Raw genomic sequence first — 54807 nt, 5'->3', positions numbered from 1 at the left:
GGATGGCCCCCGTACGTCTCGTGCCCCTTCTCCGTGCGCCCTTGATCGCTGTCGCCGTACTGGCGACGGCCGCGCCCGCCATGGCCGGCGTCGGCCAGGCTGCGGAGCTGGCCCGCGCCGTGGAGCAGAGAGCCGCCCGCACGAATTTCGCGGCGCTGGAGGCCTTTGGCCTGGAGGCCATGAAGCGGCGCGACCGCGAGGGGCTGAACCGGCTCTATCACGTCGCGTGGACGGTTCTGAACCAGGGGGACTTCGAAGAGGCGACCCTCTGGAACAATCGCCTGGAGGCCCAGGCGCGGGCCCAGAACGACCAACGCTACCTGGCCATTGCGCGGCTGAACGCCCTGACCATCCGCTACGACCAGGGCGATCTGGCGGTCGAGAAGGAGATGGCGCACACGGCGCGGACGAGCCGCGACTGGTTCGTCATGGCTCATGCGGCCCGCTTGAGCGCCCTGGCCCTGATGGATCAGGACCGCATCGGCGAAGGCCTACGACTGCTGACCACGGCCGAAAGCGAGATCCCGGTGCATGACCCCTATGCCGCCACTGCGCGCGCGGGGGTCTGGGAAATGACCGGCATGGGCCTGATGAAGCTGAGCGACGTGGCTGGAGCGGCGGCGGCCTTCCGCCGTTTCGAGATCGACGATTCCAATCCCGACTATCCGCGTCCCGACTTCGACAGCCTCTATAATCTGACGCGGATGGCGCTTCAGGTGGGGGACCTGTCGAACGCGGAACTTTACTATGCGGCCCATCATCGGCTCAGCCAGCGCGCGAACCTGGAAAGCCTCAGCGCCTATGACGCCGCCCTGTGCGCCTTCCTCGCCGATGCGCGGCGGGATTCGCGCGGAGTGCTGGACTGCCTGGCCCCGCACGAAGCGCTGATCGACGGCAAGGCCTTCCTGGCGCTCGACATCCTGCCGGCCAGGGGCGTGGCGCGCGCGCGGCTGGGCGATCTGGCGGGCGCGCGCAGCGACCTGGAGCGTCTGCGAGAGTTGGCTCCGAACGGCGGAGTCGATCCGACCGAACGCCTGCTTGAGGCCGAGCTTCTGTTTGCTTCCGGCCGGGCGGCCGAAGCCTTTGACGTTCTGCGCGAGTATCAGCGTCAGCGCGACCTGCACCTGTCTCTGCGATTCAGCGCGGGCATTCATCAGGTGACGGGCGATATGCAGGAGCAGTTGGCCGAGCGGCGACGTCAGTTGGAGACGGCCCGCGCCAACACCCAGCTGCAACACGCAGTGATCCGGGGACAGAATTGGATCCTGGGCATAAGCCTCGCCTTCGCCGTGTCGGTCCTTCTGGTGGTGTTCTGGCAGAGGCGGCAGTCTCGTCGGCTGAAGGAGGCCCAACTCCACGCCGAGGCCGCGAACCGCGCAAAGAGCGAGTTCTTGGCCAATATGAGCCACGAGATCCGGACGCCGCTCAACGGCGTGGTGGCGATGGCCGAAGCCTTGGCCGGGCGCGATCTGCGCGAGCAGGACCGGGAGCTGGTGAACATCATCCGGTCGTCCGGCGTCACCCTGGAGCGATTGCTCTCGGACATTCTGGACGTCGCCCGCATCGAGTCGGGCAAGGTGACGATCGAGCCTGCGCCCTTCGACCTTGAGGAGGCGTCGCGTGACGTCTCCGCACTGTGGGCGCCGCTGGCCATGGGCAAGGGGGTGGAGCTGCGGCTGGAGTATGATCCAGCCTTGCCGCGCCGGGTGCTCGGCGACGCCGTGCGCCTGCGCCAGGTGCTGACCAATCTCGTCAGCAACGCGCTGAAATTCACCCAGGAAGGCAGCGTGACGTTGAAGGTCGCCCGGACAGAGGGGGACCGCGTGCGCTTCACGGTCCTCGACACGGGCATCGGCTTTGACGCCGAGTTCAAGTCGCGCATCTTTCATCGCTTCCAGCAGGAGGACGGCTCCATCACCCGCCGTTTCGGCGGCAGCGGGCTTGGGCTGGCGATTTCAGACGATCTGGTCCGGCTGATGGGCGGGGAGCTCGACTGCGATTCTCCGCCGGGCGAGGGCGCGCGCTTCTGGTTCGACCTGTCCCTGCCGACGGCGACAGACGAGGCGCCGAACGAGGCGGTTCAGGCCGCGCCGCCGCCGTCGATGGAACGTGCAGGCGCGCCGCGCGTGCTTCTGGCCGATGATCATCCGGCCAACCGCAAGGTAGTCGAGGTCATGCTCGAACCGTTGGGAGTCGAGTTGACGACGGTCGAGGATGGGGCCCAGGCCCTGGCCGCCTTCCGCGAGGGGGGCTTCGACCTGGTGCTGATGGATATGCAGATGCCGGTCATGGACGGACTGACCGCCACGACCGAGATGCGCGCCCACGAGCGCCGCATCGGCGCGGAGCCGACGCCGATCCTGATGCTGACCGCCAACGCCATGAGCGAGCATGTCGAGGCCAGCCATCGCGCGGGCGCCGACGGCCATCTGACCAAGCCGCTGAGCGTGGCGGGCCTGACCAGGGCCGTCGCAGAGGCCCTGGACCGGGCGAACGATCAGGTCTCGGCCTGAACCTCGGCGTTTAGGGCCACTTCACCACGGGCGGCATGGAGCTGAGGATCGACTCGACATTGCCGCCGGTCTTCAGCCCGAACATGGTGCCGCGGTCGTAGAGCAGGTTGAACTCCACATAGCGGCCGCGCCGGATCAGCTGTTCCTCGCGTTCCGCGTCGGTCCAGGGCTCCTGCATGCGGCGGGCGACGATGTCCGTGTAGACCTTCAGGAAGGCCTCGCCGACGGCCTGGGTGAAGGCGAAGTCCCGCTCCCAGTCGCCGCTGTCGTGGTGGTCGTAGAAGATGCCGCCGGTGCCGCGCGGCTCATTGCGGTGGGGCAGGAAGAAATACTCGTCGCACCACTGCTTGTATTTGGCGTGCCAGGCCGGGTCGAAGGCGTCGCAGGCGCCCTGCATGGCGGCGTGGAAGTCGACGGTGTCGGGGTGGTCGTCGCGGCGGTCCGCATCCAGCACAGGCGTCAGGTCGCCGCCGCCGCCGAACCAGGTCTTGGTCGTCGAGATCAGGCGGGTGTTCATGTGCACGGCGGGCACGCGCGGGCTGACCGGATGGCAGATCAGGCTAATGCCGGTGGCGTAGAAGCGCGGGTCTTCCTCGGCGCCCGGCACGTTCTTGGCGTAGTCGGCGGGGAAGGTTCCGTGGACGGTCGAGCAGTGGACGCCGACCTTTTCGAACAGGCGGCCGCTCATCATGCCCATGACCCCGCCGCCGCCTTCCTTGCGATCCCAGGGCGTGCGGACGAAGCGGCCGGCCTCGCCGGCGAACAGTTCGGCGGGGGCGGCGTCTTCCAGCGCCTCGAAACCGGCGTGGATCTTGTCGCGCAGGGTCTCGAACCAGACGCGGGCGCGCTCGCGGCGCTCAATCATCAGGGCGGGGTCAGCTTGGATCATGAGGGCTTCAACCATGACGCGGCCTTTCTGAACAGTCCGGCGAGGTGCGCGGATGCGAGCCTGATGCCGCAGCGCGGGCGAGGGGGCCTTGATCCAGATCACAAGGCGGCCTGCGGAGGGGCGGTCTGCGGGGCGGTATACGGATGGTTCCCTCAGCGCCTTAGCTGTGCCAGCGTACCGCGCCCGTAGGAAGCGGCGCCGTGGGGCGACCGAGCGGGCCGAGTATCCAGGAGGGGAAACCATGATCCGCATCGCCCTGAACGCCAAACTGCGCGCGAGCCTGCTCGCCGCCGCCTCCGTCGCCGTCCTGGCCGGACCGACCGTGGCTCAAACTCAGCCGCAAGAGGCGCGGGTGATGCAGATCCTCAAGCGCACGCCTCTGGTCGATGGCCACAACGACCTGCCGTGGGCGCTGCGTCAGGGCTTTGGGAACGACCCTTACGGCGTTGATCTGAACGCGAATCTATCGACCTCGACGCGCCTGCATACCGATATCCCGCGTCTGCGCGCAGGCGGCGTGGGCGGCCAGTTCTGGTCGGTCTACGTTCCCGCCAGCATGGCGCCGGTCGACGCGGCCAAGGCCACCTTCGAACAGATCGATACGGTCAAGCGCATCGTCGCCGCCCACCCCGAAACCTTCGAACTCGCCACCACCGCAGACGACCTGGTCCGCATCCATCGCGCGGGCAAGATCGCCAGCCTGATCGGCATGGAAGGCGGCTATTCGATCGACGACTCCCTGGGGCTGCTGCGCGAATTCTATGATTCGGGCGCTCGCTACATGACGTTGACCCACTCCAAGAGCACGACCTGGGCCGACAGCGGCACCGACGCGCCCAAATGGAACGGGCTGAACGCCTTCGGCGAGGAGGTGGTCAAGGAGATGAATCGCCTGGGCATGATGGTCGACCTCAGCCACGTGTCCGAGGACACCATGGTCGACGCCATCCGGGTGTCCGAGGCGCCGGTGATCTTCTCCCACTCCTCGGCGCGGGCCGTGACGGCCCATCCGCGCAACGTGCCCGACGCCGTGCTGCGCCAGATGGCGGCCAACGGCGGCATCGTCATGGTGACCTTCGTGCCTGGCTTCATCAGCGAACCGGTGCGCGCCTGGGGCGCCGCCCGCGCGGCCGAAACCACGCGGCTGACGGCGCTGAATCCCGGCGATCCGACGGCGGTCAAGGCCGGCGTGGACGCCTGGGTTGCGGCCAATCCCGCGCCCAAGGCGACGATCGAGGACGTCATCGCCCACATTCAGCACGTCCGCGACGTGGCGGGCATCGACCATGTGGGCCTGGGCGGCGACTATGACGGGGTGGACAGCCTGCCGGTCGGCCTTGAGGGCGTGGACGGCTATCCGCGCCTGTTGGCCGAATTGATGAACCGGGGGTGGAGCGAAGCCGATATCCGCAAGATCTCGGGCGAGAACCTGCTGCGCGTCATGCGCGCCGTCGAGCGCGTCGCCGCCTCGAAGGGCGCCGAACGCCCGAACCTGGCCAAACTGCCGGACGACGGCGCGCCGGAATAGGTCGAATCCTTCTCCCACAAGGGGAGAAGGATTACCGCATCGGCAGCGAGTGCAACTGCCTTAGCGCCTCATGCAGGCCTATCCCGGCGCTGACCGACAGGTTCAGCGACCGGGTTTCCGGCCGTATCGGAATGAAGATTCGCGCATCCGCCGCCGCGTGGACGTAGTCGGGCGAACCGGCGCTCTCCTTGCCGAACAGCAGGACGTCGTCGGGCTGGAAGACGAAATCCGTCAGAGGTTCGGCCGCGCGCGTGGTGAACAGCACCAGCCGTCCCGGCGCCCGCTCGCGCTGGAAGGCGTCCCAGTCGGAATGGCGCGTCATATGGGACAAGGGCCCGTAATCCAGGGCCGCCCGCTTCATCGCGCGGTCGTCGAAATTAAAGCTGGTGGGCTCGATGACGTGCAATTCCACGCCGAAACAGGCGCTCAGACGGATGCAGGCGCCGACATTATGGGGGATGTCAGGTTGAAAAAGGGCGAGACGCATTCTAAGGCCCTCATACGCGCGGGGCGGGGCCTTGTCGCGGCTTTTGTTGCGACCGTTTCGCAAATCGCTTCCGCGACTTGTCTGGGACGGACGAAACCGAGGCCGGACGGGCAGGGATTTGCCGTCGCATGATAGGGTTCCATTCGGTTGACGCTCCATGTCGGGGCGGGCGGCCGGCGATGCAGAGGTGAAACGCGTGGCCGAATCGGTCGTGAATGCTGACGGGCCTGACGGCCAACACGGGGGTGGCGACGCCACTCGCCGCGACTTCATCCACATTGCGGCGGGCGCGGCTGCGGCCGGCGCCGGCGTGATGGTGGCGTGGCCCTTGATCAACCAGATGAACCCGGCGGCCGATACCTTGGCCCTGGCGTCGATCGAATTCGATCTGACCAAGGTTCAGGAAGGTCAGCAGGTCGTCATCAAGTGGCAGGGCAAGCCGGTCTTCGTGCGCTATCGCACCCCGGCCGAGCTGACCAAGGTCATCGACGAGGGCGCCGTAGGCAGCCCGCCGCAGACCGACGCCGAGCGCACCAAGGCCGGCCACGAGAAATATCTCGTCGTCATCGGCTCGTGCACCCACCTGGGCTGCGTGCCGACCTTCAACGCCGGCGACTACGGCGGCTGGTTCTGCCCCTGCCACGGTTCGCACTACGACGCCTCGGGCCGCATCCGTAAGGGTCCGGCGCCGCTGAACCTGATCGTGCCGAACTACGAATACATGTCCGACACCCGCGTGAAGATCGGCTGAGGACGGACAGAGGAACCATGAGCGATCACGAATCCACTTACGTCCCGAAAACCGCTGTCGAGCGGTGGATGGACACCCGCCTGCCGATCATCCGTTTCGGCATGGACTATGCGAACCTGCCGACCCCGAAGAACCTGAACTACTGGTGGACCTTCGGCGGCATCCTGGCGATCTGCCTGATGACGCAGATCATCACCGGCATCGTCCTGGCCATGCACTACACCCCGCACGTCGACATGGCCTTTGCCTCGGTCGAGCGCATCATGCGCGACGTGAACGGCGGCTGGCTGATCCGCTACGTGCACGCCAACGGCGCGTCGATGTTCTTCATCGCCGTCTATCTGCACATGCTGCGGGGCCTCTACTACGGCTCCTACAAGGCGCCGCGCGAGATGATCTGGATCGTCGGCTGCGTCATCTTCTTCCTGATGATCGCCACCGCCTTCCTCGGCTATGTCCTGCCGTGGGGCCAGATGTCCTTCTGGGGCGCTGAGGTGATCACCAACCTGATCGGCGCCATTCCGGTCGTCGGCGAGCCGATCCTGATCTGGCTGCGCGGCGGCCCGGCGATCGACAACGCGACGCTGAACCGCTTCTTCTCGCTGCACTACCTGCTGCCGTTCGTCATCGCCGGCTGCGTGGTGCTGCACCTGTGGGCCCTGCACGCCGCCGGTCAGAACAACCCGGTCGGCATCCTGATCCCGAAGGACCGCGCCAAGAAGGACATGCTGCCCTTCCACCCGTACTTCACGGTCAAGGACGGCTTCGCAATCATCCTGTTCCTGATCCTGTTCGCAGTCTTCGTCTTCTACAACCCGAACGCCCTGGGCCACGCCGACAACTACATTCCGGCCAACCCGCTGCAGACCCCGGCGCACATCGTGCCTGAGTGGTACATGCTGCCCTTCTACGCGATCCTGCGCGCCATCCCCGACAAGTTCGGCGGCGTGGTGGCCATGTTCGCGGCGATCGGGGTGCTGTTCGTCCTGCCGTGGCTGGACACGTCCAAGGTGCGCTCCATGCGCTACCGCCCGACGATGAAGACCTTCTTCATCATTTTCCTGTTCGTCTGCTTCGGCCTGGGCTGGTGCGGCGCGCAGCTGCCCGACGCTCCGGTGATCGGCAGCTTCAAGACCTTCACCCTGATCGACGGCGACCTGAACTCCTACCTGTGGCTGACGCGTTTCCTGACGGCCTACTACTTCGTCTTCTTCCTGGTGCTGATGCCGGTCATCGGCCTGCGTGAGAAGCCGCTGCCGATCCCGGCGACGATCTCGGAGCCCGTGCTCCCGTCGACCGCAGCCGAGAAGGCGTGAGCGCGATGATGAGCAACGAGAAAAAGACCGTGTCCTTCCGCAAGATCCTCGTCTCCGTGACGGCCGCTGTCGGCCTGGTCGCCATCGCCGCACCGGCGATGGCCGCCGGGAGCGCCAAGCATCCGCGCGACGGCGGCTTCAGCTTCGCCGGGCCGTTCGGCACCTTCGATCAGGGCCAGCTGCAACGCGGCTACAAGGTCTATCGCGAGGTCTGCGCCTCCTGCCACGGCATGGACCTGATGCACTTCCGCAACCTGGGCGACAAGGACGGCCCGTTCTGGAATCCGAAGTATCCGAACCCGAACGACAATCCTGTCGTGAAGGCTCTGGCCAAGGAGATCCAGGTCGCCGACATCGACTCGGAGACGGGTGAGGCCCTGATGCGCGACGCCACCACGGCCGACCGCTTCCCCAACCCCTATCCGAACCCGACGGCGGCCGCTGCGGCCAACGGCGGCGCCATGCCGCCGGACCTGTCGGTCATGGCCAAGGCCCGTCACGACGGCGCCAACTATATCTACTCGCTGCTGTCGGGCTATTCGGCCCCGCCGGCGGGCCTGAAGATGACCGAGACCCAGCACTACAACCCCTATATGGCCGGGGACATGACCCCGTTCTGGACGGGCGAGGGCCATGTTCCGCCCGGCGGCTTCATCGCCATGCCGCCGCCGTTGAGCGCGGGCCAGGTCACCTATGACGACGGCACCGAGGCGACGGTGGATCAGATGTCCAAGGACGTCGCGGCCTTCATCGCCTGGACGTCCGAGCCGAAGATGGTCGAGCGCAAGCAGATGGGCTTCGGCGTGCTGATCTTCCTTCTGGCCTTCGCGGGCGTGACCTACGCCAGCTACCGCCGCATCTGGAAGGGCGTCGCCCACTAAGGCGTCCTCTCCTTGCAGACGAAACGACCCGCCGGAGCGATCCGGCGGGTTTTTTCATGGACGGCGTCCGCGTCAGCGGGCGAGGGCGGTGCAGCGGATCAGGCGCTGGGGCGCTTCGTCGGGTCTGTCGAGGCGGATCAGCCGCAGCGTCTCGTTCGTCGCCTCGAACCGGACTTGTCGGGAGGAGCGCCCGCTTTCCGTCTCGCAGTCGAGAAGGGCGTCGTAGCCCTGGCCGCGCTCGTCGATGGATTCGATGACGCAGCGCAGTCCCCGTCCGTGCAGATCAGTGGTGGTGATCTGAAGCGCGGCCTGATCGCCGGGCTGGGCGCAAGTTTCGGCCGTGGGCACCCAACGGCCGATGAAGCTGGTCGCGCCGGCGCCGCGCATAAGCGGCTCCATCCCCGGTGGGCGCTGTGGCGGAGGCGCCGAAGTCCCCGGACCCTGTATGGGCTGGGCCGGCTCTGTGGGCGGGTTGACCTGTCCCGGCGGGTCGCAGGCCGTCAGCAAGGTCGCCAGCACGACAAGCAAGGGGGGCGAAGAGCGCTTCATCCCTGGCTCAACGTGCGGACAGGCGAGAGCGTTGCCGCCCTGCCTTTTGATGCGTTAACGCCGGGCCGCCGCGCTGCGGTCGCGGACCTGGCCGAATTCGGAGGTCGGCTTCCAGGTCGGCCATTCGTCGCCGTTGGCGAGGTCCAGGCCCAGGCGATAGAGCAGGGTCAGGTTCTCGACCGCCGAGCGCAGATCCCAGTCGGCCGACCACTCGTCGCTGGGGCGATGATAGTCGGCGCCGAACTTGGCTTTCCAGGCCGCCAGACCCGCCTCGCGGCCGCCCTCGACCCAATCCACCCCGTGCCAGGGCATCAGGGCCGGCACGCCCGCGCGCGCGAAGGGGAAGTGGTCGGAGCGATAGTAGAAATTCTGTTCCGGCTGGCCGTCGTCGGAGACGTAGCGGCCTTCCTGTTCAGCCAGGGCCTGCAGGTCGTCCTCGAGGCTGTTCTGGCCCTTGCCGAAGATGGGCACGTCGCGGGTCGGGCCGCTGAGAGGCAGCATGTCGATGTTGATGTCGGCCACCGTCGTCTCCAGCGGATAGACCGGATCGGCGACATAGGCGTAGGCGCCCAGCAGGCCCATCTCCTCGGCCGCCATATGGGCGAAGACGAGGGTGCGCTTCGGCGTCGGGGCGGCCTTCAGCTGGCGCGCCATCTCGACCACGCCGACCGTGCCCGATGCGTTGTCCCAGGCGCCGTTGAACACCTTGTCGTCGCCCGCCGTGTTTTCATTGACGCCGACATGGTCCCAGTGGGCGGAATAGATGACGACTTCGTTCGGGCGCTCGGTCCCGGTGATGCGCGCCAGCAGATTGTGGGTGCGCAGGATTTCGATCGATTCCTGAGCCGAAGCGGTGATCCGCGTCTCCAGCGCGAAGGCGCGGAAGTCGCCGGTCTCGAGGCGGGCCTTCAGCGACGCCAAGTCTACGCCCATTTCGGCGGCGACGTCGCGGTTGACGGCGCCGCTGAGGGTCAGTTCGGCCGAGCCGGGCGTCAGGGTGCGCGTGCGTCCGGCGCCGGCGGTCTCGCGCCGCCAGGCGGCCGAACCGGCATCGCCGTCGACGATCGTCAGAACGGCCACAGCGCCGCGCCGCCTGGCCTCGTCGGCCTTATAGGCGGCGGACTGATAGGTGGTGGCGTAGGGGCCGTTGAACAGCTCGCCGTCCGGCTCGCCCGCCACGACCAGGACGACCGCGCCGGTCACGTCCAGATCGCCGTAGTCGTCCCAGCCCCGCTCGGGGGCATGGATGCCGTAGCCTGCGAAAACGACGGGCGCGTCGATCACCCGCCCCATGGCCGCATCGTTCATCGCCCGCAGGGTGAAGTCGGTTCCGGCGGTCAGGGCGCGGCCCGTCGTGGCCGCTCCGGCCCAGGTCAGGGCGGGCTCGCCCTGGGGCGTCAGGCGCTTCAGGTCGATGACCTGCAGCCACTGGCCGTTCGGACCGCCGGGCTCCAGCCCCATGGCTTCATACTGGGCCTGCAGCCAGTCCAGCGTCTTCTTCTCCCCCTCCGTGCCGGGATAGCGGCCCTGGAAGTCGTCAGCGCTGATGACGCGGATCTCGTCGGACAGGCGCTGGGCCGAGAAGTCCTGGGCCGAGGCGGCGCCCGCGACGAGGATCAGCGCGGCGGCGGCGACGCTGCGAATGAAGCGATGGTGCATGGCGTTTCCTTCGGCCTTCCCCACGAGGCCGTTCCCTATAGTCTTAGGGCGGCCCCTTGCGAGGCCGCCCCTTACATTTTCGTCATGTTCGACCGATGGGCCGGATCAGCGGCGCTGAGCGGCGCTCTTGGCGCGTTCCGGGCCGAACTCCGAGCCGGACTTCCATTCCGGCCAGTCGCGGCTGTTGGCCAGATCCTGACCGACCTTGAACATGATCTCCAGGTCCTGGAGCATGCCGGAATAGTCCCAGTCGGATTCCCACTCGTCCGCCGCCTGGTGATAGCGGTTGGCGCGATAGTCGGCGGCGCGCGCCAGACGCGGCTCGATCGGGGCGTCGACGAACTCGCCCGTCGAGGACAGATAGGCCATCGGCACGCCCTTCTTGGCGAGCGGGAAGTGGTCGGAGCGGAAGTAGATGCCCGCCGCCGCCCCGGCGTCGCCGACGAAGCCGCGCCCTTGCGCCGCGGCTGCCGCGATCACCGGCTCGTCCAGTTCCGAATGGCCGTAGCCGGTCACGCCCAGCTTGTTCATCCGACCGAAGACGGCGGCCGAGTCGATGTTGAAGCCGCCGACGGTCTTCTCCACCGGGTACAGCGGGTTGGCGGCGTAGAATTCCGAACCCAGCAGGCCGCTTTCCTCGCCGGTGAAGCTGATCATGACGATGGTGCGCTCCGGCCGCGGTCCGGCCGACCATTGGCGCGCCATCTCCAGCAGGGCCGCCGTGCCCGAGGCGTTGTCGATGGCGCCGTTGAAGATGCGGTCGCCGTTGGCGTCCGGCTCGCCCATGCCGATGTGGTCCCAGTGGCCGGTGTAGAGGATGGTCTCGTCCGGGTGGGTCGAGCCTTCCAGCTTGGCCACGACGTTGTGGGTGACGATGCGTTCGGACTTCACGTCCATGCGGGCGTCGAGGGTCGCGCCGGTCAGTTCGACGGGCTGGAAGTCGCGGCTGCGCGCCTTGATCTTCTCCTGCTCGAAGTCGAGACCCGCGCGGCGGAACAGGTCGACGGCCAGATCACGCTGGATCCAGCCTTCCATGGCGACGCGCTCGGCCGACGGATCGGCGCGAACGATATCGAACTGCGGCACGCCCCAGGAGTTGGCGACCGTGGTCCAGCCGTAGGAGGCGGGCTTGGTCTCGTGGACGATGAGCACGCCCGCCGCGCCCTGACGGGCGGCTTCTTCATACTTGTAGGTCCAGCGGCCGTAATAGGTCATGGCCTCACCCCCGAAGGTGTTCAGCGACGGGTCTTCGAAGTCGGCGTCGTTGACCAGGACGACGATCACCTTGCCGCGCACGTCGGTCTTGAAGTCGTTCCACTGACGCTCGGGCGCGCTGATGCCGTAGCCGACGAAGACCAGCGGCTTGTCCTTCAGATCAACGCCGTCGGAAGGCAGGCGGGTCGTCATGGTGACTTCCTGGCCCTGCGTCAGCGGCTGGCTCCAGTCGCCCAGCTTCAGCTGGCCCGAGACGTTGGAGACGGTGAAGCGGTTCAGGCCGACGGCCTGGGTCCAGCCGCCGTTCTCGCCGCCCGGCGCGAAGCCTGCCGCCGCATACTGGCGGCTCAGATAGTCAATGACCTTCTGCTCGGCCGGGGTGGCGATGCCGCGACCCTCGAAGCTGTCGTCCGACAGGACGCGGATGTCCTCGGAAATGCGCGCGGCGTCGAAGGCGGGCGCGGTCTGGGCGACGGCGCCGCCGGCCAGCGAGGCGGCGAACGCCAGAACGGCGATGGACGTTGAAAGACGCATACAGTCTCACCTCTCGGAGAATTCGATGGCGGGACCGTAGTGAGCCGGATCGCGGGAGTCGACAGCCAAGCGCCGCGTCGACGGCGCCTGGCGGGGACAGGGAGGGGGAGGATCAGGCGGCGGCCAGAGCCTGGTCCAGGTCAGCGATCAGGTCGTCGATATGCTCGATGCCGACGGACAGACGCACCGTGTCCTCGGTCACGCCCGCCTTTTTCAGTTCGTCGGGCGACAGCTGGCGGTGGGTGGTCGAGGCCGGGTGGCAGACCAGCGACTTGGCGTCGCCGATGTTGACCAGGCGGGTGAAGATCTTCACCGCGTCCTGGAAGCGGGCCCCGGCCTCGCGGCCGCCCTTGACGCCGAAGGTCAGCAGACCGGACGCCTTGCCGCCGAAATACTTCTGGATCAGGGCGTGATCCTTGTGCTCGGGAAGGCCGGCGTAGTTGACCCAGTCGACCTTGGGGTGGGCCTTCAGCCATTGCGCGACGGCGGTGGCGTTCTCGACGTGGCGATCCATGCGCAGGGCGAGCGTTTCCAGCCCCTGCAGGATCAGGAAGCTGTTGAACGGCGAGATGGCCGCGCCGGTATTGCGCAGCAGAACGGTGCGCGCCCGCCCGATGAAGGCCGCCGGGCCGAAGGCCTCAGTATAGACCACGCCGTGATAGCTGACTTCGGGCGTGTTCAGGCGCGCGAAGCGGTCCTTGTGCTCGGCCCAGGGGAAGGTCCCGCCGTCGACGATTGCGCCGCCGATACTGGTGCCGTGGCCGCCGATGTATTTGGTCAGGGCGTGGACGACGATGTCGGCGCCGTGCTCGATCGGCCGGGTCAGGTAGGGCGTCGGCACGGTATTGTCGACGATCAGCGGCAGGCCTTGCGCGTGGGCGGCGTCCGCCAGCGCGGCGAAGTCCACCACATTGCCGAGCGGATTGCCGATGGATTCGCAGAAGACCGCCTTGGTCCGCTCATCCGTGTTGGCCGCCACCGCCGCGATGTCGTCGGCGTCGATGAAGCGCACCTCGATGCCGTACTGAGGCAGGGTGTGGGCGAACAGGTTGTAGGTGCCGCCATAAAGGGCGCCCGTGGCGATGATGTTGTCGCCGGCCTCGGCGATGGTCAGGATCGCATAGGTGATCGCCGCCATGCCAGAGGCCACGGTCAGGGCTGCGACCCCGCCCTCCAGCGCCGCCAGACGCTGCTCCAGCACGTCGGACGTCGGGTTCATGATGCGGGTGTAGATGTTGCCCGCCACCTTCAGGTCGAACAGGTCGGCCCCGTGCTGGGTGTCGTCGAAGGCGTAGCTGGTGGTCTGATAGATGGGCACCGCCACCGATTTGGTGGTCGGATCGGGCGCATAGCCCGCGTGCACGGCGAGGGTGTCGAACTTCATGGCTTCCCCGGGAGCTTTCGACGCAAGGCGCGCCGATTCACACCAGCCTTAGCAAAGCTCGCCGTGAAATGGGATTTCAGTTTTTCTGCGAGAGCGGTCAGATTTTCTGACCGCCCCGCATGATGACGTCAGTTGTTGAAAAGGAAGTGCATGACGTCGCCGTCCTTGACGACGTAGGCCTTGCCTTCGGCGCGCATCTTGCCCGCTTCCTTGGCGCCCGCTTCGCCCTTCAGCGCGACGTAGTCGTCGAAGGCGATGGTTTCGGCGCGGATGAAGCCCTTTTCGAAGTCGGTGTGGATGACGCCCGCCGCCTGCGGCGCCGTGGCGCCGACGGGGATGGTCCAGGCGCGCGCTTCCTTCGGCCCGACGGTGAAATAGGTCTGCAGACCCAGCAGGTCGTAGGCGCCGCGGATCAGGCGGTTCAGGCCCGGCTCCTCCAGACCCAGGGTTTCGAGGAACTCGGCCTGTTCGGCGTCGTCCAGCACGGCGATCTCGGACTCGATCTGGGCCGAGATGACCACGGTCTGGGCGTTGTCCGCCTTGGCACGCTCGGCGACCTTGGCCGACAGCTCATTGCCCTCGGCGGCCGAGCCTTCCTCGACGTTGGCGACGTAGAGGGCGGGCAGGGCGGTCAGCAGCTGCAGCATGTCCCAGGCCTTGCGGTCTTCCTTGGACACCTCAGCCAGACGCGCGGGCTTGCCGTCGCGCAGCTTCTCGAGCGCGGCGTCGATCAGCTTGAGGTTCAGCTGGGATTCCTTGTCGCCGCCCTTGGCGCGCTTCTCGATCTGGACGCGGCGACGCTCCAGGCTCTCGAGGTCGGCCAGCATCAGCTCGGTCTCGATGATCTCGAGGTCGGAGATGGGATCGATGCGGTTCTCGACGTGGGTGATGTCGTCGTCGATGAAGCAGCGGGCCACGAAGGCGATGGCGTCGCAGTCGCGGATGTTGGCCAGGAACTGGTTGCCCAGACCCTCGCCCTTGGAGGCGCCGCGCACCAGACCGGCCACGTCGACGAAGGTGATGCGCGCGGGGATGATCTCTTTCGACCCGGCGATGGCGGCCAGGGCGTTCAGCCGGGCCTCGGGCACGGCCACGTCGCCGGTGTTCGGCTCGATGGTGCAGAACGGATAGTTGGCCGCTTGGGCCGCCGCCGTCTTGGTCAGGGCGTTGAACAGGGTGGACTTGCCGACGTTGGGCAAGCCGACGATCGCGACTTTCAGGGCCATGGTATTCCTCGTGAGCGCGAGCCTTTAGCCGGTTCGGGCCAGTTTGTCAGGCTCGCGCCGCCAAGAGAGGGTTTTACTCCTCCGAATCCACCACCGGCGGCTGCTTGACGGCTGCGTGGACGCCGATGGGGCCGGCCTTCTCGAACGTCAGGGTGAAGGAGGCCACGCCGCCGTCGACCAGCGGATCGCGCAGGCCCATCAGCATGATGTGGTTGCCGCCGGGCTTCAGCTCGACCGGGGTTCCGGCAGGCAGCGGCAGGCCGTCGTGCAGGTGGGCCATGCTCATGACCCCGTTCTCCATCTTCATCTCATGCACCTCGGCCGACTGGGCCAGGGCGGTCGAGACGCTGACCAGACGGTCGTCGGAGCCTGCCGTCAGGGTCAGGTAGCAGCCGCCGACCTTGGCGCCGTTGGGCGTGGGGCGGCACCAGGCGTCGGCGACCTGGACCGTGCCGGGCGCGACCGTGGCGTCCTTGGCGGCTTCGGCCGACTTTTCGGCGGGCTGGCCGCAGGCGGCGAGGCTGAGGGCGGCGGCCGACAGGGCGGTCAGGGCGAACAGACGTTTCATGTTGAAGCTCCTTCTCAAGAGGCTGCGACGGGCTTGGACCCGGTGAACGCACGCACGGCTCGGTCGAGCAGCAGGGCGGCCACGAGGCTCAGTCCCGTCAAGGGATAGAGGATGGACAGGGGGATGACGATGCACAGCACGACAATTCGCGCGCGGGGGTCGGGCGGCGGGGGCGGGGCGCCGACAAGGCCGCGCGACAGGCTGGGCGGGCGGCGCTTCCACCACATGACCAGACCGCTGATCGCCAGCAGCCAGACGGCGATGCAGCCGATCAGCATGACGATGCGGTTGATCCAGCCGAATTGCATCCCCTGGTGGACGGCGATGCCCCATTCAAAGCCCTTGGCCATGACGCCGAACTGGCTCCAGCGCAGGTCGGCCTTCACCGCCCCGCTGGCGCCGTCGACATAAAGGCTGCGGGCGTCCTCGGCCTTGCGGGTCTGGCGAGCGACGGTCCAGGCCAGATCAGACGACTGCGGAATGCTGACGGTGAAGGGGCGGGGCAGGCCCCGTTCGTGCGCCGTCTGAAGCACGCGGTTCAGGCTGGGGGCTGCTGGATCATGCCCGTGGCTGTGATCATGGGCAGGCAGGACGGCGTTTTCCAGCGTCCAGCCCACGCCCGCCGGGGCGTCGTGGGGCTTGGCGTGGCTCCAGGGACTGGCGGCGGCGGGCGCGGGCGGGCGGCCCAGTCCGGTGTCGCGCATGACACCCATGAACTGATCGCCCCAGACGGCTGACCACGGCATCCCGGTGACTGCAAGGAAGATGATCACCCCGCCCACATAGATGCCGGTCAGGGCGTGGACATCGCGCCAGAACGGGCGGCGCCCGGCGTCCGTCTCACGCGGCCGCAGCACGGCGCCGGTGCGGCGGCGCGGCCACCACAGATAGATGCCGGTGGCGCACAGGATCATGGCCCAGCCCGCAACGATCTCGACCAGAATGTTCAGCGCTGTCCCGATGGGGCCGCCGAACAGGCTGAGGGAGTGCAGCTTCTTGATCGTCTCGGTCACGCCGCCATAGCCGGTGACGCCGGTGACTTTGGCCGTGTGCGGGTCGACGAAGACGGTGCGCTGGGCGCCGTCGGGCCGGTCGACGCGGACGCGCACGGCCTGATCGGCGCGGTCAGGGACCAGCACGTTCGCCGCCCGGCCTTCGCCTGCGCGGGCGGCGGCGGCCAGCCACTGATCGGGATCGGCCTGCTGGGCGCTGGCCGGAACCTCGATCATGGAGCGATAGACGGCGTGGTCGATCTCGTCCTTGAACAGATAGAGGCCGCCCGTCAGCGTCAGCAGCATCAGGAACGGCATGACCAGCACCCCGGCGTAGAAGTGCCAGCGCCAGACGGCCCGATAGGCGCCGGACATCACGTCCGGCGCCCTGGTCTTGAGAGAGGCTGTCATCAGTAGGCCATCCGCAGGCCGACGGAGACCGAACGGCCCTCGCCGGGGAAGAAGACGCCAGTTTGCGTCTTGCTGGCGTCGGTCACGGCCGAAAACTCGCCGACATAACGCTTGTCGGTCAGGTTGCGCGCGTCGATGTAGACCGAGGTTCTGGCGTTGATGTTGAAGCCGCCCGTCAGCCCCAGCACGGCGTAGTCCGGCGCCTTTGTGGTGTTGGCGTAGTCGACGTAGGGACTGGACATCCGCCACTCGACCGACGGTGTGACGAAGACGCCCGTCGGGTGGCGCCAGGTCAGCTCGGCGCGATACTGGTGCTGGGGCACGACCGGCAGACGATTGTCGCCCCAGCGCGCGTCGCCGTCGAAGCGGAAGTCGCTCCAGTTATAGACCTGACGCAGCATCAGCGACCCGTCCGCCAGTTCGACCGGCAGGGTCCAGTCCAGCCCGGCCTCGATCCCCTGGTGGATGGTCTTTTTGGCGTTGAAGGTGGCGGCGGGGATGTCGGGGCTGGTGATGAAGTTCAGCATCTCGCCCTCGATCCGGCTGCGATAGGCGACCAGATCCCAGGCCAGAGGCCCATGACGGCCGCGCGTGCCGATCTCGCCGGTCCAGGCGTCCTGAACCTCGACCGGGGTGAATCCGGTCAGCGGCGCCTGCACCAGGGCGCCATAGGTCGGCGGTTCGACCGAGCGGGTCAGGTTGGCGAAGACCTGGGCGCCGCTTTCCGCTTCCCTCAACAGGCCCATGCGCGGAGAGAACCACTCATAGTCCCGGCTGGCGTTATTGGCCGGGGTCATGCGGTCCAGATAGTCGCGCGTGGCGCGCCCCCATGAGCCGCCTGCGACCAGGGCCAGCTGGTCGGTCACGAACAGCCGCCCTTCGGCGAAGACGTCCAGACCGGAGGCGTCCTGACGCGCGTCGGCGGTCTTGGCGCCGCGCAGCCCGGCGAGGTTCACATAGCGCAGGGCCTCGACCTCTCCCTCGCGCCACGAAAAGCCGTAGAAGGCGTCGGCGCGCAGGCCGCCGATCTGGCCGGTCCAGTCGATGCGGGCGAAGGCGCCGCGCGTGGCGCTGTCCTGATCCATAACCTGGAAGATCGGGTGATAGAGCGACTTCTCCCAGCCCCAGACGGCGCCCTCGAACAGGATGGATTCATTGAAACGCCAGCGGGTCTGCAGCGTCAGCCGCTTGACCGTCAGATCGCGGGCCTGATCGCCGGACAAGGCGCTGGCGGCGGCCTTGCGCGGCGTGGTCAGCGCTTCTTCCAGCGTCAGGGAGCCGGGCATGTCCTGTTTGATGTCGGCGGCCTGGGCGATCAGGCGCACCTCGCGGTCCTCGCCGAAGGACCGGCCCGCATTGACGGTCAGGCGGCCTTGCGACTGTTTGCTGTGGTCGCGCCAGCCGTCGCCCTGCATGGCCGTGGCGGCGGCGTAGACATCCCAGTCGCCATAGGTCTCGGCGACGGCGCCGTGTGCACGCACGAAGCCGTAACTGCCGCCCTCGATCTGCATCAGGGCGCGCTGGCGGGCGGTGCGGCCGGTCGGTGTGACGAGGTTGATGGTGCCGCCGAGTTGCGCCCCGCCGAAGCGCAGGGTGTTGGCGCCCTTCCACACCTCGACATAGCGGGCGCTGAGGGAATCCACGCTCTGGAAGTCGGAAAAGCCGTCAGCGTCGGCGAAGGGCACGCCGTCCTGGGCGAACAGGACGCCGCGCTGGTGGAAGCCCTGGGCGATGCCCGAGCCGCGGATGGACAGGCGGCTTTCCTCGCCGAACCGCTTCTGCGCCAGCACGCCGGGGACATTGCGCAGGGTGTCGGAGAAGCCCTGGACGAAGCGGTCGGAGTAGCTTTCGGCCGACACCACGGCGACGGCGCCGGGGGTGCGGCTGAGACGGTCGCGGGCCTCGGCCACTACGGTCGGGTCTTCGGCGTTGCGGCGGCCGGTGACGATGATGCTGTCGACGACGGTTGGGCTGTCAGCGCCCGGAAGGCTGTCAGCGTGAGCAAGGGCGGGCGCCAGGCAGGCGCCGATCAGCAGGGCGCACGGCGCCGCAGCGGTCTTGAGAGACATGGAATTTGTATCCTGAAAACAGATGTACGGCCGCGCAGGCCTTCAAGCAGGCGCGCGGCGTCGATGGGTCTGGTTTTCAGGCGTGAGGCGGGGCGCGCGACGGCGGGCGCGGCGGGGCGCGGGCCGGGGGCGGAGGGCTGGCGATGAAGGGGGTGTAGACGACGGCCTGCGTCAGGCGCACGACCGGCGCCGGTTCCGGCGCGGCGGGCGCGGGCAGGGCGGCCAGCAGAGGCATGACGCAGGCGGCGCACTTGGCCCCCATATGCTCCTTGATCGGGCCGTCGACGCCGCCGGACTGGATGGTCTGGGGACCGTCGGCCGAGCAGATGACGATGGGCTGGCCGGGCGTGGAGGCCGCCAGCGCCGCGAACGGCATCAGGCTGCCGATCACGATGGCGAACGTCGCGGCCAGGAAGGCCAGCGAGCGCCAGGTCGACCAGTTTTCTGCCTGAGAGCGGGTCACGATGCCTGGCCCTTAAACCTTCCTACGCGGGGAAGCCAGACCGGCCGGGGGCGACGCGGGGTCGCGCGACGCCTCGACAATGCCGCTTTTCCCGTGCCAGCGTAGCGGTCGGACAGTCATCGAGGATACGCATGATCCGCGCCATCGGACCTTTCGCTCTCGCCCTGCTTCTCGCGGCGCCCGCAGTCGCGCAACAGGTGGAGGAGGGGCCGGGCGGTCCCGACCGCGTGTCTCTGACCGTCTATAATCAGAACATCGCCCTTGTGGAGGACGTGCGGAACCTGAACGTGCCCGCCGGGCGCTCGCGTCAGGAGTTTCCGGGCGTGTCCGCCAGCATCCGGCCCGAGACGGTGGGGCTGTCGGGGCGCGGTCTGTCGGTGGTCGAGCAGAACTTCGACTATGACTTGCTGACGCCGGGCAAGCTGATGGAAAGCGCTGTCGGCAATGAGATCGGCATCGTCCGCACCAATCCCGGTTCGGGCGCGCAATCGACCGAGCGCGCGCGCGTGCTGGCGGCGAATCAGGGCGTGGTGCTGCAGATCGGCGACCGCATCGAGGTGCTGCGCGACGACGGCGTGCCGACGCGCGTCATCTTTGACCGGGTGCCGCAGAACCTGCGCCCGCGCCCGACGCTCAGCGTCACCCTGGACGCCGAGAGGGCAGGCCGCCGCGAAACGACCCTGTCCTATCTGACCAGCGGTCTGACGTGGAAGGCGGACTATGTCGCCCGTTTCGACGAGAAGGCGGGCAAGCTGGATTTGACCGGCTGGGTGACGCTGACCAACAACTCGGGCGCGACCTTCAGCAACGCCCAGACGCGGGTGGTGGCGGGCGACGTCAACCTGATCAATCAGGGCGGCTATAATCCGCGTCCGCCGGTCCGTGTGTCCAACACGCGCGGCAATGGCACCCAGTCGGGCGGGCAGGGCGCGCTGGCCGACGTCTATGTCTATCCGCTGCCCGAGGCCGTGACGGTCGCCAACAACCAGACCAAACAGGTCGGCCTGATCGACGCGGCGGGCGTGCCTGCGACCAAGCGCTATCTGCGGGTCATCGACGGCTTCTACACGGCCGAGGAGCCGGCGGCGGCCGAGGTCGGCGTCATCTTCGCCAACGGATCGGGTGATGCGGCGCGCGCCCTGCCTGCGGGGGTGATCCGCGTCTATGTGAAGGATGAGGCGGGCGAGCCGCGCTTCATCGGCGAAAGTCAGGTCGACCACTCGCCCGCCGGGTCCGAGATCGTGGTGACGACCGGCGACGCCTTCGACGTGACCGTGCAGCCGCGTCTGGTGTCGTCCGAGCGGGTGTCGAAGCGGTTGGTCGACTATTTCCGCACCCGCTACGCCATGGAGTACGTCGTCCGCAACGCTCGGCCCGAGCCGGTGACGGTCGAGGTGCGCCAGCGGGGTCTGGGCCGCGACACCGAACTGACGGACCAGAGCATCGAGGGCGAGATGCGCGACGCGCGCACCGTCGTCTGGCGCGTGCCGGTGCCCGCCAACGGCGAGACCAGGCTGACCGCGACCATCACCACGGGCGGCTGATCCCATGCGCCGCCTTCTGGCGATCACCACAGCGCTGAGCCTTCTGGCGCCCACGGTCTGGGCGCAGACGGAAAGCGTGTCCGCGCGTCCCGACGGGGCGACGGTGGTCATCTATCGTGATCAGCCGGTCGATACGGTCGCCCTGATGGAGCAGTCGCGCCAGCCGTGGAGCAGGCTGGACCGGCAGGGTCTGGCCCTGATCGTGGAGACGCGCACGGTCGATCTTCCGGCGGGCGAGGGGATCATCCGTTTTCGAGGCCTGGCCACCGGCGTCGTGCCGCAGAGCGCGGTGCTGGAGGGCCTGCCCGCCCATGTGATCGAGCGCAACGCCGACTTCGACCTGCTGTCGCCCGCCAGCCTGATGGAGAAATCCATCGGCGAGGTGGTGCGCGTCGTCCGCACCAATCCCGCGACCGGCGAACAGGTCGAGAAGGCCGCCGTCATCCGCGCGGGCGCCCAAGGAACCGTGCTGGAGATCGACGGCCGGTTCGAGGCGCTGGACTGCTCTGGCCAGACCGAGCGGGTGGTTTTCGACCGCGTGCCCGAGGGGTTGGGCGATCAGCCGACCTTGTCGGTTCGCACGCGCGCCGAGCGGGCGGGACGGCACACGGTGACGCTGGCCTATCTGACCACAGGATTGCAGTGGTCGGCCGACTATGTGGCGCGTCTGGACCCCACGGACGGGACGATGGACCTGACCGGCTGGGTGACGCTGGCCAATTTCGGCGGAACGGGCTTCCCAGACGCGCCGGTGCAGGTGGTGGCGGGCACGCTGAGGAAGGACGAAGGCACCACGCCGGTCGAGCCGCTGGTCCGCTATCAGCAGAACCAGTGCTGGCCGCAGGGGACGACGACGCTTGGGTCCGGCGAACTCGCGAACTATGGCGCGGCGCCTCCGGCGCCCCCTCCGCCGCCTGCGCCTGCTCCGATGATGCGGATGGCGGTTCAGGAAGCGGCAGCCGATATCGTCGTCACCGGCAGCCGTGTGGCGCGTCAGGGCGAACTGGGGGACTACAAGATCTACACTCTGCCTGAGCCGACGACGGTCGCCGCGCGTCAGACCAAGCAGGTGCGCTTTCTTGAGCGCGAGGGCGTGTCCTATGAGCGGGTCTATCGCGCCGGAGTGCTGAACGCAGACGAGGAGGCGCAGCCTACGGCCATCGTCATGAAGCTGCGCAACGAGGAGGGCGCCGGGCTGGGTGTGGCCCTGCCGGGCGGGTCGGTGGCGGTGATGCAGCCGGACGGCGCGGGCGGTGTTCTGCTGGCCGGTCAGGACCGCTTCGAGGACAAGGGCGTGGGCCTGCCGGTGCGGCTGACCTTCGGCGAATCGCCCGACGTGCGGGTGCAGACGCGGCTGGTGAAGTCGGGCAGGTCGACGCGCGGCGCCGTCACGACCGAGCGCACTGAGGTGGAGACCACTGTCACCAACGCCCGATCCGAGCCGGTGACGGTTGAACTGGTCGCAGACGCCGCCATGCAGCGCGGCTTCCGCATCCGCAGCCAGTCGGTGCGCAGCCGGGTGGACGACACCGGCTATCCGGTGTGGACGCTGAGCGTGCCCGCGAACGGCGCGACGACGCTGAAGGCGGTATGGACGACGACGGATTGATCGACCCTCTCCCAGCGGGAGAGGGTTATTCGCCCTTGGCCGCCTGCCTGGGGCTGAACTTCGGCGCGGGGGCCAGGCGCATGACTTCGCCCTGATAGCGTTCGTCGTCGCCGTTCACCGCGAAGGGCAGGGCGTCGGCGCAGGCCTGCAGCAGCGCATCCAGCCACGGCTTGTCGGCCTTATGGAAGTCGCCCAGGACGTGGTGCATGACCAGCTGCGGCTCGCCGGGATGGCCGATGCCCATGCGGGCGCGGCGGAAGTCGGCGCCCAGGTGGCTGATCAGGCTGCGCACGCCGTTCTGGCCCGCTGCGCCGCCGCCCTTCTTCATGCGGAAGCGGCCGGGGGCCAGGTCGATCTCGTCGTGGAAGACGATGACGTGCTCGGGCTTCACCTTGTAGAAGCGCGCCGCCTCGCCGACGGCCCGGCCGCTCTCGTTCATATAGGTCTGGGGCTTCATCAGCAGGACCTTGGTCCCCTCGACCTCGCCGTCGGCGACGATCGACTGGAACTTGGCGCGTGCAGGGCCGAAGCGCCAGCGGCTGGCGATCTCGTCCACGGCCATGAAGCCGATGTTGTGGCGGTTCTTTTCGTATTTGGCGCCGGGGTTGCCCAGGCCTGCGATGATGATCATGCGGTCCTCATGCCCCGTGCTTCAGGCAAAGAAAAGCCCCGCCAGGCGAACCGGGCGGGGCTGTGTCTCGCTGTTCAATCCCCTCAAGCAGCCCTGCGTCGCGCGCAGGGCGATAGGGGAAGAAACGTCAGGCTTCTTCGGCCTCGCCTTCGACGGTGGTGTCGCCGGCGTCCGACTGGCCAGCGGCCGAATTCTTGATCGCAGCGATCATGAAGTCGCGGTCGGCGATGGTCGGCGCGGCGCCTTCCGGCAGTTGGATGTCCGAGATCCGGATGTTCTCGCCGATCTCGCGGCCCTTCAGGTCGACGACCAGTTCCGACGGGATACGGTCGGCGCGGACCAGGATCTCGACCGTGTGGCGCACGACTTCCAGCATGCCGCCCTGACGGGTGTAGGGAGCTTCGTCAGCGTTGATGAAGGCGACCGGGATTTCGATCTTGATCTCTTCCTTGGCGCCGACGCGCATCAGGTCGAAGTGCAGCGGACGGTCGGAAACCGGGTCGAACTGGATGTCCTTGGCGATGACCGGCTGCGATTCCTTGCCGTGCTTCAGGGTCACCAGGTGGCCGATCAGCTTGCCGGTGTACAGCGACTTGCGGAATTCACGCTCGTTCACGGAGATGGCCACCGGGGCCTTGTCGCCGCCGTACAGGACGCCGGGCACAGCGCCTTCGCGACGCGCGGCGCGGGCGCCGCCGGTGCCCACGTTCTCGCGGACATCAACGTTCAGAATGATCTCGGCCATCGGGCTCGCCTTCAATACAAGTAAACGCCTGCGCGGAACCGGGTCCCGCGCGGCGGGGTCATGAACCCTTCGAATTCAAGAGCGCGGGCTATTACACGGAACACGGGGCGGACGCAACCGCCCCGGCCGCGCCCGCGGCGATAATCGACCTCAGCCGTGCGGAGAGGCGGAGGGTGAGGACTCGTTCTGAGCCTGGGCCATCGGCGCAGGCGCGCCGGCAGGCGGCACGGCCACGGTGATGGTCGGCATAGGGCCTGTATATTGGGCCGTGCACTGGGCGAGATCGCGCACCACGTGACGGCCGGCGCAGAAGATGTCCTCATAGTTCGGCCTGGATGCGGCCAGACACTGGAACAGCATCAGCTTGGACATGCTGAAACAGAACTCATTGTTCGATTCGGTCGTCAGGGCGTCGGTGTTGGCCTTGGCGTCCTCGCCCGCCGCGCCCAGGGCCGCCAGGGCGGCGATGGCCAGGGAGTTGACGATGGCGGGGGTAAAGGGGGCTCCGCGCTGAGCGGCGGCCAGGTTCAGCCCCGAGCCGCTGTTGGCGGCGGCGAACAGGCGGGCGCTGTCCTCGGCCGACGGCAGGCGCGGCGTGGCCGACAGGGTCTTGGCGCCTTCCAGGCGGCCATCGCGGTTTGCGACGGGCTGGGTGGCCCAGCGACGACGCGGATCGGTGCGCTCCTGAATGGTGTAGGCGTCGCCTTCCACCGCCTCGGCGAGGGCGGTCATGGTCGCGGCGTCCTTGCCCATGGTGCTGGCGATCAGGCCGGCGGCCGATTCGGCGCCCGGCAGGGTGGCGGCGTAGGCGGGATCGGCCACGATCCGCGCCACCATCTGCTGGCGCTGGGCCGGGTCGGCGGCGTACTGGCGCACGCCGGCGACGTATTCAGGCGATTGCAGCGCCAGGATGGCGCCATAGGCGATCATGCCGCGCGACAACTGGCCGGCCTCGACGGCGGCGCCCTTGCGGACGGCGGCCTGGATGGATTCGGCGTCGGGGAAGCCAGCCTGGATCGACCCGACTTCACGCACGAAGGCCACATAGACTGACGCGGCTTCAGCCACGCTCTGATTCAGAGCCAAGGCGGGGGGAGGCGGCGGCGGAGGCGGAGGCGGCGGCGCTTCCGGTTCGGGCGTCGAACAGCTGGCCAGGACGGCGGCGGCGGCGACAGCGGCGACGGAGAGGCCGCGGCGCAAGAAGGCCTGGGGCATCGGCGGTCTTCCCTTGTTCTTAAGCGATACGCACTTGGAGGGGCGTCCGAGGCGCGCGGCGCCCCAGACTACAGACCCTTATATCGCGGAGGGAATGGTTAGCCGAACCTTAATCGAACAGCTTTGAGACCGACTCTTCGTTGGCGATCCGCCGAATAGCCTCGCCCATCAGCGGAGCCACGGACACGCGGCGAATCTTCGAGCACTTCAAAACTTCGTCAGGCTGTTCGATGGAGTCGGTGATCACCAGCTCCTTCAGGGGGCCATTGGTGACGCGATCCACGGCCGGGCCGGACAGGACGCCGTGGCTGATGTAGGCCGAGACCTCGGTTGCGCCGCGATCGATCAGCGCCTTGGCGGCGTTCACAAGAGTGCCGCCCGAATCGACGATGTCGTCGAACAGGATGCAGCGGCGGCCTTCGACGTCGCCGATGATGTTCATGACCTCGCTCTCGCCCGCCTTGGGGCGGCGCTTGTCGACGATGGCCAGGTCGGCGTCCAGGCGGCTGGCCAGCGAGCGGGCGCGCACCACGCCGCCGACGTCGGGCGAGACGATCATCAGATCATCGCCGCGCGGATAGTTTTCCTTGATGTCCTGGGCCAGCACCGGCGTGGCCACCAGGTTGTCGGTCGGGATGTCGAAAAAGCCCTGAATCTGGCCTGCGTGCAGGTCCATGGTCAGGACGCGGTCGGCGCCCGCACGGGTGATCAGATTGGCGACCAGCTTGGCCGAGATCGGCGTGCGGCCGCCCGTCTTGCGGTCCTGACGGGCGTAACCGAAGTAGGGCATGACGGCGGTGATGCGCCGGGCCGAGGCGCGCACCAGCGCATCGGTCATGATCAGCATTTCCATCAGGTTGTCGTTGGCCGGATAGGAGGTCGACTGGATGATGAAGACATCCTCGCCGCGCACGTTCTCCTCGACGACGGCGAACACCTCATTGTCGGCGAAGCGTTTCACCTGGGCCTTGGTCAGCGGCATGTCCAGGTGCGAGGCGATGGCCTGGGCCAAGCTCCGGTTCGAATTGCCTGCAAGCAGCTTCATTGACCGGTCATCCTTTCGCCGTCATCGCCCCGCCAATAGTCGCGGACGCGTTTCTGGACGCGCTCTCTAGGCGGCGAACGGGGCGGCGTCCAGCCGTGTTCCGGTCGTATCTTCGATTTCAGCCGATTGGCTTGGGCGCGGGCGCTGTTATAGAGGACGCATCCTGCTAACGAGGGCGCGTGTCGCGTGTCCGCGTCCCGAAGGCATCTTGATGAGGTCGCCCTTGCTCGCTTCGAAGTCTCGTACCGGCCTGACCCTGTTGACGGTCGCCGTCGCGGCCCTGTCGCTCTCTGCCTGCGCCGGCAACAAGCCGCGCCAGAAGCTGGCCTATGAGGAGCGTCCGGTCGAGGCTCTCTACAACACCGGCTATCAGCGCCTGCAGTCCAAGCGCTGGATGGACGCCGTCGACTATTTCCAGGAAGTCGAACGCCAGCACCCCTATTCGGAGTGGGCGCGTCGGGCGATCCTGATGCAGGTCTACGCCTATTATCAGAACAACAACTATCAGGACGCGATCGCGGCGGCTGACCGCTTCATCGCCCTGTTCCCCGGCAATCCGTCGGCCAGCTACGCCTTCTACATGAAGGCCGTCTGCAACTTCGAGCAGATCGTCGACGTGGGCCGGGACCAGGGCTACGCCGAGGCCGCCCTGGCGGGTCTGCGCGACGTGGTGCGCCGTTATCCAGGTTCGACCTACGCCACCGACGCGCGGGTCAAGATCGACATGGTCAACGACCAGCTGGCCGGCAAGGAAATGACCGTCGGCCGCTATTATCAGCGGGCCAACCAGCCCCTGGGCGCCCTGAACCGCTACAAGACGGTCATCAACAACCCCGATTTCCAGCGTACGTCGCACACGCCCGAGGCCCTGTATCGCCTGGTCGAGGTCAATCTGAGCCTGGGTCTGACCGAGGAGGCGACCCGCAACGCCGCCGTTCTGGGCCACAACTTTCCGGGCAGCCCCTGGTACGCGGAGGCCTACGTCCTGCTGAACGAGCGGGGCCAGAGCCTCGACGTCAAGCCCGAGGGCAAGCGCGAATCCTGGCTGCAACGCCTGATCCCCGGCGGCGCCTGATCCGGTCGCAGAAAGGAGCGCGGGGCGTGATTAAGGCGCTGCGTTCCTGTTCTGTTTCCGGCTAGGATGCGGCGAAACCTCGAATCAGATCGCCCATGCTGACCACGCTCTCGATCCGCGACATCGTGCTTGTCGACGCCCTGGACCTGGAGGTCGAGGCGGGCCTGACCGTGCTGACCGGCGAGACGGGGGCGGGCAAGTCCATCATTCTGGACGCCCTGGGCCTGGCGCTAGGCGCGCGCTCCGACGCCGGACTGGTGCGCAACGGCGCCAAGCAGGCGTCCGCCACGGCCGTCTTCACCGCCCCGGATGACGAGGCGCTGATCGCCCTGCTGTCCGAGCGGGGCTTCGAGGCGGCGCCGGGCGAGGAACTGATCCTGCGCCGCGTAGTGTCGGCCGACGGCCGCAGCCGCGCCTATGTCAACGATCAGCCCGCCGGGGTGGCGGCCCTGCGCGAAATCGGCGCCCTGCTGGTCGAGGTGCACGGTCAGCATGAAACCGTCGGCCTGCTGGACTGGAAGACGCACCGCACCCTGCTGGACAACTATGGCGGGTTGCAGCCGCAATTGTCGGGCGTGGCCGGGGCGGCCGAGCGCCTGAAGTCGGCGCAGGCCCATCTGGATGAACTGGAGGCGTCCGCCGCCGAGGCCGCGGCCAAGGCGGAGGAGATCGCGCTGAATCTGGCCGACCTCGACGCCCTGGATCCCAAGCCGGACGAAGAGACGGAACTGGCGGGCGAACGGGCCATCCTCGGTGCGGCGGAGAAGGCGGTGGCTGATCTGGCCGATGCGCGCAATCTGCTGGGCGGGGACAAGCTGAGCCAGCGTCTGGCCTCGGCCCTGCGCGCGGTGGAGCACGCGCGCCAGCGGGCGGTGCAGGCGGGAGCCGAGGGCGACAATCCCATCATCGTCAAACTGGCGCTGGCGGCCGAGGCGGTGGACCGCGCCCTGGTCGAGGCGACCGAGGCAGTGGCCTGCGTCGACGCCGCCGCCGACGCCTTCGACTTCGAGCCGGGCCGTCTGGACAAGGCGGAGGAGCGGCTGTTCGCCTTGCGCGCCGCCGCTCGCAAGTTGAACACCCCGGTCGAGGCCCTGCCGGCGCTCCGGATGCGCCTGCGTGAACAACTGCGTCTGATCGAGGACGGAGAAGAGGCTCTGACCAAGGCCCGACGCGACGTCGCCGCCGCGATAGAGGCCTATGATGTGGCGGCCCTGCTGCTGACCTCGGCGCGCGAGGCGGCGGGAGATCGGCTGGTCGCCGCTGTCATGGACGAACTCGGCCCGTTGAAGCTGGAGCGCGCCCGCTTCCGCGTGACGCTGGAGCCGATCGAGGCGCGTCGCGGCCCGCTGGGCGTCGAGACGGTGCGGTTCGAGGTGGCGACCAATGCGGGGACCGCCTTCGGCCCGCTGGATACGGTGGCCTCGGGCGGGGAACTGGCGCGCTTCGCCCTGGCGATGAAGGCGGCTCTGGCCAGCCGCGAGGACCAGCGCCAGCCGGTCATGATCTTCGACGAGGTGGACCAAGGCGTCGGCGGCGCCGTGGCCGAAGCCGTAGGCGGACGCCTGCAACGCCTGTCGCGCGGGGCGCAGGTGCTGGTCGTGACGCACAGCCCCCAGGTCGCGGCGCGCGGCCACGCCCACTGGAAGGTCCGCAAGGCCGACGTGGAGGGCCATACGCGGACCTCCATCGACGTGCTGGAGGAAGGCCCGCGTCAGGAAGAGATCGCGCGGATGCTGTCCGGTGCCGAGATCACCGATGAAGCGCGGGCGGCGGCGCGGGTGCTGATCGGGTAGGGGCGATCACGTCCTCCCAACCCATGCTGTTGCAGACGACGCTGCCAGAACGGGCGATGCCCTGCTGATGCAGCTTCTGAGCGCGAGAGGGGCTGAGAAGACCTTCGTCCAGCGAATCCTGAAAGGGCAGGATTTCAACCCCGGTCAGACAACTACGCGCCATCCTTTCTTCGACGACATAAGCGCGGATTGCGGTGGAGGCGCCCTCCCAGTCGCCGTCCAGCGCGTTGGATGAGGCTTGTCCGGACTGACGATATAGAAGCCAGCCCGGGTGGATCCCATTTCGTCTGGCGAAGTGTATTTGCTGCTCGGCCAGTTGAGACAAAGCCGCCACGATCAGTTCGGGTTCGCCTTCGCCACGCATTTTTTCGACCAGCATGGGGTCTGCGCCCCCATGAATCACGATCAGCGCGCCGGGTTCAACGATCAACTGACCGGCAAGGGGCAGGAAGTAGTTCGCACATGAGGAGCTGCATTCTTTACGAACGCGCATGCTGAGACGCTGTCCCTCAAAATGCTGCGCGATTGTGATTGCAGCTTCGACGGAGCCGCCTCTGCTGTCCAAAAGCAGCTCAGTCGTTGTTGGCTGAAAGCGGGCCTTTACGCAGGCGGCCATCGCATCGTCGATCTCGCCCTGGATGATGAAGACGGTCGACGAATCCTGACGGCAACGCTCGTCGTCAGCTTGAGCGGTTGATGGGAGCGCAGACGTCAACGCCACCGCCAGAAGGAGGCAGGTCCAGTGCATCATGAGGTTGATGATGAAAGGACGGCGTTCGTTCATTTCTTGACGTGAACACACAACGCCATCAGCCTCAATCAGTGCTGGAGGTCAGACCCCCAGGATCCAGCCTTCTTCGCTTTCGACCTGAGCGATCAGGGCTTCGTCTGCACCGGCGGGCGGTGCAAACGCCTTCTGCAGGTCGCCGGCGTCGTCCATGCGGGCGAAGGCTTCGGCGGCGGCGCGGACCTGGGCCTGGGTCTTGTATTCCTTGACGCCTTCGGCGTTCACGCTGCGCTTGGCTTCATAGAGGGCGGGCCAGACTTCGACGATGACGGCTGACAGGGGCTCGATGTCGGCCTCGGTCAGTTCGCGCCAGCCTGTGCCGAAGGGCCAGACGGCGGTCGAGGCGCCCAGAGTGTCCAGCAGGCGGCGCAGCATGGGAACGCCGACCAGGGTCAGGCCGCCGATCGCGCCGGCGCCGTGCATCTGCCAGACGCTCTTGGGCGGCAGCTTGTCCTTGCGCGCGGCCAGTTCCGTGGCGCGGAACTCGGGGATGTCGGCGCCGGCGCCTTCGGGCGGCTTGGTCGTGGTCAGCCAGCGCTGGGCCTGGCTGGCGGGCGCGCCCCAGAAGGGCCAGGGCTCGTCCGTCATCAGGCGGTTCATCTTGGCCGCGACCTGATAGCGGTTGTTCGTGTTGTCGGCCTTGTCGACGATGTTGGCGGCCAGGAACTTGCCCATGGCGTCCCACGGGCGGCCGTCCAGTTTCAGCCGCGCAGCCGTTCCGGCCGGGAAGCCGAAGTCGAAGTCGAAGCCCACCAGCACGCGGTCGCCGCGCTTGCGGTGTTCGGCCAGCAGGTCGGCGATCAGCTTCTCGCCCTCGGCGCGCGTGGCGACGTTGTGTGTCTCGGCATAGAGGCGGAAGCGCACGTCGCGCTTGGCGACGCCGATCCACAGGGTCTGTTCGCCCAGCTTCTTGCCCTCGGCGGCGGTCCAGTTGGCGATGATGTAGGCGTCGAAGAGGCGGGCCACGGGGGCTCCTGAAGAAAGAAGCAAAAAGAGGGACGAGGGGTTCTAGCCGCCCGGACTCAAGCCGTGAAGGGCGATCAGCGTTGCATCAGGGCTTCGACGTGCGACAACCAGCGGCGCCCCAGCCGCAGGCCCTCGCCCGGAGAGCGAGCGCCGCTGGTCTTTTCGGCCTCGGAGGCGGGGGCGGTGCGAGAACCGTTCCACAGGGCCAGTTCGAACTCGGCGTTGTGGGGATCGCTGAAGATCAGCCGCAGCACGACCAATTCGGCGTCGGGCGCGTCCAGGTCGATCTCCTTGCGCATCTGACCGCGCAGGACGCGGGCGACGACATGGCCGTCGACAATGATCTCGGCGCCCAGCACTTCCTCGAAGGCGTAGACTAGCCCCATGGCGCCCCGGTTCCACAGGACGACCAACTGCCCGCCGTCGAGGTCCAGTCCGGCGGCGCGGCCTTCATGGGCTGACAGGGCCACTGTGTCGGCCGCCGCCCCCAGCGCCTTCTTCATCGCCCGTCGCAGTCGCCGCTCGGACTCCATCCACCAGGAAAACAGCAGGACGCCGGTGGTCAGGAAGGCGGCGATCAGGGCGATCAGCAGAATGGCCCTGAACGTGTCGCCCATGGATCAGGCCTCCAGATCCAGATCGACCACGACGGGGACGTGATCGCTGGGCTTTTCCATGTCGCGCGCCTCGCGGTGCGTCTCAATGGCGCGGAAGCGGTCGGCGGCCTGGGGCGACAGCATGGCGAAGTCGATGCGGATGCCGTGGTTCCTCTGCCAGGCGCCCGCCTGATAGTCCCAGAAGGTGAAGGTTCCGGCCGGTTCGCGGCCCAGTTCGTGGGAATCGGCCAGGCCCAGCCATTTCAGCGTGCGGAAGGCCTCGCGGCTTTCGGGCTGGAACAGGGCGTCCTCGGCCCAGGCGGCGGGGTTCTTGGCGTCCTCGGCCTCGGGGATGACGTTGTAGTCGCCGCACAGGGCCAGCGGTTCCTCCAGCGCCAGCAGTTCGCGCGCGTGGTTCTGAAGGCGTTGGAACCAGGCCAGCTTGTAGGCGAACTTCTCGGTTCCCAGCGGATTGCCGTTGGGCAGGTAGATGGAGGCGACGCGGAGCGGGCGGGGCGCTTCGATCAGAGCTTCCAGATAGCGGGCCTGTTCGTCCGTCTCGTCGCCGGGCAGGCCGCGCCGTACATCCGACAGCGGATATTTCGAGAGCAGGGCGACGCCGTTGTAGCTCTTCTGGCCGTGCGTCTCGACGTTGTAGCCCAGGTCCTCGAAGGCCTCGCGCGGGAACTTCTCGTCCACGCATTTGATCTCCTGGAAGCAGGCGACGTCGGGATTGGCGGCCTGAATCCACTCCAGCACCGTGGGCAGGCGGGCGTTGACCGAGTTCACGTTCCAGGTGGCGATGCGCATGGGACGCAAGGCTAAGGTGAGCCGCTTCATTCGGGAAGAGGGGCGGACAAAACAAAGACGCCGCCGGATTGCTCCGGCGGCGTCTGAAACTTCAGGCTGAAATCAGAGTCAGCTGTTCGGCGTAGCGGCCGGAGCCGTGGTCGTCAGCTTGCAGCCGCCGCCGACTTGCTGAGCGGTGGCGCAGGGGTAGACCTGCTGCACGGCCTTGGCCGTGTCGAAGCGGACGATGACGCCGTCCGCGCCGTTGCAGGCGGCTTCATAGAAGGAGCCGTTGGCGTTCTTGCCCATGTAGCGGGCCTGGCTGACGTCGCAGGCGGCGGCTTCGGAGCCGGCCAGCCAGCCCTTCAGCGTGGCGACTTGCTCGGCCGGCGTGGTGAAGCGGCACGTGGCGTTGGCCGAGACCAACTCCATGCAGGAGACGACTTCCCAGCCCGAGGCGGCCTTGTTGATCTGGGCGCCTTCGACGCCGGCGCAGCCGACCTCATAGACCACGGCCCCGCCCGGCTTGGCGCCGATGATGGAGCCTTCGTCGACCGTGCAGGCCACGCCGGCTTCCTTGGCGAAGGCGGTGATGACGGCCATGGCGTTATCGTTGGCCGGCATGCTGCATTGCGAGCCCACATCCGCTTCCGGATCACGCGCACGGGCCTGTTCGGCCGAATAGGCCAGCACCATGCAGTCCGTGGCCACCGGCGGGGTCGAAGTCAGCAGCAGATAGCCGGGACCGGCCGCGCAGGCGACCTCATACAGCGACTCCTTGTTGGGCGACTGGCCCAGCAGTTTGGACTCGGTGATCTGGCAGTTGGTGTTGGTCGCGGTCAGCACGCCCTGGGCGGCGGCCTGGACCTCCTCGGCGCTGGGCGGCTGGGGCGCGCGTTGGCGCTGCTGCTGCTGACGGCGGGCCAGACGGCCTGTCGGGGCGCGTTCTCCGGCGCGTTGCTCGTTCAGCGGATCCTGTTCATTGCCGCCAGGGCCGACGGGAGCCGCGCCTGACCGGACCTGGGCGACACTCAAGGAAGGCGTAAGGGTCATGAGCGCCAGGGCGGCTGCCACAACGACCGTGCGGCTACGGGTAGGGAAGGTCACAAAACTGCTCCGGGCCTCGAAAAGGATAAAGCAGCCTTGGCGGCGTCTTTGGCTGTGGTCAAGCGCAAGTGCGCCTTGATGCTGGACGATCGTCTCATGTTCCGCTTATCTGCACGATAGTTTTGATTGGAGACGGACCTTGGCGGAAGGAGACACCCTGTCTCGCTCGCGGATGGAGCGGGGCCTGAAGTATCCGTTTCCGGAGGCGCCTTCCGCCGGCGAAGCGATAGAGGTCGCGCCCGGCGTGCTGTGGTTGCGCCTGCCGCTGCCCATGGCCCTAAACCACATCAATCTCTACGCCATCGAGGATGGAGACGGCTGGGCCATTGTCGACGCCGGTCTGGCCACGGATGCGTCGCGCGAAGGCTGGAGCAGGACGCTGACCGGCGTCCTGGGCGGCCGCCCCGTCACCCGCGTCATCTGCACTCATATGCACCCGGATCATATCGGCCTTGCCGGCTGGCTGTGCGAACAGTTCGATGCGCCGCTGCTGATGTCGCGGACGGAGTATGTGACCGCGCGACTGCTGATCGGCGACGAGGCGTTGGGGCTTCCGGCGAGCGCTGAAGCCTTCTATCGGGCGGCGGGATGGTCGGACGAACAGATGGCGCGCTGGCGGGACGGCTATGGCGGGTTCGGCCGCATGGTTCAGGATTTTCCGCGTTATTACCGCCGGGTGCAGGACGGCGAGATCCTGAGCATCGGCGGTGATGAATGGCGGGTCGTGATCGGCGAAGGGCACAGTCCGGAGCATGTCTGCCTGTGGCGCGAGACGGACGGCGTCTTCATCGCGGGCGATCAGATTCTGCCGCGCATTTCCTCAAATATCTCGATCTGGCCGACGGAGCCGCAGGCCGACCCGCTGGGCGATTGGCTGCGCTCGCTGGCGGCGCTGAAGGACAGGCTGCCGGGCGATCTGCTGGTGCTGCCTTCGCATGGGGAGCCGTTCTACGGCGTGACCTTGCGGCTGGAGGCGTTGATGCGCGGGCATGAGGTGGCGCTGAAGCGGTTGGAGAAGACGCTGCGGACGCCGTGTCGCGCCGTGGACGTGTTCGGCGCTTTGTTCGCTCGGCCGGTGGGCGACGCCGTATTGGGCATGGCGACCGGCGAGGCGCTGGCGCACCTCAACTATCTCGAACGCCAGGGACGAGTCCGCCGCGCGCGGGACGGGGACGGCGTGGATTGGTGGAGCCTTTCGGAGACAGGCCAATGAGCGAACATATTCGGACCCATCTGGAGGGCGGCGTCCTGACGGTCGTCTTCGACCGTGCGGACAAGAAGAACGCCATCACCCAGGCGATGTATACGGCTCTGGCCGATGCGACGGAGAAGGCGAGGGTCGACGACGCCGTGCGCGTCATCCTGTTCCGCAGCGAGGGCGATTCCTTCTCGGCGGGCAATGACATCGCCGACTTCATCGCCATTGGCCAGACCGAGGGCGATCTGGTCGAGATGGGGGTGTTCCGCTTCCTGAAGGCGTTGGCCGATTTGGACAAGCCCGCTGTGGCGGCGGTGCGCGGCCGGGCGGTGGGCATCGGCCTGACGCTGCTGCTGCATTGCGACATGGTGGTTGTGGCCGAGGACGCCCTGTTGTCCGTTCCCTTCGTCAATCTGGCGCTGGCGCCGGAGGCGGCGTCGTCGCTGCTGCTGCCGCGTGTTCTGGGTCATCAGCGGGCGTTTGAACTGTTCGCCTTGGGCGAGGCGATCGACGGCAAGACGGCGCTGGCCTGGGGCCTGGCCAACCGCGCGGTTCCCGCTGATCAGGTCGAGGCGACGGCGGCGGATCTAGCGGCCAAGCTGGCGGCGCGGGCGCCCAACTCCATTCGCAAGACCAAGGCCCTGATGCGCGACGCTGAGCTGTTGTGGACGGTCATGCAGCGCGAGGCGCAGGCCTTCGGTTCGCAGATGCGCAGCCCCGAGGCGATGGAGGCCTTCATGGCCTTCAGCCAGAAGCGCGCGCCGGACTTCTCCCGGCAGGGCTGATTTCGCGCCATTTCGCCGAAGATCACGATTGATTCGGGGGGCGCGGGGGACTAGGGGCCGCGCATGAACGCCGCGCCCGCCTCCGCCCCGCCTGACGACCCGCAGTTCGCGGGGGCGATCACGCGTGAGACGACAGCCGATACGGCCGCCGTCGACGCCCTGGTCATCGCCGCCTTCGGCCCAGGCCGTTTCGCCAAGACGGCCGAGCGGCTGCGCGAGCGCGCGCCGCTGACGACCGGGTTCTGTCTGTATGAAGGCGGCCGCCTGATCGGCTCGGTGCGGCTGTGGTCCATCATGGTGGGCGAGGCGCGTTCGGTCTTTCTGGGTCCCATCGCCGTGGACAAGGCCAGCCGGAGCACCGGACTGGGCGGTGAACTGGTGCGCGCCTGCATCGAAGAGGCGAAGACGCTGGGGCTGGACGGCATCCTGCTGGTCGGCGATCCGCCCTATTTCTCGCGCTTCGGGTTCGTGCCTGCGCCCGACGCCGTGTTGCCGGGGCCGGTGGATCAGCGCCGGGTCATGTGGCTGCCCTTCACCGAGACGGCGCCGGTCGGGACGGTTTGGGCCGATCTCTGAGCCGGGCGCGGCCTTCCTTTGCGGGGCGACGCGTCCCATAGTTCAGACATGACGAACCCACCGACATCGTCCGGCTCTGGCCTGACCAGCGTGGCCGAGGCTGCGCGTCAGGCGCCGGGACGGGGACTGCCGCCCGTGCATCTGTGGCATCCTGAACATTGCGGCGAGATCGACATCCTGATCCGCGCCGACGGAGTGTGGATGCATGAAGGCTCGCCCATCGGGCGGGCTGAGCTTGTGCGGCTGTTCTCGACGGTGCTGAGGAAGGACCCGGACGGCTATCATCTGGTCACGCCGGTCGAGAAGTTGAAGATCGCGGTCGAGGATCTGCCGTTCCGCGCTGTGGCGGTGCGTGAAGACGATGGGGCGCTGGTCTTCACCACGGATCAGGGCGACGAGGCCGTCGCCGGTCCCGACCACGCCATCGTCGTCGAGACGAATGCGACGACGGGCGAGCCGGCGCCCCGTCTCCACGTGCGGGGCGATCTGTGGGCGCGGATCGCGCGGCCGGTCTTCTATGAACTGGTCGAGCGGGCGAAGGAGGCGGACGGACGGCTGGCGGTGCGCTCGGGCGGGGTGACGTTTCCGCTGGGGCCGGAAGGGGCGGGGCTTTGACCTGTTCCGGCTTGAAATTGCGGCTGCAACAGCGGCTGGATCCGGTGTCGGCGTGGTCGCCGCAGCGAGGTGCGGTACGGTCCGACTATGACCTGAACCCCGATTTCAGCCGTCCGAAAGTCAAGTTGAGACCGGCGGCGGTGCTGATCCCCATCATCGCGCGTGAAGACGGCCCCAGCGTCCTGCTGACGCGACGGTCCGACAGTCTGGCCAGCCATACGGGGCAGATCGCCTTTGCGGGCGGACGGCTCGATCCGGGTGAGACGGCGCTGGACGCCGCCCTGCGCGAGGCGTGGGAGGAGATCGCGCTGGATCCCGCCGTGGTCGAGCCGCTGGGGCTGGGCGATCCCTATGAGACGGGCACGGGCTTTCTGGTGACGCCGGTGGTGGGCTGGCTGACGGCGCCGCCCGAAGTCACCCCGTCGCCCGCCGAGGTGGCCGAAGTGTTCGAGGCGCCGTGGGACTTCCTGATGGATCCGGTGAACCATCGCCGCGACTACTATGATCAAGAGAATGGGCCGCGCCGCTGGTTCTGGGCCATGCCCTATCGCGAGCGCTACATCTGGGGCGTGACGGCGGGCATTCTGAAGGGGCTGTTTAACCGGCTCTATGGCGAGGAGGCCGCGCCGCATCAGGCCGCCGAGGCTGACGCGACCGAGCGTGTGGAATGAGCCGCGTCCTTTCAGGGCAGGACTGGCTGACGGCCAGCGCGACGCAGGCGGTGATGGCGGCGCTGGCGGCGGCGGGGGGGACGGACTGCGCCCGTTTCGTCGGCGGATGCGTGCGCAACGCTGTGCTGGGCGCGCCGATCGACGATGTGGACATAGCCACCGTCCTGACGCCCGAGGCGGTGATCCGGGCGCTGAAGGCGGCGGGCCTGAAGAGCGTGCCGACCGGCATGGAGCACGGTACGGTGACGGCCATATCGGAGCGCCAGCCGTTCGAGATCACCACCCTGCGCAGGGACGTGTCGACGGACGGGCGCCGCGCCACGGTCGCCTTCACCGACGACTGGGCCGAAGACGCGGCGCGGCGGGATTTCCGACTGAACGCCCTTTATGCCGATGCGGACGGGCTGATCCTCGACCCAACGGGCGCGGGGTATGAGGACGCACTGGCCGGACGGATCGTCTTCGTCGGCGAGCCGGAACAGCGCATCCGCGAGGATTATCTGCGCATCCTGCGCTTCTATCGCTTTTTCGCCTGGTATGGGCGCGGGGCGCCGGATGCGGCGGCGGTCGAAGCCTGTGCCGCTCTGGCCGAAGGGGTCGAACGGCTGTCGGCCGAGCGGGTGTCGAAGGAACTGCTCAAGCTGCTGGCCGCGCCCGATCCGCGCGCGGCGGTGCGGCTGATGGATCAGGCGGGGGTGCTGGGGCGGGTTATGCCGCAGCCGAAAAGCCTGACGCTGTTCGAGGCGATGGTCGGGGTCAGCACGGACCCGGGGCGGCGTCTGTCAGCGCTGTTGCCGGAGGACGCGGAGGCGGTGCGCGCGGCGGCGCTGAAGCTGCGGCTGTCGAACGTTCAGAGGGACCGGCTGGTCGAGGCCGTCGGCGAACAGATTGATCCGGCGATGAGCGAGGCCGAGGCGCGCGCCGCCGTCTGGCGCACGGGGCGTCAGGCGGTCGAGGATCGTCTTTATCGCGCCTGGGCGGCGGGCGCGGATGCCGGGACGGTGCAACGCCTGCTGACGCTGGCGGCGAACTGGTCGCCGCCGAAGTTGCCGGTCGGGGGAAAGGATCTGGCGCGACTGGGTCTTCAACCAGGACCGCAGACGGGGCGGCTGCTGAAGGCCTTTGAAGAGAGCTGGATCGCCGACGACTTCCCCGACAACGGACATGAGGCGCGGCTGAAGGCCCTTATGGCTCGGCCCGGCTGAGGCGCACGATCACCGGGCGGTGGTCCGAACCCGTCTTCTGGCCCAACCGCCGCTCGACCAGCGCCAGATCGGGCGTGCGCCAGACGTGGTCGATGGTGATGCCGAGGAAGGCGGGCAGGGCTGAGGGCCAGGTGCCGGGCCAGGCGGGGGCGGGGATCAGGCCTGTCTCAGCTTTGATCTGACGACCGATGCGGCCGCTGGAGACGCTGTTGAAGTCGCCCGCCACGACGACCGGCCCCTCCAGCCCAGCGCGCAGTCCGGCCAACCGTTGCGCCTGACTGATCTGGCCGTAGGGGTGCTGGAAGGGCCAGGGCCGCGTCATGTGGACGGCGATCAGGCTGACCGGCCCCAGTGGCGTCTCGGCCTGGGCGACAAGGGCCGCCAGACCCTGACCGTCAGCATCGCGCACACGGCGCAGCGGCAGACGCGAGGCGATCACCGAGCGGGCGGCGCCGCTGGGCCGATCCTTGCGCGGCGTGCTGACCCGGTGCGGATAGGCGGTCAGGATCGTGTCCAGTTGCGCGGCCGGGGCGTCGCCCAGCTCGATCAGCATGACCACGTCGGCGTCGGCCTGTTCGATGGAGCGGGCGATGGCCGCCACGTCCTCGTTCCGCGCCCACAGGTTGGCGGAGTAGACGGTCAGGGTTTCCGGCCCAGAGACGCGGCCTTTTTCCGGCGTCCATTGCGGCCAGACGGCCAGGAGCAGCAGCCCCGCCACCCCTGCGCCCAGCAACGTCATGTCCCACAGTCTGAACAGCAGGAAGAGGCCGCACAGCGCCAGCGTCGCAACCAGGGCGGGCGCGGTGAACTGGGTCAGCAGGTCGGGCAGGCGGTGGCCGATGCGGCTGAGCGCCGAGACGGCGACGAGGCCGGGCGGCGCCAGCAGGGCCAGGGCGGCCAGTCGCATCAGGGCCTGGGTCAGGGTCATGCAGCGACCTTCGGTGAACGCGTGGGGAAGCGTCGGTTAGCGCGTCGGCGCCGGACCTGTCGAGCGCGGCTTCGTGCGTCCAAATGCGCGGGCACGGCGCAGGGCGATAGCGCGCCTGATGCAGCCAATCCCTGAAAATTCCCGGCTTTGGCGTGAACTCGCGCGGATCGGCGCGCCGAGGCTCGTCGCCTGATCAGACTGCGGTCTCAACCTTTGGAGACCGCCATGAGCGATGACGCCAGCGCGCGGCTGGGCCTGCCTTATCTGGCGGCCGGACAGCTGCAGAAACACGTGACCCTGAACGAGGCCCTGACCCGTCTGGACGCCCTGATCCAGACCGCCGTGGCCAGCCGCACGGTCAGCGATCAGCCCACTGATCCGGCCGAGGGGGCGCTCTATATCCTGCCGGAAGACGCGACGGGCGATGCGTGGGCGGCGCACCCGGCGGGAAGCCTGATGCGGCATGAACGGGGCGGCTGGCTGCCGGTCCCTGCGCCGGACGGCCAACTGGTCGTGGTTCTCGACAGCGAGGAGATTCTGGTCCGGCGGGCAGACGTCTGGACGCCACTGTCCTTCGGCCTGCCCGAAGAGATCCAGCAGATCACCCGTCTGGGCGTGAACACCACGGCGGACGCGACGAACGTCGTCGCCGTGCGGGCCAACAAGGCGCTGTGGACTGCGCTGGAAAGCGAAAGCGGCGGCGACGGCGATCTGCGTTTCACCTTCAACAAACAGGCGGCGGGCGACGTCCTGTCTCTGCTGTTCCAGAGCGGATGGGGCGGGCGGGCCGAGCTGGGGCTGGTCGGCGATGACGACCTTCGGCTGAAGGTCAGCCCCGACGGCGACGCCTGGCATGAGGCGCTGCGGATCGACCGCAGCACGGGCCGCGCCTGGTTCGGTCAGGGCGCGACGCGCCGCGAAACGACGGTGCTGACCGCCTCTGGGAGCTGGACCCCGCCGGCCTGGGCGCGCTGGATCGAGGTCGTCTGCGTGGGCGGCGGAGGCGGAGGCGGGGCCGGTCTGTCGGGCGCGTCCGGCGCCGTTCGGCATGGCGGCGGAGGCGGCGGCGCAGGCGGCGTCATGACCACCTTGTGGCCGGCTGTGAATCTGTCGGGCGCGCTGACGATCACGGTCGGAGCGGGCGGAGCCGGGGGCGTCGGCTCCGGCGCCGGGGGCGCGGCGGGCGGCGCGAGCCTGGTGAAGACCGGCGCCCAGACTCTGCTGACAGGCGAAGGCGGTCGCGGCGGCGCGGGCGGTTCTGCAGCGTCGGGGAACGGCGGCGCGGGCGGCGGCGGCGCGCCGGCCTCCAACGGGGGCGGAGCCTCTTCCGTCTCGGCGGCCGGCGGGGCCGGGCAGGCGGCGGCGCGTCCGGACGGCGCCGGCGGTGGCGGCGCGGGCGGCGGTCTCAGCGCAGCCAATGCGGCGCAGCCGGGAGGCGCAGGCGGCGCTGGCGCGATGCTGCTGTTGAGAGCGGCGGGCGGCGCAGGCGGCGCGACGGTCGGCGCGGCGGGACAGGCGGCGCCATGGCCGGACCTGCACTGGGCCGGCGGCGGCGGCTCGGGCGGCGGCGCCCAGGCTTCAGGCGCCGGTCATGCGGGGGGAGCCGGCGGCCTTCATGGCGGCGGCGGAGGCGGCGGAGGCGCAGGCGTGACGGCGGCGGGCACCGGCGGGCAGGGCGCGGCCGGCGTGGTCTGGCTGACGGCGATTGGGTGAGCGCCATGATCCGACGTCTGCACCGCATCATCGACGCCGAGGAGCCCATGTCGCTCGGCGAACTGGAGCCGCTTCTGGACGAGGAGGTCTGGGCCGCGCCCGAGCGCCTCTCGGCCGACGACTGTTTCGACCACCTGGGCAGCGACTGGCGAAGCTCGGCCGCGCCTCATGACCCGGAGGATGAACGATGACGCCTGACCACAGGGACGAGCCGGGTGGCGTTCTTGTTGAACCCCCTGCCGTGGAATTGGCCGAGGGCCGCTGGCTGTGGCGACGCCTCTATGTCTATGCCGCCAGTCTGGCGCTGTGGCTGCTGTTGCGGCTGGCGGTGACGCGGGCGACGGCCGCCGATCTGCCGCGCATCGCCGAAGGGCTGATGGGACTGATCGCCCTGATGCTGCTGCTCTATCTGGTGGCACCCAGCGCACAGCAGATCGTCAATCTGGCGCGGTTGCGTGCGGGGGGCAGGCCATGACCTTCCACCTGTCGCAACGGTCGCGAGAGCGGCTCAGAGGCGTCCATCCCGATCTGGTCGCCGTCGTCGAGGCGGCGATCGGCTGGACGTCGGTGGACTTCATGGTCACGGAGGGGCTGCGGACGTCCGCGCGCCAGGCGGAGCTGGTGCGGGCCGGGGCCAGCCGGACGCTGAACTCGCGTCATCTGACCGGTCATGCGGTGGATGTGGCGGCCTGGGTCGATGGTCAGGTCCGCTGGGACTGGCCGCTGTATCCGCGCATCGCCGAAGCGTTCAAGGCCGCCGCCGCCGCCGCCGGCACGCCCCTGATCTGGGGCGGAGACTGGCCGCGGCTGCGCGATGGGCCGCACTTCGAACTGGACCGGAAGGCCTATCCATGAGCGGGCGCCTGTTTCGCGCCCTGACGCCGCTGGGCTGGCTGGCGGCGGCGTTGGCGGTCGCGGCCTTGCTATCGGCTCTGGGCGGAGGTCTCGGCCTTCGCTGGGACCCGCTGCGTCTGCAGGCGCGTCGGTTGGAGGCGACCGAGCAGCGCCTGGAGCAAGCCCGATCCCAAGCGGCCGCGCGCCGTCTGGAGGCCGCCGCGCGCGGCCGCCAGATCGAGAGCCTCGACGCTTTTCACCGCAACACCCTGGCTGTGACGGAAGCGACCGTCGCGGCTGAAACCAAAGCGAGGATCGCCGATGACGCCGAAACGCCTCTGGACCCTGCTCGCGCTGAGCGGTTGCGCGGGCATGATCGCGAGCTGTGCCGTCTCTCGCCCGCCGTCGCCGGTTGCGCCGCCCCGGTTGATCCTGGCTGAGACGGCGACGCTGCCCTGCGAACTGGCCGTGCTGCCTGAACGACCTACGGCGGCGGACCTGGAGGCGGCCTATGTGCGGCGCGGCGCAGAGCTGGTCCGTTGCGACGCCGCCCGGCGTCTCGCTGTCGAGACGCTGGAGGCCGAGCGCGTTCTGATCGACGCCTGGGCCGACCGTCATGACGCAGCCGGAACGATATTGCCGGGCGACTAGGCAAAAAACGCCGGGTCAGGAGGAGGTCGGCAGATTTTGCCGGGCTGATGAGGGTGCTTTCCGGAAACGTATTCCTGAAAAAACAAACATATAGGCCGATTTCGCGCTTCAACCCGGCTGGCCCGCGCCTTGCGACAGGAACACCCGAGCAGAAAGCTCCCGGCAGCCAAAATGGCGTCGGACATCGTCGAAGACAAAGGACAGCCAAAATGGCTAACAGCATCAACACGAATGCTGGGGCTCTCATCGCCCTGCAAAACCTGAACGCGACCAACCGTGACCTCAACGTCACGCAAAACCGCGTGAACACTGGCTTCAAGATCTCCACCGCCAAGGACAACGGCGCGATCTTCGCCATCGCCACCAACCAACGCGCTGACATCGCCTCGCTGGACGCGGTCAAGAACTCCGTCGCGCGCGGCCAGTCGCTGGTGGATGTCGCCCTGGCGGCCGGCGACACTGTCGTCGAAGCCTTCAAGGAACTGAAGAACATCGCCGTCGCCCTGGAAACCGTCGAAACCGGCAGCGCCGCTGAGACGGCCTATCAGGCTGACTACGACGCTCTGGTCGGCGAAATCGACTCGGCCATCGCGGGCGCGTCGTTCGACGGCATCAACCTGTTCTCGGCCGGCGCGGTCACGACCGTGCGCACGGGTCTGGAATCCACGTCGACCTATGACGTGGGCTTCGCGACGGCTGTCACCTCGGGCGTCACGGCGGCCACCTACGACACCGCCGACGACATCCAGACGGCCATTGAGACCTTCACCGGCAACCTGGCGACCCTGGGCACCCAGTCCAAGTCGCTGGAGCGTCAGAATGTCTTCATCGGCAAGCTGCAAGACGCCCTGGAAGTCGGCGTGGGCAACCTGGTCGACGCCGATCTGGCCAAGGAAAGCGCTCGCCTGACGGCTCTGCAGACCAAGCAGCAGCTGGGCGTGCAGGCGCTGTCGATCGCGAACCAGTCCAGCTCGATCCTGCTGGGCCTGTTCCGCTAATCCGACGCGGTTAGGGAAGGGGCGGGTCTGTGGCTCGCCCCTTTCTCGCATCGTTTGAGACGGGAGGCGCGGCGGGTCCGCGCGGAAGGATATGGCTGACAATGTCGCAGGCGTTCCCAGCGTAACCTACCTGGATCGCGAGCCGCAGGGCGCCGTGATCGAGGCGCAGTCCGTCGTTCAGGGGGCGCCGGACGCCACCGAGGAGGCGGGGCGGTACCGGTTGACGATCGAGCGGGAGTCGACCGGCTATGTCTACAAGACGCTGGATCGCGTGACGGGCGAGGTGATCCGCCAGTTCCCACGCGAGGAGGTGCTGAAATTGCGCCAGAGCCCGGCCTATGACGTCGGGAAGATCATCAAGACCGAGGCCTGAGACGCGCGGCGTTCACGGCCCGACGCTCCTCGGCGATGCCGGGCGGCGTTAACAGGCGTTGCGGACGCGTTAACCATACGCTCAGGAATCAGCGTCATTACTACTCGCCAGAATCGGATCTGAGGCGAGAAAGCCATGACCAACAGCGTAATCACCAATGCGTCGGCGCTGATCGCGCTTCAGAACCTGAACAGCACCAATTCCAAGCTCGCCGCCACCCAGAGCCGGGTGAACACGGGCCTGAAGGTGCAGGGCGCCAAGGACAACGCCGCGACCTGGGCCATCGCCCAGAACCAGCGCGCCGACATGAGCGCGCTCGAATCGGTCAAGACCAGCCTCAATCGCGCCACCTCCCTGGCGGATGTCGCCCTGGCGGCCGGGCAGCAGATTTCCGACATCCTGGTGGAGCTGCGCCAGAAGGCGACGGCGGCGGCGGACCCGTCGGCCTCCGTCGCGACGCGCAAGGCCTATGACGACGAGTTCCAAGCCCTGCTGACGTCGCTGGGGTCGTTCGCGGCCAACGCCTCGTTCGACGGCGAGAACATCCTCGATGGAAGCTCGACGACGGCGCTGGATTTCCTCGCCAACGCTGACGCCTCCGAAACGATTTCGATGAATCGTCAGGACCTCACCTTGGCCGGACTGTCGTTGACCGGTCTCGATCTGACGGACGAAACTAACGCCACAGCGGCTCTGACGGCTGTCGAGACGGCCCTGACCGACGCCAGCGCCAGGCTGGCTGAACTGGGCGCCCAGTCGAAACAGATCGAGAAGCACACGATCTTCGTCACCAAGCTGATGGACTCGCTGGAGGTCGGCGTCGGCAACCTGGTCGATGCGGACATGGCGCGCGAAAGCGCGCGCCTGCAGGCCCTGCAGGTTCAGCAACAGCTGGGCGCGCAGGCGCTGTCGATCGCCAATCAGGCGCCGCAGATCATCCTGTCGCTGTTCAAGGGCTGATCGCGACCCTAGCCCAGCCTCCGGTGCGCGCCGTGTCCCAGCGACAGGGGCGGCGGCCGACGGCGGGTCGGTCGGGGAATAAGGCCGTAGAGGCTCATCAGCCTCATCAACATCCAGCGCACGCGTGACATGGTTTCACCTCGGCTGTGACGAGGCGGAGAACGAGGGCGCTGTGCGGCGGTTCCTGGCGACTGTTAAACAGTTCGTTACCGTGGCGGGCGACACTGCCGGGCGGAGGTGCGCGTGGCGGCGATCAACAACAGCTATCTGCTCGGTCTTTTCGGCGTCGGAACCGGTTCCGGCGGCCTGCCGGCGGCTGCGCCGGCGCCCAAGCCCAAAACCCAGCCGACGGCGCCCTGGTCCTTGGGGGACAAGGAGAAGCCGACCCAGTCGGACCTGCTGCGCTCGGCCCTGAGCGGCCGCAAGCTGGTCAACGAGGACAACGCCGTCCTTGACGTCAAAGGCGCCTCATCGGGCGACTATCGCAAGATCTTCGCCCTTTATCAGGGCCTGACCATGCTGGAGGCGCTGGCGACGCGGGCGGGCGAGCGCGGGGTCGGGCGGCTCGAATCAGAACAGCTGTCGCGCCGTTTCACCTCGGGCATGGCCGAGGTGAAGGATTTCCTGACGTCGGCCCAGTTCGACGGCGTGCGTGTCGTCCAGGGCGTCTCCGCGACCCAGAGCCAGTCCACCGCGGCCGTCGCGCGAGACAATTCCAAGTATCTGACCGGTCCGATCCACGACGGCGCCCTGACCGACGAGGTCGCCGCCTTCCAGGGCGACGTGCGTTTCGGCGTCACGGTGAAGACGATGGCGGGCAGCCAGACGGTCGACATCGACCTGGCCGAGATGGGAGCGACCCCGCGGACGATGGACGCCGTGCTTCAGCACATCAACGGCAAGCTGGAGGCGGCGGGCGTGCAGACGCGCATCCATCGCCAGATGATCGAAGCGGAACCTCGCACAGTGAAGGCGGGCGACAAGACCATCACCTTGCCGGCCGGGCCCACGCGCTGGGGCCTGACGGTCAGCGGAACCTCGGTGGAGACGATCAGCTTCACGCCCGCCGAAGCTCGCGATTCGATTCAGGTGGTTCAGGGCGTCGGCGGCAAGGGCGCGCACGAGGTCCTGAAGTTCGATCCCGACGGCAATCCGGTCGCGGGTTCGGGCGAGAGCTTCTGGGTCGAAGGGCGCAGCGGCGTTTCCAGCCTGCCCGACGGCGTCGAGACGGTGCGGGCCAGCGCGGCCGGGCCGGACGGTTCGATGTGGATCGTGGCCGATGTCAGCGCCGGCTCCTCGACCCAGCCGATCAAGGGACAGGCGGACGTCGTCCTGATGAAGCTGGATTCGGCCGGCAATGTGGTCGTTAGCCGGGCGCTGGGCGCGGCTTCCAAGGCCAGCGGCTACGCCATCGCCGTGGATGCGGACGGGCGGGTGGCCGTGGCCGGATCCGTCGTCGGCGCCCTGGTTCCGGGTGAGGCCGGCGCCTCGGCCACGACGGCGGACAGCTTCGTCACCGTCTTTGACGCTGACGGCCGCGAGCAGTGGACCCAGAGGCGCGGCGCCCGGGCCGAGGACGAGGCGACGGCCGTCTCCTTCGGCGCAGACGGTCGGGTCTATGTGGCGGGCCGGGCCAGGTCGGCCATGCCCGGCGCCCTGGCGGTGGGCGGCTGGGACGGTTACGTCCAGGCCTTCAGCGAAAGCCAGGTTCACAGTCTGGCGCCGATCACGGCGACGGCGACCGGCGCGGTCCAGTTCGGCACGGCGGGCGATGACAACGTCCAGGCCATGACCGTCGACGGCGACAACCTCTATACGGCGGGGATCGAGAACGGCGCCTTCGTGCTGCGTCACTTCCGCATCGGTCCGACCGGCGCGCCCGAGCTGCTGGGCGTTCGCGATCTGGGCTCCGCGTCGGGCGGCGAGATCGCCGGACTGGCGGTGGCTGACGGACGGCTGATCGTCTCCGGCGCGACGCGCAACGGCGCCTTGAATGCGGGGCAGATCGCCAATGCTCACGCCGGGGGGCAGGACGCCTTCGTGGCCACGCTGTCCACGGACCTGGCCGCCTCGGGCGCCGACCGGTTGACCTATTACGGCGGGGAGGGGGACGACACGGCCGCCGACGTCAAGGTGCATGAGGGCAAGGTCTGGCTGACCGGGATTTCGGATCGCGCCATCGGCGCCAAGACGGAAGACCCCTCGCGCGGCTATCTGGCGCGGCTGGACGTCGAGACCGGCCAGGTGGAGTGGACCCAGACCTGGACGGCGGCTGAAGGTCAGGCCAGGCCTCTGGCCCTGACGGTGTCGTCCGGCGGCGCCAGCGTGCTGGACCGGCTCGGCCTGCCGCAGGGCGAGATCGATCAGAGTCAGTCCAAGGCCCTGGTCGACGCCACGGCGGTTCGGGCCGGCGACCGTTTCTATGTGCAGAATCCCGTGACGGGCCGGCAGACGGCCGTGACCATCGAGGCCAAGGACACGCTTCAGTCCCTGGCGCGCAAGATCGAGATGGCCTCGGGTCGTCACCTCAAGGTCACCATCAAGACGGATCGCGACTATCTGACCGGCATGGACGGCGATACGCGCGTGACCAGCGGCGGCGTTCAGCGTCTGTCGATCACCAGCGCCGACGGACGCGCCGGAGCCGTGCTGACTCAGGGCGAAGCGGGACGCGACGCCCTGGCGGGGCTCGGCCTGACGCCGGGCTTCATCGGCAAGACGGCCGACGACAAGATGAAGACCTTCGGCGTGGATCTGTCGCCCTTGCTCAATCTGTCGGACGCCGATTCCATCGCCAAGGCGAAGGATCAGGTGCAGCTGGCGATCAAGGCCATGCGCGACGCCTATCGCGCCCTGTCGCCCGAGGCGTCGAAGCCGGCGATCACGGGTCAGGCGCCCGCCTATCTCCAGGCTCAACTGGCCAACTACCAGGCTGCGCTGGCGCGACTCACAGGCTAAGCCGGGGTGAAGGGCGCTTTCGGTTGACGGCCGTGGGGCGGACGGGGTTAGTGGGGCCTTCGTTAGCGTTGAGAGCTGCATGGCCCTTTCCAAAGACAATCGCACGGTCCTGATCGTCGGCGCCGGCCTGGCCGTGGTCGGCGCGGTGGCGGCCGCCCTGGTGTTCAGCGGCGGGCGCGGCGGACCTGTCGAGGCGCCGCCGGCCTCCAAGGGCGGTCTGACCATCGACGTGGCCGAGGCGCCTACGCTGGAGCCGACGCGCGAGCTGCGTTGCTTCGTCGATGGACAGTTCGTCGGTCTGGCCACCCTGGCCGACTGTGCGCGAAAGAACGGCGTGGCCACCAGCGCCCTGGACGTCGGCCTGGATTCGACCGGCTCGCTGGTCGCGGCGCCGACGGCGTCCTTTGCGCCTCCGCCTGAGGTTCCGGCCGTGACCCTGGCGGAAACGCCTTCGGCCGGTCAGGGCGGCGACGCCGGCGCCGCGCGCCCGGCGGCCGGCGGCTCGAGCACGGCCTGCCTGCGCCACACCGGCTCTGAATGGCGTCAGGTGTCGGGCGACATGAGCCTGGCCGCCTGCGTTCAGGCTCTCTACTCGGGCACCTGCGTGCGCCCTGGAGAGGCGAACTACGGTCGCTGGGGCGACACCACCCTGCGGCTGGTGCCGCGTCGCGTGGAGCAGTCCACCGACAACAACCGCTTCCGCACCCTGGCCCAGCAGGACCGCAACTGCCAGTTCCCGGAGCTGTGACGAGGATGCGTTTTTCCCTCATCGGACTGGCCGTCGTGCTGGGATCGGCCGCCCTGGCGGCCTGCAGCGCCCCCCAGCTTCAGGCCCCCTCGGACAAGGGCGTCTGCTATCACGTCGGCGAACCGGCCGGCGGCGAGCCTCGCTTCAACGTGGTGGCGCGCGACCAGCCGCAGATCGAGTTCTGCGCCGCGCGGCTGGAAGAGATGCGCCTGAAATTCCTGAGCATGGGCGGCAGCAACAATGAGATGGTCGGCGCCTATCAGGGGCAGTTCATCTTCATCGACCGCACCGGCGTCAAATTCAGCAAGAGCCTGGATGGTCCGCGGTTCTTCGCCCTGGCGCGGACCGGCGACGGCCGTCTGGCCATTCCCGGCGCCATCCAGCGTCAGATGGACGGCCGCCCGATCGCCGTGGCCCCGAACTAATCCACCCCGCGTGGGGTGAACGAAACTAGAACATCTCGTCCGTTTCGGCTAAGGAGCGGACGACAAGACGAATAAAGGACATCGGTCATGGCGGGCAGCGTCAACAAGGTCATTCTGGTCGGCAACCTGGGTCGCGACCCGGAAATCCGCTCTCTGAACAACGGCGACCGCGTCGCCAACCTGCGCATCGCCACCTCGGAGACCTGGCGCGACAAGGCGACGGGCGAGCGCAAGGAGAAGACCGAGTGGCATTCGGTGGTCATCTTCAACGACAACATCGTCAAGGTGGCCGAGAACTATCTGAAGAAGGGCTCGACCGTATACGTCGAAGGCTCGCTGCAGACCCGCAAATGGACCGATCAGCAGGGCGTGGAGAAGTACACGACCGAGATCGTCATCCAGCGCTTCAACGGCCAGCTGACCATGCTGGGCGGCCGCGGCGACAGCCAGGGCGGCGGTGATCGCGGCGGCTACGGCGGCGGTCGCGACGACGACTATTCCTCGGGCTTCTCGACCGGCGGCGCCAACAAGCCCTCGGGTCCGAAGGAAAGCTACGACCTGAACGACGACATTCCGTTCTAAGGTTCGCTCAATCAGATCATGAAGGCCGCGTCTCCACCCGGAGCGCGGCCTTTTCTTTGGGCGCTCAGCGCGCGAAGCGGCCTTTCTCGGCGGCGTTGGCCAGGGCTTGGCGGACGGCGGCGGTCAGTTCGTCCATGGTCTGCACCTGACGTACGCCATAGGCGCGAGCGGTGATGTCGACGTTGCCCTTGCGCCAGAAGCCTTCGGGGGCCAGCACGATCAGCTTTCCGCCGCGCGCGTGCAGGCCCATTTCCAGCAGGCTGATCGGGCTTTGCGTGCCCGGCGCGAAATACATGACGATGACGTCGGCGCTTTCCAGCGCGGCCAGCTCCCACTCGACCTGACGACGGAACTCGGGCTCGTCCGCGTCGGGCCGCCAGGCGGGGTTCCAGTCGGGACGGCGCGGGTTCAGGACCGTGACGTCCATGTCGGACAGGGCGCGCGTCAGCGCCGCCTGCCAGTCGGGCGCGCCGCCCATGTCGATGCTGCCGCCCAGGAAGACACGCGGACGACTATTGTCGATCGGCAGAGGCTGGGGCGAGATCACGACCGCCGGCTGGGCCGTCGCGGGCGCGGCGGCGATGCAGGCGGTCAGGACGGCCAGGGAGGACAGTAGGGCGGACAGCAGGGCAGGGCTTTTCATCGTCCTTCTATAGCGGGTTCGCGCGGGCGAGGCAGGGGCGACGGCCAGGGGTGATGGCAGGGTAACCTGTGGTCATGCTTCGTGAGAGGCAAAAGGTCGCGCCCTGTGGCAAGCATGGAGGCGTGTCCAGTTCATCCTCATCCCCGCACGCGCTGACGCCGCTCGAGATCGCCGCCATCGTGGCCGTTCTGGTCATCTGGGGCGTGAACAACGCCGCCGCCAAGGTCGCTACCGAGGTGCTGCCGCCGCTGATGACGGGCGCCTTGCGCTTCGCCATCGCCGCCGCCTGCCTGGTCTGGTTCGTGCGGCCGCCGTTTCCGAACTGGAAAAGCCTGCTGATCATCGCCGTGGTGGGCGGGCCGATCCACTATGGCCTGATCTACCTGGCCTTCTGGCTGGCCAATGACGTCAGTCCGGTGACGGTTTCGACCCAGCTGTGGATTCCGCTGACGTCGCTGTTCGCCTTCCTGCTGCTGGGCGAGAAGATTTCGAGGATGGCGACGATCGGCCTGGTGATCGCCTTCCTCGGCGTGGCGTGGATGACGCTGGATCCTCATGCGCTGCAGGACTGGAAGGCGATTCTGGTGGGCGCGCTGGGCGCCTCGGCCTGGGCGCTGACGACGGTGATCGCGCGGCGCACCACCTCCATTCCGCCGCTGAAGATGCAGGGGCTGCTGGCGCTGATGGCCTTTCCGGCCCTGACGCTGGGCTCGGCCGTGTTCGAGAGCGGCCAGTGGGAAGCCGCCAGGGCGGCGACGCCGCTGGTGTGGGGCACGCTGCTGTGGGCCGGGTTGATCTCGTCGGTGTTCGCCACCAGCCTGGTCTTCTGGCTGGTGCAGCGGCGCGAGGCCGGGCGGGTGACGCCCTATCTGCTGGGCTCGCCGCTGGTGTCCATCCTGATCGGCTGGCTGTTCATGGGCGACGTGCTGACGCCGCAGATCCTGACTGGCGTGGCGATCGCCCTTCTGGGCGTGGTGACGGTGGCCCTGGGGGAGCGCGGCCTGCGCGCCGGCGCTCCCGCCAAGGTTTGAGGTTGCTTACTGCGCCTTGATGACGGCGCAGGCCACGCGGTCGCCCGCGCCGCCGATCGGCTGGCTGGAGTGGTCGTCGGCGTTGGCGTGGATCACCAGCGCCGAGCCGTCGTCGTCCAGCAGCCATTGGCCCGGACCCTTGTCCGCCAGACGGGCGTGGGTGGTGAAGACTTCTGCGTTCACCGCGCCCTTCGCGTCAGCAAAGACGTTAGGCAGGTCGCCGTCGTCCGGACCCTCTGCGTTCAGCAAGCCGTGCGGCTTCTGGGGATCGCCGTGATTGATGTGGGCGCCGGCCGAGGTGAAGGGCGCTTCGCACTGGCCCGTGGCGTGGATGTGGATGCCGTGCCAGCCGGGCGTCAGGCCTGTGGCTTCAACCTTGATCAGCAGGCCGGTGGCCCCTTGCGTCAGGGTGGCCTTGCCGGCTTCCGCGCCCTGGGCGTTGAGGATGGAGACCTGGGCCGTCTGGCCCGGCGCAGCACGCTCGGCGGCCTCGGCCGGGGCTGCGGGCGCGGCCTCCGAAGCCGGCGGCGTCGCCGGGTTCTGGCTGCAGGCGGCCCCGGCGACGAGCACCATGGCGAGGGCGCTGGGGACGATCAGTTTCGAAGTGGCTAAACGCATGGCTTTCCAGTCCTTTTCGACATGGGGATTTCAGCGGCGTTTCTTTGCCACCACGGCCCCCGGGTGATAGAAACCGGAACAGCGGATCACGTTCCGATTCCGGCCATTTAAAGCCTGATTTCATTGACCGACGACAGCTATCATAACGCCGCCCCCTCGGCGCCGGGCGATATTTCGACCATCACCATCGAGGATGAGCTGAAACGCTCCTACCTCGACTACGCCATGAGCGTGATCGTCAGCCGCGCCCTGCCGGACGCGCGCGACGGCCTGAAGCCGGTGCATCGTCGCATCCTGTATTCGATGCACGACCTGAACATGACGCCGGAGCGCGCCTATTCGAAGTGCGCCCGCGTGGTCGGCGACGTGCTGGGCCGGTTCCACCCGCACGGCGACGCCTCGGTCTACATGGCCCTGGTCCGCATGGCCCAGGACTTCTCCATGGGTCTGATGCTGGTCGACGGCCAGGGCAACTTCGGCTCGGTCGACGGCGATATGCCCGCCTCGATGCGTTACACCGAGGCCAAGATGGCCCCGGCCGCCGTGGCCCTGTTGACCGATATCGAGAAGGACACGGTCGACTTCCAGCCGAACTACGACGAGAAGGAGCTGGAGCCCGTCGTCCTGCCGGCGCGGATTCCGAACCTTCTGGTCAACGGCGCGGGCGGCATCGCCGTCGGCATGGCGACCAACATCCCGCCGCACAACCTGCGTGAAGTGATCGACGCCTCGGTCGCCCTGCTGGACGATCCGAACGTGTCGGACGAGGCCCTGCTGGACATCGTGCCGGGACCGGACTTCCCCACGGGCGGCGAGATCATGGGTCGTACGGCCCCGCGCAACGCGCTGCGCGACGGGCGCGGCTCGGTCATCGTGCGCGGCAAGGCCTCGGTCGAGGAGATCCGCAAGGATCGCGACGCCATCATCATCACCGAACTGCCCTATCAGGTGAACAAGCAGACCCTGATCGAGCGCATCGCTGAAATGGTGCGTGAGAAGCGTCTGGAAGGCATCGCCGACGTCCGCGACGAGTCCGACCGCCTGGGCATGCGCATCGTCATCGAGCTGAAGCGCGACGCCTCGGGCGATGTGATCCTGAACCAGCTGTATCGCTATACGGCGCTGCAATCCTCATTCGGCGTCAACATGCTGGCGCTGAACCACGGACGGCCCGAGCAGATGGGCCTGCGCGCCCTGCTGGAGGCCTTCCTCGACTTCCGCGAGGAGGTGGTGGTCCGCCGGGTCAAATTCGAACTGGCCAAGGCCCGCGATCGCGGCCACGTCCTGGTCGGTCTGGCCGTCGCCGTCGCCAACATCGACGAGGTGATCCACATCATCCGCAGCTCGGCCGACCCGGCCGAGGCGCGCGAACGCCTGCAGGCCAAGGCCTGGCCGGTCGGGGACATGATGGCCCTGGTCGAGCTGATCGCCGACCCGCGCACCGTGCTGGTGGAGGGCGACAAGATCCGCCTGACCGACGAACAGGCCCGCGCCATCCTGGCCCTGACGCTGTCGCGTCTAACGGGTCTGGGCCGCGACGATATCTTCGGCGAGGCGCGCAGCCTGGCCGACACCATCCAGGGACATCTGACCATCCTGTCGGACCGCGCCAATGTCCTGGCCATCATCCGCGAAGACCTGCTGCTGGTCAGGGAGCAGTTCGGCGTGGACCGCCGCACCCTCATCGGCGAAGGCGACGCCGAGATGGAGGACGAGGACCTGATCCCGCGCGAGGACATGGTCGTGACCGTCACCCACGGCGGCTACGTCAAGCGGGTGGCGCTGAACGCCTATCGGACCCAGCATCGCGGCGGCAAGGGCCGTAGCGGCATGTCGATGAAGGACGAGGACGCCATCACCGGCGTGTTCAGCGCCTCGACCCACACGCCGGTCCTGTTCTTCGCCACCAACGGCAAGGCCTACAAGCTCAAGACCTGGCGCCTGCCGCTGGGCAATCCGCAATCGCGCGGCAAGGCCTTCGTCAACCTGCTGCCGATCGAGCCGGGCGACAGCATCATGAACGTGCTGCCCCTGCCTGAAGATGAGGCGACCTGGGGCGACTACGACATCATGTTCGCCACCAAGTCGGGCGACGTGCGCCGCAACAAGCTCAGCGACTTCGCCACGGTGAACCGCGCGGGCAAGATCGCCATGAAGCTGGAAGACGGCGACGGCATGGTCGGCGTGGGCCTGTGCACGGCCGAGGACGACGTGCTGCTGACCACGGCGCTGGGCCGGGCCATCCGCTTCAAGGCCGACGACGTGCGCGTGTTCAAGGGCCGCGACTCCACCGGCGTGCGCGGCATCCGCCTGCAGGACGGGGACCAGGTCATCTCCATGGCCATTCTTGGCCGGGTGGATGCGTCGCCGGAGGAGCGGGCCGCCTATGTCAAGCACGCCAACGCCATGCGCAAGGCGCTGGCAGGGGCCGACGCAGAAGACGAAGCCGTCACGGTCGAGGCGGACGATGAAGAGGCCGGCGACGCCCCGATCTCGCCCGAGCGTATCGCGGCATTGGGCGCGGCCGAGCAGTTCATCCTGACGGTCACGGAAACCGGCTTCGGCAAGCGCTCCTCGGCTTATGAGTACCGACGCACGGGTCGTGGCGGGCAGGGGCTGACGGCCCATGGCCTGGGCGGTCGCGCGGGCACGCGTCTGGCCGCCGCCTTCCCGGTCGAGGAGTCGGACGACCTGATGCTGGTCACCGACGGCGGCCAGATGATCCGCACCCCGGTCAGCCAGGTCCGCATCGTCGGCCGCTCCAGCCAAGGCGTGACCATCTTCCGCACCGGCAAGGACGAGAAGGTCGTTTCGGTCGAGCGTCTGGCCGATTCCGGCGGCGACGATGAAGACGGCGACGCGGGCGACGCCCCGGCGGTCGAGGGCGGCGAGAGCTGATCCTGCATGGCCGTCGCTCCTGAGCTCTGGATCGACGGCCGTCCAGCCGGCCTTGAGGAT

General features: G+C 68.1%; 54 protein-coding genes (1 of these 54 only partly in view). 31 read left to right on the top strand and 23 right to left on the bottom strand.

The window, feature by feature from the left end:
• The first annotated feature begins 41 nt into the window (after window positions 1-41).
• Window positions 42-2513: an ATP-binding protein gene (locus ACWIDZ_RS02650; protein WP_453988368.1), complete on the top strand. Its 2472-nt coding sequence runs from the start codon at window positions 42-44 to the stop codon at window positions 2511-2513.
• Between the two features lie 10 nt (window positions 2514-2523).
• Here ACWIDZ_RS02650 and hemF read toward each other — a convergent pair whose 3' ends face one another.
• Entirely contained in the window at window positions 2524-3378 is an 855-nt protein-coding gene (gene hemF / locus ACWIDZ_RS02645) for an oxygen-dependent coproporphyrinogen oxidase (RefSeq protein WP_453988714.1), read from the bottom strand.
• A gap of 265 nt (window positions 3379-3643) precedes the next feature.
• Here hemF and ACWIDZ_RS02640 point away from each other — a divergent pair, with 265 nt between their 5' ends.
• Window positions 3644-4930 carry a dipeptidase gene (locus ACWIDZ_RS02640; protein WP_346487831.1) on the top strand — a complete coding sequence of 429 codons (1287 nt, stop codon included), beginning with the start codon at window positions 3644-3646 and terminating at the stop codon, window positions 4928-4930.
• 31 nt (window positions 4931-4961) lie between these two features.
• Here ACWIDZ_RS02640 and ACWIDZ_RS02635 read toward each other — a convergent pair whose 3' ends face one another.
• Window positions 4962-5417 (bottom strand): tRNA (cytidine(34)-2'-O)-methyltransferase, encoded by a 456-nt coding sequence (locus ACWIDZ_RS02635; RefSeq protein WP_453988369.1) that lies wholly within the window; start codon window positions 5415-5417, stop codon window positions 4962-4964.
• Window positions 5418-5613: 196 nt separating this feature from the next.
• On the opposite strand from ACWIDZ_RS02635, the gene petA reads away from it, so the two are divergent.
• The 3 genes from petA to ACWIDZ_RS02620 are packed head-to-tail and all read left to right on the top strand — an operon-like array spanning window position 5614 to window position 8365.
• A complete protein-coding gene (petA, locus tag ACWIDZ_RS02630; protein WP_291776282.1) occupies window positions 5614-6168 on the top strand; it encodes a ubiquinol-cytochrome c reductase iron-sulfur subunit in 555 nt (184 codons plus the stop codon).
• A gap of 17 nt (window positions 6169-6185) precedes the next feature.
• Complete coding sequence (locus ACWIDZ_RS02625) at window positions 6186-7484, top strand: cytochrome b (RefSeq protein ID WP_291776280.1); 1299 nt, start codon at window positions 6186-6188, stop codon at window positions 7482-7484.
• A 5-nt stretch (window positions 7485-7489) separates the two neighbouring features.
• On the top strand, window positions 7490-8365 hold the full coding sequence (locus ACWIDZ_RS02620; RefSeq protein WP_453988715.1) for a cytochrome c1: 876 nt from the start codon (window positions 7490-7492) through the stop codon (window positions 8363-8365).
• Between the two features lie 72 nt (window positions 8366-8437).
• Here the strand turns inward: ACWIDZ_RS02620 and ACWIDZ_RS02615 are convergent, their stop codons facing one another.
• The 9 genes from ACWIDZ_RS02615 to ACWIDZ_RS02575 all read right to left on the bottom strand — a co-directional run bounded on the left by ACWIDZ_RS02615 (window position 8438) and on the right by ACWIDZ_RS02575 (window position 19435).
• Complete coding sequence (locus tag ACWIDZ_RS02615; RefSeq protein WP_453988370.1) at window positions 8438-8752, bottom strand: hypothetical protein; 315 nt, start codon at window positions 8750-8752, stop codon at window positions 8438-8440.
• 216 nt (window positions 8753-8968) lie between these two features.
• Window positions 8969-10573 carry a M28 family peptidase gene (locus ACWIDZ_RS02610; RefSeq protein ID WP_453988371.1) on the bottom strand — a complete coding sequence of 535 codons (1605 nt, stop codon included), beginning with the start codon at window positions 10571-10573 and terminating at the stop codon, window positions 8969-8971.
• A gap of 105 nt (window positions 10574-10678) precedes the next feature.
• On the bottom strand, window positions 10679-12322 hold the full coding sequence (locus ACWIDZ_RS02605; RefSeq protein ID WP_453988372.1) for a M28 family metallopeptidase: 1644 nt from the start codon (window positions 12320-12322) through the stop codon (window positions 10679-10681).
• Between the two features lie 112 nt (window positions 12323-12434).
• A complete protein-coding gene (locus ACWIDZ_RS02600; protein WP_453988373.1) occupies window positions 12435-13706 on the bottom strand; it encodes an O-acetylhomoserine aminocarboxypropyltransferase/cysteine synthase family protein in 1272 nt (423 codons plus the stop codon).
• Window positions 13707-13834: 128 nt separating this feature from the next.
• The gene (gene ychF / locus ACWIDZ_RS02595; RefSeq protein WP_291776269.1) at window positions 13835-14932 is read right to left on the bottom strand and encodes a redox-regulated ATPase YchF; all 1098 of its coding nucleotides are present in this window, start codon (window positions 14930-14932) and stop codon (window positions 13835-13837) included.
• A gap of 73 nt (window positions 14933-15005) precedes the next feature.
• On the bottom strand, window positions 15006-15500 hold the full coding sequence (locus ACWIDZ_RS02590) for a copper chaperone PCu(A)C (RefSeq protein ID WP_453988374.1): 495 nt from the start codon (window positions 15498-15500) through the stop codon (window positions 15006-15008).
• A gap of 14 nt (window positions 15501-15514) precedes the next feature.
• Window positions 15515-16903: a PepSY-associated TM helix domain-containing protein gene (locus tag ACWIDZ_RS02585; RefSeq protein ID WP_453988375.1), complete on the bottom strand. Its 1389-nt coding sequence runs from the start codon at window positions 16901-16903 to the stop codon at window positions 15515-15517.
• Window positions 16903-18972 (bottom strand): TonB-dependent receptor family protein, encoded by a 2070-nt coding sequence (locus ACWIDZ_RS02580; protein WP_453988376.1) that lies wholly within the window; start codon window positions 18970-18972, stop codon window positions 16903-16905. Before ACWIDZ_RS02580 ends, ACWIDZ_RS02585 begins: the two co-directional genes overlap by 1 nt.
• A 76-nt stretch (window positions 18973-19048) precedes the next feature.
• Window positions 19049-19435, bottom strand: a complete 387-nt coding sequence (locus ACWIDZ_RS02575) for a DUF2946 family protein (protein WP_427791857.1) — start codon at window positions 19433-19435, stop codon at window positions 19049-19051.
• Window positions 19436-19566: 131 nt separating this feature from the next.
• On the opposite strand from ACWIDZ_RS02575, the gene ACWIDZ_RS02570 reads away from it, so the two are divergent.
• Both ACWIDZ_RS02570 and ACWIDZ_RS02565 read left to right on the top strand, forming a co-directional pair.
• Window positions 19567-20979: a DUF4139 domain-containing protein gene (locus ACWIDZ_RS02570; protein WP_453988377.1), complete on the top strand. Its 1413-nt coding sequence runs from the start codon at window positions 19567-19569 to the stop codon at window positions 20977-20979.
• Window positions 20980-20983: 4 nt separating this feature from the next.
• Window positions 20984-22588 carry a DUF4139 domain-containing protein gene (locus tag ACWIDZ_RS02565; protein WP_453988378.1) on the top strand — a complete coding sequence of 535 codons (1605 nt, stop codon included), beginning with the start codon at window positions 20984-20986 and terminating at the stop codon, window positions 22586-22588.
• A 25-nt stretch (window positions 22589-22613) separates the two neighbouring features.
• Here ACWIDZ_RS02565 and pth read toward each other — a convergent pair whose 3' ends face one another.
• The 4 genes from pth to ACWIDZ_RS02545 form a co-directional block, all read right to left on the bottom strand.
• Window positions 22614-23219 (bottom strand): aminoacyl-tRNA hydrolase, encoded by a 606-nt coding sequence (pth, locus tag ACWIDZ_RS02560; protein WP_312218133.1) that lies wholly within the window; start codon window positions 23217-23219, stop codon window positions 22614-22616.
• Window positions 23220-23346: 127 nt separating this feature from the next.
• A complete protein-coding gene (locus ACWIDZ_RS02555) occupies window positions 23347-23964 on the bottom strand; it encodes a 50S ribosomal protein L25/general stress protein Ctc (protein ID WP_312218132.1) in 618 nt (205 codons plus the stop codon).
• 150 nt (window positions 23965-24114) lie between these two features.
• Window positions 24115-25179 carry a hypothetical protein gene (locus ACWIDZ_RS02550; protein WP_453988379.1) on the bottom strand — a complete coding sequence of 355 codons (1065 nt, stop codon included), beginning with the start codon at window positions 25177-25179 and terminating at the stop codon, window positions 24115-24117.
• A gap of 109 nt (window positions 25180-25288) precedes the next feature.
• Complete coding sequence (locus ACWIDZ_RS02545) at window positions 25289-26224, bottom strand: ribose-phosphate pyrophosphokinase (RefSeq protein WP_291776246.1); 936 nt, start codon at window positions 26222-26224, stop codon at window positions 25289-25291.
• Window positions 26225-26435: 211 nt separating this feature from the next.
• Here ACWIDZ_RS02545 and ACWIDZ_RS02540 point away from each other — a divergent pair, with 211 nt between their 5' ends.
• A complete protein-coding gene (locus tag ACWIDZ_RS02540; RefSeq protein WP_453988380.1) occupies window positions 26436-27299 on the top strand; it encodes an outer membrane protein assembly factor BamD in 864 nt (287 codons plus the stop codon).
• A gap of 95 nt (window positions 27300-27394) precedes the next feature.
• Window positions 27395-29092, top strand: coding sequence for a DNA repair protein RecN (gene recN, locus ACWIDZ_RS02535; RefSeq protein WP_343831255.1), 1698 nt, complete (start codon window positions 27395-27397; stop codon window positions 29090-29092).
• Here recN and ACWIDZ_RS02530 read toward each other — a convergent pair.
• The 5 genes from ACWIDZ_RS02530 to ACWIDZ_RS02510 form a co-directional block, all read right to left on the bottom strand.
• Entirely contained in the window at window positions 29049-29876 is an 828-nt protein-coding gene (locus tag ACWIDZ_RS02530) for a hypothetical protein (RefSeq protein ID WP_453988381.1), read from the bottom strand. The genes recN and ACWIDZ_RS02530 overlap by 44 nt on opposite strands.
• A gap of 48 nt (window positions 29877-29924) precedes the next feature.
• Window positions 29925-30845, bottom strand: a complete 921-nt coding sequence (locus ACWIDZ_RS02525; protein ID WP_453988382.1) for a cobalamin biosynthesis protein CbiG — start codon at window positions 30843-30845, stop codon at window positions 29925-29927.
• Window positions 30846-30919: 74 nt separating this feature from the next.
• On the bottom strand, window positions 30920-31462 hold the full coding sequence (locus tag ACWIDZ_RS02520; RefSeq protein ID WP_312218127.1) for a hypothetical protein: 543 nt from the start codon (window positions 31460-31462) through the stop codon (window positions 30920-30922).
• Between the two features lie 3 nt (window positions 31463-31465).
• On the bottom strand, window positions 31466-32251 hold the full coding sequence (gene xth / locus ACWIDZ_RS02515) for an exodeoxyribonuclease III (protein WP_453988383.1): 786 nt from the start codon (window positions 32249-32251) through the stop codon (window positions 31466-31468).
• Window positions 32252-32359: 108 nt separating this feature from the next.
• Window positions 32360-33265 carry a hypothetical protein gene (locus ACWIDZ_RS02510; protein ID WP_453988384.1) on the bottom strand — a complete coding sequence of 302 codons (906 nt, stop codon included), beginning with the start codon at window positions 33263-33265 and terminating at the stop codon, window positions 32360-32362.
• 211 nt (window positions 33266-33476) lie between these two features.
• Here ACWIDZ_RS02510 and ACWIDZ_RS02505 point away from each other — a divergent pair, with 211 nt between their 5' ends.
• The 6 genes from ACWIDZ_RS02505 (at window position 33477) to ACWIDZ_RS02480 (ending at window position 38387) form a co-directional block, all read left to right on the top strand.
• Window positions 33477-34550, top strand: a complete 1074-nt coding sequence (locus ACWIDZ_RS02505; RefSeq protein ID WP_453988385.1) for an MBL fold metallo-hydrolase — start codon at window positions 33477-33479, stop codon at window positions 34548-34550.
• Entirely contained in the window at window positions 34547-35320 is a 774-nt protein-coding gene (locus tag ACWIDZ_RS02500; RefSeq protein WP_453988387.1) for an enoyl-CoA hydratase, read from the top strand. Before ACWIDZ_RS02505 ends, ACWIDZ_RS02500 begins: the two co-directional genes overlap by 4 nt.
• 63 nt (window positions 35321-35383) lie before the next feature.
• Window positions 35384-35896, top strand: coding sequence for a GNAT family N-acetyltransferase (locus ACWIDZ_RS02495; RefSeq protein ID WP_453988388.1), 513 nt, complete (start codon window positions 35384-35386; stop codon window positions 35894-35896).
• Window positions 35897-35944: 48 nt separating this feature from the next.
• Window positions 35945-36511 (top strand): DUF1285 domain-containing protein, encoded by a 567-nt coding sequence (locus ACWIDZ_RS02490; protein ID WP_453988389.1) that lies wholly within the window; start codon window positions 35945-35947, stop codon window positions 36509-36511.
• Complete coding sequence (locus ACWIDZ_RS02485; RefSeq protein ID WP_453988390.1) at window positions 36508-37182, top strand: CoA pyrophosphatase; 675 nt, start codon at window positions 36508-36510, stop codon at window positions 37180-37182. The genes ACWIDZ_RS02490 and ACWIDZ_RS02485 overlap by 4 nt, the downstream gene beginning before the upstream one ends.
• The gene (locus ACWIDZ_RS02480; protein WP_453988391.1) at window positions 37179-38387 is read left to right on the top strand and encodes a CCA tRNA nucleotidyltransferase; all 1209 of its coding nucleotides are present in this window, start codon (window positions 37179-37181) and stop codon (window positions 38385-38387) included. The genes ACWIDZ_RS02485 and ACWIDZ_RS02480 overlap by 4 nt, the downstream gene beginning before the upstream one ends.
• On the opposite strand, the gene ACWIDZ_RS02475 is transcribed toward ACWIDZ_RS02480, so the two are convergent.
• Entirely contained in the window at window positions 38368-39315 is a 948-nt protein-coding gene (locus tag ACWIDZ_RS02475) for an endonuclease/exonuclease/phosphatase family protein (protein ID WP_453988392.1), read from the bottom strand. The genes ACWIDZ_RS02480 and ACWIDZ_RS02475 overlap by 20 nt on opposite strands.
• A 225-nt stretch (window positions 39316-39540) precedes the next feature.
• On the opposite strand from ACWIDZ_RS02475, the gene ACWIDZ_RS02470 reads away from it, so the two are divergent.
• The 13 genes from ACWIDZ_RS02470 to ssb all read left to right on the top strand — a co-directional run bounded on the left by ACWIDZ_RS02470 (window position 39541) and on the right by ssb (window position 49557).
• Complete coding sequence (locus ACWIDZ_RS02470) at window positions 39541-41028, top strand: DUF2793 domain-containing protein (RefSeq protein ID WP_453988393.1); 1488 nt, start codon at window positions 39541-39543, stop codon at window positions 41026-41028.
• A gap of 5 nt (window positions 41029-41033) precedes the next feature.
• Window positions 41034-41219 carry a hypothetical protein gene (locus tag ACWIDZ_RS02465; protein WP_343831278.1) on the top strand — a complete coding sequence of 62 codons (186 nt, stop codon included), beginning with the start codon at window positions 41034-41036 and terminating at the stop codon, window positions 41217-41219.
• A gap of 50 nt (window positions 41220-41269) precedes the next feature.
• On the top strand, window positions 41270-41503 hold the full coding sequence (locus tag ACWIDZ_RS02460) for a hypothetical protein (protein WP_453988394.1): 234 nt from the start codon (window positions 41270-41272) through the stop codon (window positions 41501-41503).
• Window positions 41500-41883 carry a M15 family metallopeptidase gene (locus ACWIDZ_RS02455; RefSeq protein WP_453988396.1) on the top strand — a complete coding sequence of 128 codons (384 nt, stop codon included), beginning with the start codon at window positions 41500-41502 and terminating at the stop codon, window positions 41881-41883. Before ACWIDZ_RS02460 ends, ACWIDZ_RS02455 begins: the two co-directional genes overlap by 4 nt.
• Window positions 41880-42302 carry a hypothetical protein gene (locus tag ACWIDZ_RS02450; RefSeq protein WP_453988398.1) on the top strand — a complete coding sequence of 141 codons (423 nt, stop codon included), beginning with the start codon at window positions 41880-41882 and terminating at the stop codon, window positions 42300-42302. The genes ACWIDZ_RS02455 and ACWIDZ_RS02450 overlap by 4 nt, the downstream gene beginning before the upstream one ends.
• The gene (locus ACWIDZ_RS02445; protein WP_452111422.1) at window positions 42289-42513 is read left to right on the top strand and encodes a hypothetical protein; all 225 of its coding nucleotides are present in this window, start codon (window positions 42289-42291) and stop codon (window positions 42511-42513) included. The genes ACWIDZ_RS02450 and ACWIDZ_RS02445 overlap by 14 nt, the downstream gene beginning before the upstream one ends.
• A gap of 209 nt (window positions 42514-42722) precedes the next feature.
• Window positions 42723-43511: a flagellin gene (locus ACWIDZ_RS02440; RefSeq protein WP_338578392.1), complete on the top strand. Its 789-nt coding sequence runs from the start codon at window positions 42723-42725 to the stop codon at window positions 43509-43511.
• A 91-nt stretch (window positions 43512-43602) separates the two neighbouring features.
• Window positions 43603-43884, top strand: a complete 282-nt coding sequence (locus ACWIDZ_RS02435; RefSeq protein ID WP_338578393.1) for a flagellar protein FlaG — start codon at window positions 43603-43605, stop codon at window positions 43882-43884.
• Between the two features lie 135 nt (window positions 43885-44019).
• Window positions 44020-44844 carry a flagellin gene (locus ACWIDZ_RS02430; RefSeq protein ID WP_291776219.1) on the top strand — a complete coding sequence of 275 codons (825 nt, stop codon included), beginning with the start codon at window positions 44020-44022 and terminating at the stop codon, window positions 44842-44844.
• 243 nt (window positions 44845-45087) lie between these two features.
• Window positions 45088-47802, top strand: a complete 2715-nt coding sequence (locus tag ACWIDZ_RS02425) for a transcriptional regulator (protein WP_453988399.1) — start codon at window positions 45088-45090, stop codon at window positions 47800-47802.
• A 79-nt stretch (window positions 47803-47881) separates the two neighbouring features.
• The gene (locus tag ACWIDZ_RS02420) at window positions 47882-48550 is read left to right on the top strand and encodes a hypothetical protein (RefSeq protein WP_453988401.1); all 669 of its coding nucleotides are present in this window, start codon (window positions 47882-47884) and stop codon (window positions 48548-48550) included.
• A 5-nt stretch (window positions 48551-48555) separates the two neighbouring features.
• Window positions 48556-48975 (top strand): hypothetical protein, encoded by a 420-nt coding sequence (locus ACWIDZ_RS02415; RefSeq protein ID WP_453988402.1) that lies wholly within the window; start codon window positions 48556-48558, stop codon window positions 48973-48975.
• 87 nt (window positions 48976-49062) lie between these two features.
• Window positions 49063-49557: a single-stranded DNA-binding protein gene (gene ssb, locus ACWIDZ_RS02410; RefSeq protein ID WP_291776212.1), complete on the top strand. Its 495-nt coding sequence runs from the start codon at window positions 49063-49065 to the stop codon at window positions 49555-49557.
• A gap of 64 nt (window positions 49558-49621) precedes the next feature.
• Here the strand turns inward: ssb and ACWIDZ_RS02405 are convergent, their stop codons facing one another.
• Window positions 49622-50200 carry a nucleoside 2-deoxyribosyltransferase domain-containing protein gene (locus ACWIDZ_RS02405; protein ID WP_453988404.1) on the bottom strand — a complete coding sequence of 193 codons (579 nt, stop codon included), beginning with the start codon at window positions 50198-50200 and terminating at the stop codon, window positions 49622-49624.
• A 74-nt stretch (window positions 50201-50274) separates the two neighbouring features.
• Between ACWIDZ_RS02405 and ACWIDZ_RS02400 the strand changes: the two genes are divergently transcribed.
• Window positions 50275-51231 carry a DMT family transporter gene (locus ACWIDZ_RS02400; protein WP_422388324.1) on the top strand — a complete coding sequence of 319 codons (957 nt, stop codon included), beginning with the start codon at window positions 50275-50277 and terminating at the stop codon, window positions 51229-51231.
• Between the two features lie 6 nt (window positions 51232-51237).
• Here ACWIDZ_RS02400 and ACWIDZ_RS02395 read toward each other — a convergent pair whose 3' ends face one another.
• Window positions 51238-51804 carry a superoxide dismutase family protein gene (locus ACWIDZ_RS02395; RefSeq protein WP_409450046.1) on the bottom strand — a complete coding sequence of 189 codons (567 nt, stop codon included), beginning with the start codon at window positions 51802-51804 and terminating at the stop codon, window positions 51238-51240.
• A 168-nt stretch (window positions 51805-51972) separates the two neighbouring features.
• On the opposite strand from ACWIDZ_RS02395, the gene gyrA reads away from it, so the two are divergent.
• Together gyrA and ACWIDZ_RS02385 are read left to right on the top strand one after the other, a co-directional pair.
• A complete protein-coding gene (gyrA, locus tag ACWIDZ_RS02390; protein ID WP_453988405.1) occupies window positions 51973-54747 on the top strand; it encodes a DNA gyrase subunit A in 2775 nt (924 codons plus the stop codon).
• 6 nt (window positions 54748-54753) lie between these two features.
• Window positions 54754-54807, top strand: the 5' portion of a protein-coding gene (locus ACWIDZ_RS02385; protein WP_453988407.1) for an aminotransferase class IV. Its footprint extends 750 nt past the window's final position; the window shows 54 of its 804 coding nt (coding positions 1-54); its start codon is at window positions 54754-54756; the stop codon falls past the right edge of the window.

The organism is Brevundimonas sp. NPDC055311 (assembly GCF_053645695.1).
This window is presented reverse-complemented; position numbering and strand designations above follow the sequence as displayed.

Coding starts and splice junctions, on each gene's coding strand:
- hemF (WP_453988714.1), bottom strand. CDS start 3,378: ATGATTGAGCGCCGCGAGCGCGCCCGCGTCTGGTTCGAGACCCTGCGC.
- ACWIDZ_RS02640 (WP_346487831.1), top strand. CDS start 3,644: ATGATCCGCATCGCCCTGAACGCCAAACTGCGCGCGAGCCTGCTCGCC.
- ACWIDZ_RS02635 (WP_453988369.1), bottom strand. CDS start 5,417: ATGCGTCTCGCCCTTTTTCAACCTGACATCCCCCATAATGTCGGCGCC.
- ACWIDZ_RS02625 (WP_291776280.1), top strand. CDS start 6,186: ATGAGCGATCACGAATCCACTTACGTCCCGAAAACCGCTGTCGAGCGG.
- ACWIDZ_RS02620 (WP_453988715.1), top strand. CDS start 7,490: ATGATGAGCAACGAGAAAAAGACCGTGTCCTTCCGCAAGATCCTCGTC.
- ACWIDZ_RS02615 (WP_453988370.1), bottom strand. CDS start 8,752: ATGCGCGGCGCCGGCGCGACCAGCTTCATCGGCCGTTGGGTGCCCACG.
- ACWIDZ_RS02610 (WP_453988371.1), bottom strand. CDS start 10,573: ATGCACCATCGCTTCATTCGCAGCGTCGCCGCCGCCGCGCTGATCCTC.
- ACWIDZ_RS02605 (WP_453988372.1), bottom strand. CDS start 12,322: ATGCGTCTTTCAACGTCCATCGCCGTTCTGGCGTTCGCCGCCTCGCTG.
- ACWIDZ_RS02600 (WP_453988373.1), bottom strand. CDS start 13,706: ATGAAGTTCGACACCCTCGCCGTGCACGCGGGCTATGCGCCCGATCCG.
- ychF (WP_291776269.1), bottom strand. CDS start 14,932: ATGGCCCTGAAAGTCGCGATCGTCGGCTTGCCCAACGTCGGCAAGTCC.
- ACWIDZ_RS02590 (WP_453988374.1), bottom strand. CDS start 15,500: ATGAAACGTCTGTTCGCCCTGACCGCCCTGTCGGCCGCCGCCCTCAGC.
- ACWIDZ_RS02585 (WP_453988375.1), bottom strand. CDS start 16,903: ATGACAGCCTCTCTCAAGACCAGGGCGCCGGACGTGATGTCCGGCGCC.
- ACWIDZ_RS02580 (WP_453988376.1), bottom strand. CDS start 18,972: ATGTCTCTCAAGACCGCTGCGGCGCCGTGCGCCCTGCTGATCGGCGCC.
- ACWIDZ_RS02570 (WP_453988377.1), top strand. CDS start 19,567: ATGATCCGCGCCATCGGACCTTTCGCTCTCGCCCTGCTTCTCGCGGCG.
- ACWIDZ_RS02565 (WP_453988378.1), top strand. CDS start 20,984: ATGCGCCGCCTTCTGGCGATCACCACAGCGCTGAGCCTTCTGGCGCCC.
- pth (WP_312218133.1), bottom strand. CDS start 23,219: ATGATCATCATCGCAGGCCTGGGCAACCCCGGCGCCAAATACGAAAAG.
- ACWIDZ_RS02555 (WP_312218132.1), bottom strand. CDS start 23,964: ATGGCCGAGATCATTCTGAACGTTGATGTCCGCGAGAACGTGGGCACC.
- ACWIDZ_RS02550 (WP_453988379.1), bottom strand. CDS start 25,179: ATGCCCCAGGCCTTCTTGCGCCGCGGCCTCTCCGTCGCCGCTGTCGCC.
- ACWIDZ_RS02545 (WP_291776246.1), bottom strand. CDS start 26,224: ATGAAGCTGCTTGCAGGCAATTCGAACCGGAGCTTGGCCCAGGCCATC.
- ACWIDZ_RS02540 (WP_453988380.1), top strand. CDS start 26,436: ATGAGGTCGCCCTTGCTCGCTTCGAAGTCTCGTACCGGCCTGACCCTG.
- recN (WP_343831255.1), top strand. CDS start 27,395: ATGCTGACCACGCTCTCGATCCGCGACATCGTGCTTGTCGACGCCCTG.
- ACWIDZ_RS02530 (WP_453988381.1), bottom strand. CDS start 29,876: ATGAACGAACGCCGTCCTTTCATCATCAACCTCATGATGCACTGGACC.
- ACWIDZ_RS02520 (WP_312218127.1), bottom strand. CDS start 31,462: ATGGGCGACACGTTCAGGGCCATTCTGCTGATCGCCCTGATCGCCGCC.
- xth (WP_453988383.1), bottom strand. CDS start 32,251: ATGCGCATCGCCACCTGGAACGTGAACTCGGTCAACGCCCGCCTGCCC.
- ACWIDZ_RS02500 (WP_453988387.1), top strand. CDS start 34,547: ATGAGCGAACATATTCGGACCCATCTGGAGGGCGGCGTCCTGACGGTC.
- ACWIDZ_RS02495 (WP_453988388.1), top strand. CDS start 35,384: ATGAACGCCGCGCCCGCCTCCGCCCCGCCTGACGACCCGCAGTTCGCG.
- ACWIDZ_RS02490 (WP_453988389.1), top strand. CDS start 35,945: ATGACGAACCCACCGACATCGTCCGGCTCTGGCCTGACCAGCGTGGCC.
- ACWIDZ_RS02480 (WP_453988391.1), top strand. CDS start 37,179: ATGAGCCGCGTCCTTTCAGGGCAGGACTGGCTGACGGCCAGCGCGACG.
- ACWIDZ_RS02475 (WP_453988392.1), bottom strand. CDS start 39,315: ATGACCCTGACCCAGGCCCTGATGCGACTGGCCGCCCTGGCCCTGCTG.
- ACWIDZ_RS02470 (WP_453988393.1), top strand. CDS start 39,541: ATGAGCGATGACGCCAGCGCGCGGCTGGGCCTGCCTTATCTGGCGGCC.
- ACWIDZ_RS02465 (WP_343831278.1), top strand. CDS start 41,034: ATGATCCGACGTCTGCACCGCATCATCGACGCCGAGGAGCCCATGTCG.
- ACWIDZ_RS02455 (WP_453988396.1), top strand. CDS start 41,500: ATGACCTTCCACCTGTCGCAACGGTCGCGAGAGCGGCTCAGAGGCGTC.
- ACWIDZ_RS02450 (WP_453988398.1), top strand. CDS start 41,880: ATGAGCGGGCGCCTGTTTCGCGCCCTGACGCCGCTGGGCTGGCTGGCG.
- ACWIDZ_RS02440 (WP_338578392.1), top strand. CDS start 42,723: ATGGCTAACAGCATCAACACGAATGCTGGGGCTCTCATCGCCCTGCAA.
- ACWIDZ_RS02435 (WP_338578393.1), top strand. CDS start 43,603: ATGGCTGACAATGTCGCAGGCGTTCCCAGCGTAACCTACCTGGATCGC.
- ACWIDZ_RS02430 (WP_291776219.1), top strand. CDS start 44,020: ATGACCAACAGCGTAATCACCAATGCGTCGGCGCTGATCGCGCTTCAG.
- ACWIDZ_RS02420 (WP_453988401.1), top strand. CDS start 47,882: ATGGCCCTTTCCAAAGACAATCGCACGGTCCTGATCGTCGGCGCCGGC.
- ACWIDZ_RS02415 (WP_453988402.1), top strand. CDS start 48,556: ATGCGTTTTTCCCTCATCGGACTGGCCGTCGTGCTGGGATCGGCCGCC.
- ssb (WP_291776212.1), top strand. CDS start 49,063: ATGGCGGGCAGCGTCAACAAGGTCATTCTGGTCGGCAACCTGGGTCGC.
- ACWIDZ_RS02405 (WP_453988404.1), bottom strand. CDS start 50,200: ATGAAAAGCCCTGCCCTGCTGTCCGCCCTACTGTCCTCCCTGGCCGTC.
- ACWIDZ_RS02400 (WP_422388324.1), top strand. CDS start 50,275: ATGCTTCGTGAGAGGCAAAAGGTCGCGCCCTGTGGCAAGCATGGAGGC.
- ACWIDZ_RS02395 (WP_409450046.1), bottom strand. CDS start 51,804: ATGGTGCTCGTCGCCGGGGCCGCCTGCAGCCAGAACCCGGCGACGCCG.